We start from the raw sequence: 57671 nt of genomic DNA, 5'->3' as shown, positions 1-57671 counted from the left end.
GCTTCTAAAGCTTCTGCGAATATAACTTTAGGTTTATTCTCTTGGATTCTTCCTTCAAGTTGGATGATGTTACTTTTATACTCAAGCATTTTTTCATCTGCCATCTTTAAGGCTCTCGCCATAATTGCTTCTGGGCTATTCCATTTCTTTTCTAAGTCGATAAAATATTTTCTGGCAATTTTACCTTTTTCTGATTTCTGTAGCATAGCTAATTCTTTAGCCATATCGATAGTAATTTCATAATCTGTTAATTTCCTTTTGCCACCAAATACATTTACGTCATCGACAAATCTTTCGATTACACGAAAATCAAGGTTTTCAGCAAATCCATATTCTTTATAATGATTAAACCATTTTGGAAATTCAGTATAAGGCTTACCTAAAAACTCCCACAAATCTCTAGCACTTGTTGTTTGTCTATCACCTTGATAGTTTATTTTTATTAAATTACTCATTTGTTTCCCTCCTGTTCTTTATCTCTCCCCTATGGTAAAATTTGTAAAAAGGGGGTGTTAAATATGAAAAATATAATTGACGACACTAGCATTAATTCTGTTTGCCCTAGTTGTAAAAACAGTATCAAGATTAAGGTCAAAGATATTGGTAAAAACATGACCTGTCCCAAATGTTCAAAAAACGTATTGCCAGAAGTCGACAATGATTTTGTAAAAGAATCTGAAAGAGCTAAGAAATCTTTTGATGAACTTGACAAAACGCTTAAAGATTTTAAAGAGCGTAAGGATGATTTATTTTGATTGAGTTACTCTAAATTCAAAATCTGTTATTTTGTTCAACAAATCTGTTGTTTCTTGGGCTATTTCAGTTTTAAACTTCATTATTTTTTTCAAAGTATCTGTTGCTTGGTCTACTAAATCTACAAATTCATCTAAATTTGAAAAACTTATTATTGTTTTTGACTGTTCTTGAGTTCGCACCTCTTGAACAGTTTCTTTTTTATTCTCTTCCATCCTTTTCACCTCACTTTTGTTGTTTTTCCTCCAATATTCTCCTATAATTAAAGTACAGGTTATTGCAGTAACCAAGTATTTATGAAAGGAGAATTTTATGATATGTCAAAGACCAATATCCGTAACACTTCAAAACAAATTTTAGAGTCTATGCTTCTTAAATCCATGCAAACTGGTATGCTTGATATCTATTTTAGTTATGAAGATATCGCTATCGAAGTAGAAGGATTAACTAAAACGATGTATTCTTTATGTCGACAGTATCTTGCTGGATTAGGTTTAGTTCATTACACTCAACAAGTTAAAGATGGGAAAGAACTAATGCAGATAGCCCCAAAAGCTATTGATTTTGTTGAATGCCATGATAATTAACATCAGCTGATATTTTGATTTCTGTTGGCTTAATGGTCAAAATTACTTCTGGAGATTCGGTTATATTTGCACTTATACTTACCTTTACACTTTCAACCATATCTATCTGCTGTCCGTTATTTTTTACTATTAAGCCGATACCTTTTTTAAAGTCTATACTTAATATCTTTCTCACCTCGCTTTAGTTTTTAAATTCATTGATTTGGAATACTTTTTCTACTTTTTCCCCAAACACTGCTGAAATCTTTTGCATGACCTCTAAACTTGGATTTGTTCGTTCTCCTTTAGCTAATAAATATATATATGTTGGAGTTAATCCTGTTTCTTTGGCTATAAATCCATAGCTTTTATTTTGTATTTTTCTTAATGTATCAATCTTATTCATATTTTCACCTCTTTCAAGTTATATTAAAGTTAATTCATAAACTGTATGTTTATATTATCATAAACACTCAGTTTATTACAATGTCAAAATAACCTTATAGTTTACTATAAATCTAGTACATTATAAACTATAAGGTTATTTCTTGTTTTTACTTAATATTTCTTAATTTTTCTTGTATTATCATTGACTTTTATTAACTGTGAGTTTATAATTAAGATAAACAATAAGTTTATTAGGAGTGGTTGGATGTTAGGTGACAATATAAAAGAACTAATGAAGCTTAAAAAAGTAACTTCAAAAGAACTGGCTGAAATCGTAGATGTTAGTCCTACTCATATAAGTTATGTTATAAATAATAAAAGGTATCCTAGCGTTGAGTTGTTAGAAAAAATAGCTGATGTCCTTGAAGTTTCGGTTGATGAATTTTTTAAAGATGAACCCATTAAAGATGAAAAATTACAAGAATGGAAAGAAAAATATAATAAACAAAATAAATTAGCTGAACAAGCTAAATATATTGAATCTATAAAATTAGATTCAGCAGAGGAAGCTATGAAATTTATACTTCAACAACCTTCCCTAATGGCATTTGGTGGATATGACCTAAAAGAAATGTCCGAAGAAGAAATTATGGATTTAGCAAATGATTTATTGTTTGCAATGAAATTATCTCTTGAGAAGATGAATAGGAAATAGCATCACTGGGGGTGTTATAAATGACTTGGATAAAAGAAATTGTAGAAGGTTTGATAGAGGTTTACAAAACTAGAAATGTTTATGAAATAATAGAAATATTAGATATAAAACTAATAAGGAAAGAAATGAGACCTGGAATAAAAGGTAGGTTTTTACGAGACTTATTTTATAATGAATATATTTATATATCAAATGAGTTATCTGATGAAGAAGAAAAAGTAGTTATAGCCCATGAGCTTGGACATGCTATATTACATACTAATTTAAATAGTAGTTATTATACAGAAAATCACTTGTTAAATAAAGATAAAATAGAATATCAAGCTAATAAGTTTGCAGCTGAACTTCTTATCTCAAATAATATTGATTTTTCTACATACGATTCTATGACTATAAAAGAAATGAGTTGTATTTTAGGAGTTTCTGAAAGGTTAATTGAATTAAAATTTAAATAAAAATCCCCCACAATGCTACGAACACTATGGGGGACAACCTGAGATTAATGGTATAATCCCAAGCCTTACTATATCATTAATCATCACTAAATTAAAAAAAGAGAAATAAATAATAATATATTTAGAGCCTATATTGGCTCTTTTATATAAATCAGTAAAGAACATAAGTTTAAGAAAGGAGTATAAAACAATGACTGTATCAGCAAGAAAAAGAGGAAAGAAGTGGTATTATAGTTTTGAAATTGCTTCCGTTGGAGGTAATCGTAAAAGGATAGAAAGAGTTGGAGGCAATACTAAAGCAGAAGCTCTTAGAGTTGGAAGAATTGCACTAACTGAATATGAAAATGCAGGACAATTTTTTGAACCCAAAAACATATCTGTATCAGATTATATGGATTATTGGATGAAGGAATATGTGGAAACAAACTTAAAACATACTACTTATAAGTTAAGAGATATTATAATAAAAAATCATATTAAACCAGATCTAGGCAAATATAAACTCAACTCTTTGACTCCAACAGTTTTACAATCTTTTATCAATAATAAAGTCAAAGAAAATTATAGTCTAAAATATATAAAAAACATGAAGGCTATATTGTCTAGTTCGCTAAAGTATGCCGTTCATCCATGCCAATTTATAAAAAACAATCCTATGGAGTATGTGACAATGCCATCATTGAAGAAAAACGATGATAAAAAAACAGTTACATTGGAAGAATACCAGGAAATATCAGAAAGATTTAAGGGTACCATTCATTATATCCCAATACAGATTGCATTTTATACTGGATTAAGGGTTGGTGAAATTTGTGCTTTAACATGGGAAAACATTGATTTAGAATCTAAGACTTTATCAGTGGAAAAAAATATGACTAGAAAAGATAAAAAGTTTATTATATCCACTACCAAAAATCAATCCTCTGTAAGGACAATTAAAATTGGTGATACATTAGTAAGCTTACTAAAGAAACACAAGGCGGAACAAAGTAAAAATAAATTAAAGTACGGCCAATACTATTATAGATTCTATATAGACAAGCAGGGATATATTTATAAAGATTACCATAGTTATAACCTTGATAAAGAAGATAAAAAAGAAATCCATTTTGTATGTACTTCAGAAAATGGAACTACCTTTACACCGTTTCATGCTAATCATACCAGAGATATTGTTACTAACGATATTGGCATACCATTTAATTTTCATATGCTTCGCCATACCCACGCAACAATGCTAATTGAAAATGGTGCCGATATGAAATCCGTCCAAGAAAGATTAGGGCATTCCAGTATAACTACTACTATGGATATTTACTCTCACTTAACAGAAGGCATGGAAGATAAAACAGTTCAAATATTAGAGTCCTATGTAAAAAAATTGCCAACGAGTTAAGAAGACTAGGTATATGAGAAAGGAGATTAATTATGTGGAAACCAATTGAAAACTATGAGGACTATTTCATTAACACAGAAGGTCAAGTGAAAAATACAAAATATAATCGAATTTTAAAACCAGATTTTGTGCGGGGCTATGCTCGATATAGGTTATGTAAAAATGGTAAGGTTAAAGGTTTTTTTGCTCATAGATTAGTAGCTCAGACCTTTATTCCAAATCCTAAAAAGCTACCTCAAGTCAATCATATAGATGGTATTAAGACAAATAATAGCGTAAGCAATTTAGAATGGGTTACCCCTAAAGAGAATGTTAACCATGCAGTGAAAAACAATTTAATAGAGCAAGTACCAGTCATGGCTGTTAGTACCTGCGGCAATGAAGTTTTGAAGTTTGCTAGCATTCGTGAAGCTAGTCGTATTATGGATATTGGCAATCAATTAATATGCAGATGCCTGCATGGGAATCAATTTACTACTGGTGGTTATTATTGGCATTACCTACTCCATGCCAACGAGTCATTTCCTTCGTTGGCAAAGCGTAAGCAAATTGAGTTAATTATTAAAAACGAATAAAATCTAAAGCTCTATAACCATTGAAATTAAGCTGTTTTACTCCTCTTCCATCTCCCAGTTATGATACACTTCTTGAACATCGTCGTTATCTTCAAGCATATCTATTAATTTTTCCATATTTTTTATATCATCTGTACTAGTTAATTCTATTGTATTTTGTGGAATGTAAGTAAGTTCTGCCATGGCGAAAGTATATCCTTTTTCAGATAAACCGTCCCTTACACCATTAAAATCTTCTGGAGCTGTTATTATTTCAAATCCTTCATCTTCTGCTGCAAAATCTTCAGCACCTAAATCTATTGCAAGCATAGTTAGCTCATCTTCATCTATGGAGTCAGTTCTTTCTATGGCAATCATTCCTTTTCTGTCGAACATAAATGTAACGCACCCTGATTGACCCATATTTCCACCACATTTGTCAAAAGCATGGCGTACATCTGGTGCAGTTCTATTTCTATTGTCTGTTAAGCAAGTTGCAAATACTGCTATCCCTCCTGGACCATATCCTTCATAGATAATTTCTTCAAAGTTATCTGCTCCTAGTTCACCTGAACCTTTTTTAATAGCTCTTTCTATATTATCATTTGGCATATTTTCTGCCTTTGCTTTTTCTATAGCCGCTTTTAATGCTGGGTTATAGTCTGGGTCAGCTCCACCTTCTTTTGCTGCAACCATAATATATCTACCTAATTTTGTAAAGACTTTAGCTCTTTTAGCATCTTCTTTACCTTTTTTATTTTTAATATTATTCCACTTTGAATGTCCTGCCATTCATTTTCACTCCCTTTATAGTATTGCCTTATTTATTTTAGCATAATATTATATTTATTGCATTACATTTGTTTAAATTTAAATATTGGTGGATAAATCCTTTTATGTTCACTAATAGCATTCATTCTTTCTATCTTTTCTACTATTTCTTTAGGTCCTTCACCAGTCTTTATATAATTATCTAGTACATCATAGGAAAATCCCATTTCCTTCTCATCTGTCTGATCTTCCCATAGTCCTGCTGTAGGTGGTTTTTCTATTATTATATCAGGGATGTCTAGACTTCTAGCCAACTCTCTGATTTCTGATTTTACAAAGGAAGCTAATGGAAGTAAGTCTACTCCACTATCCCCATGTTTAGTAAAGTATCCTACTGTATACTCAGATTTATTACTTGAACCTATTACTAAATAATTATTATTTTGGGCAAAGTAATATAGAGTAGTCATTCTAAGTCTTGGTTTTAAATTAGATATGGCCATTTTGTTCTTATTTTCTACCTTTATAGAATCTGTTAATACATCAAAAGAATTAGATAAATCTACTTTTTCAGTGTGTAAATTTAATTTTTCTGCTACTAATATACCATGTTCTTCATCTATTGGGTCACTATGGCATGGCATAATAACTCCTAGAGAATTATTGGGAAATGCCTTTTTAGCAAGACCTGCCATTACTGCTGAATCTATTCCACCACTTAAACCAAAAACTAATCCCTCTGCCTTTGCTTCTTGAACCTTTTCTTGTAACCATCTTACTATTTCATCTACAACTAAGTTTACATTTTCCATATTTCCCCTCCAACTTTTTTCACTTTTGTTTATATGTATATCTTCTCTATAATTGGTAAGATTAATCATAATGATTATAACATAAAGGAGTATTTTATGGAAAAAAATAAAGTTAAATTATTATCCATAGGTTTAATTACTGGATTAGTTAATGGTTTATTTGGCTCAGGAGGCGGAACTTTAGTTGTACCTTTTTTAGTATTTTTGCTACATATAGATGACCATAAAGCCCATGCTACAGCAATATCTATAATTTTGCCTTTATCCATTATAAGTACCATTATATATTTTGTGAAAGGTTCTATAAATTTTAAAGTTGCTCTTCCTGTAGTTTTGGGAGGAGTAATAGGTTCTTATATTGGAGCAAAAGTTTTAAATAAAATCCCCGTTAATATACTTAGAAAAATATTCGGTAGTGTTATTATATATACTGCCATAAGGATGATTTGGAAATGATTCTAACTTTAATTGGCTTTTTATCTGGAATAATCAGTGGAATGGGTATAGGTGGAGGTACTATTCTTATTCCTTCTTTAGTAATATTTTATGGCATTAAGCAACAAGAAGCTCAAGGCGTAAATTTAATGGTTTTTATTCCTGTGGCTACAGTGGCTTTAATAACTCATTATAAAAAAGGAAATCTAGATTTTTCTATTGCAAAATTGATTATAGTTGGAGGAATAGTTGGTGCTATTATAGGCTCTTTCATAGCTGTTAAAATTGACCCTCTTAAGTTAAGAAAATATTTTGGTATATTCTTACTCCTTATAGGTTTTTATGAATTAATAAAAAAGAAAGAATAGGCAATATTTACCCATTCTTTCTTAACTCTTTGTACACACAATCATCATATAATATTTTAAATCCTAATTCCTTAGCCTTTTCTATAACTTCATCGTTATACGTTCCAGGCTGAAACCATATATATTCAATATCTGCTTCTTTCGCTTCATCTAGTGTAGAAATAGCAATCTTCGGAGGTACAACCATATCAAGAACTTCTATTTTCTTTGGTAAATCTTTAACTGAATGGTATATCTTATCTCCTTCTATTTCATCATAATTCGGATTTATTCCATAGGTTTCATAATTATTTTCTTTCAATATCTTCCATATTTTATAACCAAATTTATCTTTCTTTGCTGTAACACCTGCTACTGCCCAAGTTTTCTTTTGCAGCATTTCTTCTTTATTTTTTAACATGTTTTCCACATTATCACCTCTGTATAATTATACCCTGATTATCTTTTATTAACTCAGTTTAGTTTAACTTTTTACCATCTTTAATAGGAATATATTCTTTGTCTAATTCTTCGAATATAGCAGTACCATTTGTTAAATCTGTTATTATATTATAAAAGTTTTCTTTATCCGTGTCTTCTATGTAGACAAATATATTGACACCATCATCAAAATCAGAACCATCAACTATATGACCTTCATTCATAAGGTAGTTTTCCATTTTTCCATATAGAGTATAGTCAATTCTTATTTTTATCTTAGTATAAAGAACCATATCAACTATTATCCCAGCATCAAGTCCGATTTTAGCCCCCTTTGTATATGCTCTAATCAGACCTCCTGCTCCCAGTTTAATACCACCAAAATATCTAGTCACTACTACTACTACATTTCTTAAATCTTCCTTCTTTATTACTTCTAAAACTGGTATACCGGCAGTTCCTGATGGCTCCCCATCATCACTAAATCTTTGAATATTACTATCCTTTCCTAGAACATAAGCATATACATTGTGAGTTGCATCTCTGTGTTTTGTTCTTATTTTTTCTATGAAGTCCAGTGCTTCTTCTTCAGTTTCTATAGGCGTAGCATATCCAATAAATCTTGATTTATTAATTATAGTTTCATCTTCACCATAATTATTTATAGTCTTGTAAGTATTATTCATACAACCTCCTTTTATCTAAATGATATACCCCTTATATTTCTCTCTATCAATTTGATTAATAGTTAGTTCTAATTTTGTCCCATCTTCAATATATTCCAAATTATCAATTTCATAATTTTGACAAAAATAATTTACTATCCCTTGCTTATCATATGGTATTTTTAAAGTCACTTTTTTATATTGCTGAGGTAATGAGTCTTCAATATTCTTCAGTAGGTTTTCTATATTCTCTCCAGTTTTGGCTGAGATAAATATTTTTTCATTAACATAGTTTCTATCATAAAATAAATTGTGTATATCTGTTTTATCCATTTTATTAAACACAGTTATCATGGGTTTATCCAATGCTTCTAAATCCTTCAATATATTATAAGTAGTTTGAATTTGTATGTCTAAGTCTTTATTTGAAGCATCTACAACATGAAGCAACAAATCTGCATATTTAACTTCTTCTAAGGTACCTTTAAAAGCTTCTATTAATCTCGTAGGAAGTTTTGATACAAATCCTACTGTATCTGTTAGTAAAAATACCTGCCCATTAGGCAATTTCCCACGTCTTAAGGATGTATCTAATGTAGCAAATAACATATCCTTTACAAATACTTCCTTAGACTCCGTATATTCATCATTGAATTCTATTAATTTATTCAATAAAGTTGACTTACCAGCATTAGTATAACCTACTAATGCAACTATTGGAAGGCTGGAGCCTTCTCTTTTCTTTCTTTTTATATCCCTATTTTTTTCTACTTCCTTTAGTTGTTTCTCTATATTGTCAACTTCTCTTAATATATGTCTTCTATCTGTCTCTAATTTTTGTTCTCCCGGTCCTCTAGTTCCAATACCTCCCCCTTCTCTAGACAAATAGTCCCTAAATCCTATTAATCTAGGGAGTCTATATTTTAATTGAGCTAGTTTTACTTGTAGCTTTCCTTCTTTAGAGTTTGCCCTATTTGCAAATATATCCAATATTAAATTGGTTCTATCTACAATTTTTTTATCTATAATCTTTTCCAAGTTTCTTAATTGTGCTCCTGACAATTCATCATTAAAAACAACAGTTGAAATATCCAATTCCTCACAATAATTTTTAATTTCTTCTGCCTTTCCTTTTCCTATAAAATAGGCAGGATTTATACTTTCCTTTCTTTGTATTACTCTAGTAACTACTACTCCATCTGCGGCCTTCACTAATTCTTCTAATTCATCTAAAGATGTTTCTATGTCTATTTCATCTTTATCTAGCTCTACACCAATTATCAAAACTCTTTCCATATTTGTTGTTTCTTGATTCAATTTATCAACTCCCACCATGAATCTTAAATACTTTTTAATATTATTATACCATTATTTTGAAAACTTATCTAATTATCTCTAAAGAATCTTCCTTTGGAATAGAGATATATTGCTCTGGTACATCTCCTACTATAACTGTTTCTGCAATAGGTATATTTGTAGTTATCCTCAAAGTCTCTGAAGTCAATGGAATAATCATTCTTATATCTGTCATTACAATTAAATATATCCTATGACGAGTTTGATTTATTCCTGCTTCTTCAAATTCTGTAGCGAAATCTACATTAACAGAGCCTTGAGGCTGTATTTCTAATTTTATACTTGGAAGACGTATCATTTGCCTATTGAAGGCATTTCTGATGGGAACATCTACTTTACTTGTAGATAGTTTTCCTAATTGTTCTTGAACCTCCAATGCCACATCTGCAGCTATGGTATTCATCATCATCATATTCGCTTGAACCAATGTTGCTCTCCCATTATTATCGTATTTTATAATTATTAGGTCATCATAGGCAATATTATTCTTTATTCTTGATTTTATTGTATCGTTTATTGTCTTTGTAGTTACTGCTTTTGCCTGTACTTCTGATAATGCTATTAATGTAGGCTTAATATTATTGTCTATATAAAAGTACATATATACTATTAATAGAACAAAAGCAATCAGAAAAATTATAAGTTTCTTTTCTTTCCATCTATGTATGGTTCTCCCCATTATTCTTTTCATTCATATCACCCCTTATAATAATATATGACTTGAATTAATATTGTTGTTACTTTCGTCACCATATTGTAATAATTATTTAAACCATAGAAATATTAACATTATTATATTTCTATGGTATAATTAATTAGTTCAAGCCTTTTCTTAACTAAGGAGGTAATTTAATGGATAATAATGATAAACAAAAGAAAAAATCATCCACTAAAAAAACTATTTTTAAATCTTTAAAGATATTTTTAATTGTACTTATAGCCTTAACAGTTATAGCTGGTGGTGCTGTCATAGGGGTAGTACTTTCTATTTTAAAAGACGCACCAGATATAGACCCAACGAAGATTAATGCTTCGTTAGATCTTACCTCAACTATTTATGATTCTTCCGGCAATCTTATAGAAAAAATTCAAGCACCAGAGTTTAGAACTATAGTAAAAGTAAATCAAATGCCTGAATATCTTAAAGATGCCTTTATCTCAATAGAAGATGAAAGATTTATAAAGCATGTTGGTGTAGACCCTAAGGGTATAATTTCTGCTGTCATGGATAATTTAAAGGCTGGCTCAACTGTAAGAGGCGCTAGTACTATTACTCAGCAGTTAGCTAGAAATGTTTACTTGACTTTAGAAAAATCTTGGGACAGAAAAATTAAAGAGGCTTATCTTGCTCTACAAATTGAAAAGGTTTTAACAAAAGATCAAATACTTGAAGCATATTTAAATAGAGTAAATTTAGGTCAAGGTGCTTATGGAGTTCAAGAAGCTTCACAAACATATTTCTCTAAAAATGTAGAAGACCTTACTCTTGCAGAATCCGCTTTATTTGCAGGTATTGTAAAATCTCCAACTAGGTATGCTCCTTATCACACCATAAGACCTGAAAACTTTGATCCAAATAAACATCACGAAGTTGGAAGAGTTGAAATACTAGGAGAAAAGTATATAACAGTTTATAATGAAGAGGCAGTTAAAAGACAAAAGATTATACTTAAAAAAATGTTGGAATTAGAAAAAATTAGTGAATCTGAATATCAAAGTGCTTTAAATGAGAATATTAAAGAAAACTTGAAACCTGGACAAAAGAAAATAGAAGGTATTTCTTCTTATTTTACAGACTATGTAAAAACACAAACTGTAAATGCACTTATGGAAAGATTCGGATACACTAAGGAACAAGCTCAAGATCAACTATTTACAGGTGGATTAAAAATTTATGCTACTATAGATGTAAAACTTCAAAGAGAGCTTGAAAGCATTTATAATAATTTTACTGAAATTCTAGTAGGAAATCCTAGTAAAATCAAAGGACCTATATTAGTTGACTGGAGATTAAATAAAGCAAAAGATGTTATTGATGATAAAGGAAATATAATCTTTTATCAGCAAAACAACTTGTTTAATGAAGGATTTGAATTAATATTAGAAAAGGGAACATACGAACTAAGAGATAATAATTTATATATTAAAAATAAGAAACTTACTCCTTATCAAAAACATATAGATATATCTGATTACTATACTATAGATGACAGGAAAAACTTAGTAACTCATACAGTCGGTTCTATTATCATACCTGAAGGTCAGTTTAGTATATCTGACAATAAAGAAGTAAAAATAAGTCAAACTTATTTAAATGATACTAAAGATTTTTATAGAATTGATGATAAGGGAAATTTATTGATTAGTGAAAAATACTTTTTCAGATCTAAAGATGGAATTGTACAGCCTCAAGCCGCTACTGTTCTCCTTGACTATAGAACAGGACATATTAAAGCCCTTGTAGGTGGTAGAGATGTTAAAGGTACTAGTATATTAAATAGAGCCACTGCTTCTCAAAGGCAGCCTGGTTCCGCTATGAAGCCTATAGCTGCTTATTTACCAGCATTGGACAATGGCTATACAGCTGCATCCCCTATAGACGACATTCCTTTTTACGCTAATGGAAAATTATGGCCTAGAAACTGGAATCGAGTATATAAAGGCATTAATACCTTGAGATATTCTGTAGAGCAATCAGTAAACGTAAGCTCTGTTAAAACTGTGGAATATATTGGAATTCAAACTTCCATGTCTTATTTGGAAAAGCTGGGTATTATAAGTAAAACTCACCCAGAAAGTGATAGCTTTGTTACAGCTAAAGAGAATAGTGCTACTAATGATGAAAACTTATCTGCCTTAGGATTAGGTGGTATGACTAAGGGTGTAACTCCTCTAGAACTTACTGCAGCCTATGGAGCCATAGCAAATGATGGTGTTTATATAGAACCCATAGCCTTCACTAAAATAGAAGATAAAAACGGAAATATATTAATTGACAATACACCAAAGGAAAATGTAGTTGTTTCTCCTCAAATTGCATATATAATGGGAGATATACTAAGAACAACTGTATCTAATGGTATAGCTGGAAGAGCAAAATTATCTAATATGGCTGTAGCTGGTAAAACAGGTACAACAACAGATCAAGCTGATATTTGGTTTGTTGGATATACTCCCTACTATGTTTCAGCTACATGGATAGGAAACGATTCTCCTAAAATTACTCTTACACAAAGCAGTCGTGCCGCTACACAATTATGGCAGCATATAATGACAAAAATGCACGAAGGTTTAGAAGGTAAAACTTCTTTTAATAAGCCTAATAATATAGTTAGTGTCAATGTATGTACAATATCTGGAAAACTTCCTACAGAGCTTTGTACCCGTGACCCAAGGGGTAGTACTGTTAGAAGTGAAATCTTTGCCAAAGGTACCGAACCTACTGAGTACTGTAATGCACATGTGGAATTAACTATAGATAGTTCTACTGGCAAGATTGCTAATGTATATTGCCCAGAGGAAAATCAAGTTACTAAAGTGTTTGTTGAACGTATGCCACCATATTCTCCAGCACAACATAACGGAATAGTTCCATCTGATTATCAATATACTGCACCAACAGAAGTTTGTGATGAACATGATTTGAATAGTGTAATAGAATCACCTCCCGAGGAAGATGATGCTCTTCCGCCATTCCCAGGATGGGGAGATGAGGATGATCAAGATAATGAAGATGATTATGAAGATGAAGATGATTATAATGACGAAAACTAAGGTTAATCCTTAGTTTTTCGTTTTTGGCTTAAATACTAATGCCATTATATAACCAAACAATATGGCAGCAGCTATTCCACCTGCTGCAGCAGTTATTCCTCCTGTAAAGGCACCTATTATTCCATTTTTCTTTACACCTTCTATTGCTCCTTCTGCTAAAGCATTTCCAAATCCAACTATGGGAACAGTAGCTCCTGCTCCAGCGAATTTAACAATAGGTTTGTATAATCCCAAACCACCTAATATAACTCCTGCCGTTACAAATGATACCAATATATGTGCTGGAGTTAATTTTGTATTATCTAATATAATCTGCCCTACTACACATATTAAACCACCTACTATAAACGCTTTAATATATTCCATTTAATCACTCCTAGTCTTTATTTACATCTATAGTAATTGCATGAGCTATTCCTGGAATAGACTCACCTTGTTGATTCATAGTGGGAGAATGAAGTGCCCCTGTTGCCATAACAAGTACTCGGCTAAACTTACCTTTCATCATTTCCTTATAAATATATCCATTTAATACAACTGCTGCACACCCACATCCAGATCCTCCTGCATGAGTATCTTGTTGAATGTCAAATACTTCTACCCCACAATCTGTATATATATCTGTTAAATCATATCCTTCTTTCTTCATCAATTCCAGAACTATTGCCTTTCCTACTTTACCCAAGTCTCCAGACACTATTAAATCATAATCCTTTGGTGAATATCCCGTATCTTTAAAATGAGTAAGTAAAGTATCTATAGCTGCTGGTGCCATGGCAGCCCCCATGTTATCTGCTTCCTTTACACCCATATCAATGATTTTTCCTGTAGTAGCATAAGTTATATAGGGTCCATTACCATTTGCCGATAATACCGTGGCACCAGAACCTGTTACTGTCCACTGTGCTGAGAATTTTCTCTGATTTCCATACTCTAAAGGAAATCTAAATTGTCTCTCTGCTGAACTAAAATGGCTAGATGTGGCACATACTAAATTGTCAGCAAAACCACCGTCTATTAGCATTGCTCCAAGAGATAAAGATTCAGTCATAGTGGAACAAGCCCCAAATAACCCATAATACGGTATGCTTAAAGACCTAGCAGAATATGTGGATGATACTATTTGATTTAATAAATCTCCAGCTAACAAATAATCCATATCCTGATTTGTCAATTTCCCATTTGAAATAGCAGCCTTTATAGCTTCTTCTTGTATTTTTGCTTCAGATTTTTCAAATGATTCCTGTCCCCACATATCATCTTCTAAAATCATGTCAAAATAATCTTTGAGCGGTCCTTCACCTTCTTTTGGTCCTACTATTGTATAGGTACTTATTATTGAAGGTGGATTTTGAAATTTTACTGTTTGTGAACCAATTCTTTTTATTGCCATAAGTTATCTTCCCCTCGTAAATAATAAATGTAGTATTCCAACTACTATAGAACTTCCTACTCCATAAACTAATACTGGTCCTGCTATTGTAAACAGCTTTGCTGCTACACCAAATATTAAACCCTCTGTTTTAAACTCCATAGCAGGAGATACTATTGCATTGGCAAATCCTGTAATGGGAACTGCCGCTCCCGCTCCTCCAACTTTTCCAATTTTATCATATACTCCAAGCCCTGTTAAAAATGAACCTATGAAAACCATTATAATAGCTGTTCCCGAAGCAACAGATTTTTCATCTAATCCATTTTTAGTTAACCACGCTCGCACCATCTGTCCCACTGTACATATTGCTCCTCCTACTAAAAAAGCTAATATTATATTTTTAAGATAAGTTGGTTTCGGTATCTTTTTTTCTGCATACTTTTGATAATCTTTTTTGTTCATATTTTCCATTTAATTCATCTCCTATTTAAGAAATAACCAAAATATTAAGGCTCCTACTACCTTTCCACCTAATAAGGCCCATACTGTATATTTCAAATTATCTTTTATTTTGATTTTTTTAGACAATACTGGAATTACATTCAGCACTTCTGCTAAAGAAGAGGATAATAGTCCAATGAATATTCCGTATACTAGTCCAATTGGTGCAACTACAAATTTAGGTAAGCTTAAATTGAAATTTGAGAAATAGATTATTATAGATCCAATAAATGAAACTATAATTATATTTTGATATAGATTAATCCGTTTCCACGTTTCTGTAATTTGCACTAATCTAGGTACAATTTTCAGTATAGTAAGAAAAGCTGTTATTGCACCACCAACTGTTATTCCGCCACCAAAGGCAATTAATATCAAGGCTAATAATCTAAAAAACATATTACACCTCTTTTGCTAACTCTTTTTTTTCTTTACATTGTTCAATATATCCTTTTCTAAATCTTCATCATATAATAATAATTCAATTTCCATAGGCCCAGGCTCCTGTTGCCTTCTTTTACTAGAGCTAAAAACTCTAGAAAAAAATGTAATTACTCCAATTCCAATACCAAAACAATAGGGAATTACCATTAGTAAAGGATTATCCTTTTCTTCTCCAGTAAAAGTATAGTATAATTCTTTCATGGATTTTCTAGTATTTACATCTTCATGGAAGTTAATTATGGCTAGACTAGCTCCAAAAAATAAAACAATACATACTGCGACCACTTTAATAAATTCCCAAAAAGGTCTTTCTTTACCCCTAGATTTATATTCTATTAAGGTCTCTACTTCACCTAATAAATCTAGGTCAATATTGGGATATTTACTTAATACCTTTTCTACTACATCTTTAGCAGTTATGTAATCCCAATCTTCTTCCACGTTCTTTTTCTTTAATCTAAGAATTTCAATATCTTTTTTTATACTAGTATTTTCGCTATATACCTCTGCTATATCTTCTAATAATAAATCTTTCTCTGGATCAATAGTTGCTTTTTTACTGATAATTATATATACTTTTTCTTTATCCATTTACTTCACCTAATTCTATTATATTTAGTACAAAATTAGCTCTTTTAGGTGCTTCCTTATTAGCTGTTTGTTCTTTATACCAAATAACTCCTCCTATGATTACTAATACTATCATTAACAAAGTAATGAACTTTTTATAGGTAAATCTATACATTAATATAATCACCTCACTGAAATTATTATTTACCATATTTGTTTTTTCATACAGAAACTTATTTAGTAGGAAAAATTTACAAATTCTTAATTTATATGAACTAATGAATGAAAGGCAAAAACATATAAAAAAGTTGCTCTTATAAGAGCAACTTTTTTATACAAAAAATCATATATCATGCCTTTGCCAAATTTTTTCTCATTTCCTCTATGATTTTTTTCTCTATTCTTGAAACTTGTACTTGAGATATACCTAATTGGTTTGCTACCTCAGTTTGAGTTTGATCTTTAAAATATCTCAAGATAATGACTTGTCTATCTCTAGGTTTTAGTCTTTCTAGCATTTCCTTTAAAACTATATTATCTACTATATCTCTATTTTCCTCTGGTTCATTGCTAATTTTATCAATTAAATATAATGGAGAGCCATCATTTTGATGTACAACATCATAAAGATAGTCCGGATGATATGATGCTTCCAATGCCATTACTATATCTTCCTTAGGTATTTGAATTTCATCGGAAATCTCTTGGATTGTAGGTTCCCTTCCTAACTCCATAAGTAACTTTTCTTCTGCACTTTTTGCCCTTGCTGCTGTTTGCTTTAAAGATCTGCTTACTTTTACCAATCCATCATCTCTTAAAAATCTTTTTATTTCCCCCATTATCATTGGTACTGCATAGGTGGAGAATCTAACATCAAAGGAAATATCAAACTTATCAATAGCTTTTAGGAGTCCAATACTTCCTATTTGAAACAAATCATCTACATCATATCCCCTGTTCATAAAACCCCTTAATACAGACCTAATCAATCCTAAATTATAGGATACTAATGTATCCTTAGCTTCCATACTACCTTCTTGAGCTTTCTTAATGAGCTCCATGGTTTCTTCATGGGATAATAAGGCCTTAGTTTCACCACTAGTATTCATAGTATCTACTCCTTATCTGGAAGGATTTGAAATCTCTTAGTCATCTTTACTTTTGTTCCTTGTCCTTTGATACTTTCTACTTGAAGGCTATCCATAAAAGTTTCCATAACTGTAAATCCCATACCTGATCTTTCCATATTAGGTTTAGATGTATAAAAAGGTTCCCTTGCCTTAACTATATCTGGTATTCCCATTCCTTTATCTTCAACTATTATCTCTATTTCGTTATCTTCAATTTTTGATTCAACTATTACTAATCCTTGTCCATATTCATATCCATGTATAATAGCATTTGTTACAGCCTCAGATACAGCAGTCTTAATGTCTGATAATTCTTCTAATGTAGGATCTAATTGAGATGCAAAAGCTGCCACTACAACCCTTGCAAATGATTCATTATTAGATTTACTTAGAAACTCCAATTTCATATAATTCTTTTCCACTTTCTTCATCTCCTTTATAAGTTTTCAGCAGCTTTTTCAATTGTTGGATAAACATTAATTATTTTAAGGAGTCCAGACATTTTCAACATCTTTTCTACATAGGAATTATCACTTACTATTGCCATACCTCCAGCCTTTTCTATACAGTTTCTATATCTTCCCATAATAAGTCCGATTCCTGAGCTGTCCATAAAAGTCAACCCTCTTAAATCCAATATTATATTTTTAAGCCTTAGATCATTATACTTTTGGTCTATTTTTTCCCTTACACTTTCTGTGGTGTGATGATCCAATTCCCCTTTAAACTGTACCAATAAATTATTGTTATGTTCTTCTACTGATAGATACAAAATACCCCCTCCTGTCTTTTCTTCTGTATTTATATATATTCTATATAGGCATTCAAATCTCCTTCAAAGAATATTGACTATTTTTGTATTAAAATGAAAAAAAGAGTCAATATTGACTCTTTTTTTTCGATTTATATCTACATTTTTTTACAAGCATCAACTACATGGGATAATAATATAGATGTAGTCACCGAACCAACACCACCTGGAACTGGTGTTATCATAGATACCATTTCAGATACCTCTGGATAATTAATATCTCCACTTAGTTTTCCTTCACTATCTAAACTAACTCCAACATCTATACATACTGATTTTTCATTAAAATATTTCTTATCAAAGAATTTTGCCTTTCCTAAAGCAGTTACTACTATATCTGCCTTACTTGTTATTTCATGTAAGTCTTTAGTTCTAGAATGACAAATAGTTACAGTTGCATTTTTTTCAAGTAACATCATTACTAAAGGTTTACCAAGTACCATGGATCTATTAACTACTACCACATTTTTTCCTTCCAATGGAACTTCATTATATAATAACACTTCCAAAGCCGCTTTTGCAGTACAAGGTCCAAACCCTGTCATATCTCCTTCAAATATCTTTGCTAAATTTATTGGGTGCATACAATCCACATCTTTAGCAGGTGACAAAGCCTCTCTTATCTTTGTTTCATCAATATGTTTAGGTAGAGGTCTAAATAAAAGAACTCCAGATACGGAATTATCTTTATTTAACTCTTCCATTAAAGCTACTAATTCTTCAGTTGTCATATCAGTATTTCTTTCAAAAACTTTAGATTGTATACCTATGGTATCACAATTTTTGATTATACTTTTTTCATAGGAAATATCATCTGGATTATTTCCTAGTCTTACAATACCTAATGTAGGCACTTTACCTATCTTAGCCAGTTCTTCAATGTCTTTTTTCATCTTTTCCTTGATTCCAGCTGCAACAACGTTACCTTTTAAAATCTCTGCCACTTCACAACACCTCTTTCATCTATTATCTATAAAAATTGTAGTAATAATTCAAATTATAACATATCAGGTTTTAAATTCAAGAATACCTTCAAAAATGACTTAAGTTTTAAATGCTTTTCATTAATTTATCTTCATTTTTTTATATTTCTTTTTAACTTTACATCTGGTTCGGCTGGAATACCAAACAATGGTATAAATCTATCCCAGCCAGTTAAAGTTAATAATAATATTGAACCTACGGCTACAAATGCCATAAAGTTATATTTAATTAAGTCAAACTCCATAAATTCATGAATCGGATATATGGCTGAAGCAATTCCTGTAAAAAATGCAATATATACGTGCCATGGAATAAGCTGTGAACCAAATACCCCTAAGGCATCAGAGAAAGTAGCATTTCTTAGGCGAAGTTTATACATATCCTCTTCACTTGCTTCCACATTTTCATCAGTCAATTCTTTTATAATAGGTCCAATAGTTACTATTTGAGCCATTTCATCTGCTAAAGCTGCATTACCTAATATGGATAAAATGCCATTTGCAAACATTAATTGTCTTACATTTCTTACTAGCCTTGAAACTAAATCTGATATAGGTTTAAATGCATTCATCTTGTTCATTATTCCACCAAAAGCTCCTACCCACATCATCATAACTATTACCCATGAACCCGCTTCTGCAAATCCTGATTCCAACATTCCCAAGAATTGGGTAGTATTTTCAACTGTACCTGCAACCATACCAAATATATAGGAAGAAATCAGTCCCAGTCCTAAGCAAGCCAAAGTAGGAATCCCCTTTATGGCAGCTATTAAAACAAGTACTAGAGGTACAACCATATAAAATGGTACTCCTTCTTTTACTTGATTAAGCAAATCTACTGCCGCTGGATTTTCTTCAGATAATGCAGTCCATACACTTTCTGGAATTTGATTTATTGCATCGACTGCACTACCAACTTCACCTGGTAATCCTAAACTTGCCACAACAAATAAAATTGCTGCTACAATTAAACATATACCAGACCAGACACCTTGATGCCTAATTCTATGGATAACTTCTACTTCTTGAATTCCCGAACTAACTACAGTAGTATCTGATATAAGTCCTATATTATCTCCAAAACAGGCTCCGCCTGCTATTGCTCCAACAGTGATAATCACATCTCCCTGTACTATATGGCTTAACCATAAGAAAATAGGTGCACAGGCTGCAAAAGTTCCCCATGATGTTCCAGTTGCAATTGATAGTATTGCTGAAACAATAAATGCTATTACTGCAACAGTCTTTCCTGTAATTCCTAATCCTAATGCCATATTAATAATTGCTGCTCCAACTCCAGTTGACATAAATGCTTCTGCCATGGCATAGGCAAGCATAAGAATAAAAAAGACCAACTGCATTTCCTTAACATTATCCACTGCTGCATCTACGATTTCATTTAGTTTGTATTTTTCTGTTACGGCAGCAATTATCGCTGCATAAACAGTTGCAATAGGTGCTATAACCAAAATGTCTAAACTAATCCCTAAAAAATCTAACACCTCAATATTGCTCACCATCATAAGTCCAGCTAGTAAAAATATTGGCGAAAACTTTAGCAATGCAATCATTTTTCCATCCCCTTTTAAAATATTTTATTAAAATTTAACTAGAGTATAACATATCAGCCTACTGTAAACAAGAATATTCTAACAATTCCCTTCATAAGTTCAGTTAATAAAAAAATACATCAAAAATCACTACAATTTTCAATGTATTTTTTTCAATTAATTATTTATAATTCTTCTAGCCGTTACATACCTTTGCTTATAATAAGCTTCATCTAAAGATGATACCATAACTTCTCTTCTGCCAGAAGATGCGTGTATCATATTGTTATCCCCAATATATACTCCTACATGACCTATTCCTTTTCCAGATGTTCTAAAGAATACTAAATCACCTGGTACAAGCTCTTCTCGCTTTATTTCCACCCCATCAGATACTTGAGAACTAGAAGATCTATTAAGTTTTATTCCTAATGTATTTAAATAAATAGAATATGTAAGCCCAGAACAGTCATATCCTCTTTTCCCAGTGTCTCCTGCTACATAAGGTTTTCCTAATTCTGCATAAGCAGCTTGAACTATTTTAGTGACAGAAGATCCTCTTCTGGATATATTTCCTCTTGTTGCTCTTTCTTTTTGTCTTCTCAAGTCAATATAGCTCTCTTTAGCCTTAAACTCATTTCCTTCTTCATCTACAATAGTATAAATATTATCTTTAAAATCTTTTATAGCAACTGTTTCGCCTTTTATCAAAGTATAAAATAAATCATTATCTGTTAGTACCTTATCTACTTTTGAAACTCCGTAAGAAGTATTTTCCTCTACAATTGCCTCTAAATCTGATAATTTTACATAACCATCAATGCCATCCTCTGTATTAAATAATCCATAGTAGTCATCCTCAAATTTAAGAATTTGCAGAATCTCTTCTTCTCTCAAAACTCTAATAGGCTTTGCTTCTGGCTTGTCCAGAATGTATGTATCAACTTTCACTCTATACTTCTGTGAAGTTTTATTAGTTCTTATTGTTTCATTCCTTGCTATTTCATATATTGCATCTTCTTTTTCTCCAATAATAGTTACTTTTTCTTCATTAAATGCAACTTGAGTAGCGTCATCTATACTAATATATTCCTTAACAAATATCCCAGTATCTTTAAATCCAATTAAACCAATGAGACATATCCCTGCAATTGTTACTGGTAGCTTGTGTTTTCTATTATTCAATATGAACACTCCCTATATTAGATTTCAAATATAAGATTATTATATTATATTATATTATATTAGATGATGCAACTCAATTATTACAAAATTATTACAATTTTTCTTAATTTATTTAAACGGCTCAATATGAACCATACAATGTTTAATATCAGCAATATCTTTTTCTAATTTGTCATGAACTTTTTCAGAAATTTCATGACCTTTTTCAACAGTAATATTAGAGTCCACAAAAATTTCTATATCAACATAAATTTTATTTCCAAACATTCTAGTTTTTAATTCTTTCACTCCTCTAACACCCTCTATGGATTCGGTCTTTTTCTTAATAGTTTCTATGATTTCCTCACTGGCAGATTCGTCTACTAACTCTTTAATAGATTTTATATATAAATCAATTCCTACTTTTATTACAAAGCAAGATACTATTATTCCTGCAATAGGGTCTAAAGCTGGAAAACCTAATCTAGCTCCAAGTACACCTGCAAATGTACCAACGGAAGAAAAAGCATCTGATCTATGATGCCAAGCATCAGCCTCCATAGATATACTTTTTATTTTCTTAGCTACTTTAATAGTATACCAATACATACCTTCTTTAACTATAATAGATAAAAAAGCAACTATAAGTGCAATTATCTTTGGAGTCCTAATTTCACCACTAATTAAAATTTTAATAGATTCATAGCCTATAAATACACCTGTTAATAATAGTAATATACTTAAAAGTTTTGCAAATACAGATTCATATTTCTCATGTCCGTAGGGATGACCTTTATCAGCTTCCTTAGAAGATATTTTTAACCCTAACAAAACTACAAAAGTAGTCAAAATATCAGATAAAGTATGTACTCCATCTGCAATCATAGCACTACTAACTCCTGCTATCCCTGCTATAATTTTAAAAACTGCCAAAATAATATTAACTATAATTGTTATCCAAGAAGTTTTGACACCTAGTTTATAATTTTCCATATGCTTCATACCTTTCATATTTTATTATTGATAATGATAATACCATTGTACACATATTCCTTAGGCATTTCAATAGGTTTTCGAAGATAGAACTTATTATCAACTGATAATAAGTTCAAATAGAACATATAACTCTTACTATTACTTATTTTATTCATGAACCAGGATTTTATTTCTAAACTGTATAATTTAAAATAATTTATTTTTTACTTGCAATTATTAAAATTATATGCTAATATAATAATTGTAAGAAAACTTAATAAGCGAATGAAGATTATTGGAAATATCTAATTAGATAACCGTAGGAGCAAAGAATAATTATATCACTAAACTTATTCTGAAACTCTCAGGTTCTTAACAATAGTCAGACGCGTTCCCTGGAGAGACTTGTTAAATCAAGCATCGAAGAAGCAATTCATATATGTATATTATGAGGAAACTTTCAGATACAAGGACAGGGAGATAATGTGATATGTTTTATATATGTCATTTTATCTCTCTGTCTTTTTATCTTTTTTGTAAATAGCTTATTTTCTCCTTATTGAGGAGTTGTTAAGTATATATTAATTTTATGACACGCACACACAAATGAAGCCATGATAATATCATGGCTTCATTTGTGTGTTATTTATTATTCTATAGTCTTCTTCATTAAATTCAAAGTATTTTCCTATAATTTTGTCTATATCTTTTTCTAAATCCCATATCTTCTCTTGAGTTTCCATATCATCTTTGCTTTTTAGTTTCATTATTTCTTTGACCTTTATACTTATATCTTCTATTATTTCCTCGGTAATTATTTTTAAATCCATTATGGAGTTAGGATAATAATCATAAATTCCTTTTCCCATTTTTTTTGCAAATAATTTAAAATAAAATTCATATATATTAGAATTAAGTAATCCAACTAAATACTCAAGAGTTATTTTATTTTTATATTCATCTTTAATAATTAAAGAGTATATATCTGCACTATAATATAGATTATTATAGTCTATAGCAAATCTATTGTTTCTAGATTTATATGGAAATATTATCTTAGGCTGTTCAAATAAATTGCTATCTCTACCCCATTGTAATTCATACCACTTTCTGTTTCCGGTTTTATATTCCCTTCTATTTTTCAATCTTTCTTTATGGACTTTAATAAATTCTATACTATTAGGATAAGTCTTTTCTTTCTTTATTAAATCAGAGTAAATTAAAAACAAGTCATTATCTAAAATATTATATCTCTCTATATTACTATTTTTTATCCATTTTTTAAGTAAGTCTTTTTCTATATTATTTAATAGTACCTCTTCCCTATTTAACACAAATGCTTTATCACATCCAGTTATGATCCCTTGAAAAGAAGTTGCTATATCTCCCAATCTATATCTAGTCTTTCTTTCTATTTTTTTATATATATTTAAGCTTTCTCTAGATACCAACATCCATCTATTTAATTCCAAATTATCCTGTTCTACTTGAAAGCTATTAAATAAATTTGAATCTATTTCTAATCTCAAATTCTTTAAATCACTAAATTTATATTTATCATCAATTAATTTATGTACTGTTATGTTATTACCTATGGATTTATATTTTTCAAATAAATATATGGCAGTTGCAACTTTAATATCTTTAAAAATTTCAGCTCCATAGAAATCTACTATTTCAACAATATTTGCATTTTCCCTTAAATATAATCTTAGCTCTCTCCCTGTAGGACTTTCCATAAAATATCTAGAAGTTATTATTCCAGATATTCCTGTGGAACTTAAAATTTCTAGTATTCTCTGAAAAAAACAAAAGGAAATATCTGATTTATCTTTAAATACATCCTTATATTCTTCTAATAACCATTTTTTATATCCTACACTTAACTGCTTATGTCCAATATATGGTGGATTACCTATGGAAATATCATATTTTTTACTCCAGAATTCCTTTAGTTTGTTATAATCCTCTGAATCCATAACATTGTTTTCCCACCTTACTAAGCTATCACATTCTACAATATTTAAATCTATTTTATAATTTACCTTTTCTTTAGATAGCAAAGCCAATTTAGTTAAATAAACAGCTACCTTATCTTTATCAGCGCCATAGATACAGTGTTTTAGTATATGATAGTGGATGTTTTCTTTCTTCCAATAGTCTATTCCTCTTATTTTTATCCTTTTCTCATCTTTCTCTATGATATAGTTATGATTTCCATACTTATGCCTTATTTTCTCTAGATTTAATAAAAATTTCTCTTTTAAAATATCATAGGATGCAGTCAAAAAATATCCTGCACCACAAGAAATATCAATTATTCTAGTATATGGGTTGTCTATCACATTTACTTTACCGATTGTATTTTCCAATATATATTTAATAATAAAATTAGGTGTATAATATTGCCCTATTGATTTTCTAATTTCGTTATCTGTATTTTGTTGATAAATTTCACCTAATATGTTATCTTCCATATTCCACCTCGAGATCTAATCAAATATATTTTCATTAATACCATATTACCATATATTTAGATAAGTTTCATATAATAAAAGCATCCATATGGATGCTTTTATTATATGACTAGTTTTCCATCTAATATAACATTTTTAATATTTATATCTCTGTCAAAAATAATTAAATCTGCTCTTTTACCTATTTCTATACTTCCTAATTTATCATCTAATTTTACAGTTTTTGCAGCGTTTAAACTAGCCATTTTTATTGCTTCATAAATAGGAATGTTTAAAAAATTTACCATATTATATACAGCCTTTTGCATATTAAGAGTAGATCCTGCTAAGCTTCCTGATTCTAGCCTTGCTGCTCCTTTTGAAACATTAACCTTTTGCTCGCCTAGTTCGTATTCTCCATCTTCAAGTCCAGCTGCCCTCATGGCATCTGAAACCAATACTATTTTATCATACCCTTTCATTTTTAAAGCAATATTCACAGCTCCATCGTGTAAATGGATTCTGTCATAGATTATCTCACAATATACTCTATCATCTTCAAGGGAAGCTCCTATGACTCCAGGCTCCCTATGATTAAAAGTTCTCATGCCATTGTATAAATGAGTAGCCACAGTTACTCCACAGGCTATGCCCTTTTTAGTCTCTTCAAAGGTTGCATTTGTATGAGCCATGGCTATTGTTATATTTCTTGCTTTTAAATATTTTATTATATCTAAGGCACCTTCCAACTCTGGAGCTATAGATACCATTTTCATTTTATCCTTTGCTATATCTACTATGGATTTTATCTTATCTAAATCTGGAGTTTTAATATGTTCCTCTGGTTGAGCACCTTTTTTTCCTAAATCAAAAAATGGCCCTTCTAAGTGCACACCTATAATCCGGGATATATTATGTTTATTTTTATAATTATTTATATTTTCTATTGCATTCATTATATTATCATAGGAGGAAGTAATTACAGTACCTAAATAAGATGTTACGCCATTAGAAATATGATATTTCCCAATTTCATCTAAGGCTTCCTCACTACTATCCATTATATCAAAGCCTTTGTTTCCATGGTTATGAATATCTATGAATCCTGGACTAAGATAATTTCCATCTCCATCAATTATTTCATATTCTCCGATCCTAAACTTTTCTTCCAAATCTATATCTACTATTTGTCCATTTTCTACTAAAACTCCATATCCCTTTAAAACTTCATAGGGAGTAATAATATCTACGTTTTTTATTAACATAAACCCACCTCCATATACTCTTAATAATTGCCTCTAATATAACTTTTTACCTCTTTTATCTAAACTTAATCATATGTCTATGTAAATTTAGATAAAAAATGCCTATAACCAATTTAGCCATAAGCATTTTAACTTGTATTTTGTATAATTATATTTTTATTTTTTCAATTTTTATCATATTGATTAACTTATCTACATTGTCTAAGTCTACCTTACCAGTTTCCAACTCCATGGCATTTGCAGTTCCACAAGCAGAAGATAATCTTAACATACTTTCAAGATCATATCCTCTCAATAAGGATACTGCAAATCCTGCAACCATAGAATCTCCAGAGCCTACAGTATTCATAACCTCCACCTTAGGAATATCTACTCTATACATATATCCATTATTAAATACTAATGCTCCCTTATCTCCTAATGATATACATATTACTTCTATGCCATTTTCAATAAAACCCTTTACTCCCCTAATAATATCTTCTTCAGAGTTAATATTTCTGCCTATGAGTTTACTTAGCTCCTCTTTATTAGGTTTTATTAAATATGGTCTTTCGATTATACCTTTTGCTAAAGGCTTACCGCTGGTATCTAAAATAAACTTTTTCTCTTTTTTATTTGCTCTTTTTATTAGTTCATTATATATATCTACTGGTAATCCATCAGGCAAACTTCCAGATGCACATATTATATTACATTTATCCAATAGACTATCATATAGCTGGTAGAACTTATTTAATTCTTCTTCATCTATAGTGGGACCAGATTCAAGTATTTCTGTATTACTTCCATCACTTGATGCTATATTAATACAAGACCTAGTCTCTCCATTAATAAATATAAAATCATTTTCTATATTCATTTTAGCCAGTTTATCTATTATATATGTTCCATTTCTGCCACCTAAAAATCCTGTAGCTAAAACTGGATCTCCAAAGGTATTTATTACCTTAGTCACATTGATACCTTTTCCACCAGCTGTATATTGATATTCATTAGTTCTAAATATCTTTCCTTTTTCAAAATCTTTTACATCATATCTTCTATCAATAGAAGGATTTAAAGTAATAGTTAAAATCAACTATATTCCTCCTTATAAGTTTTAATATCTATTTGCACTTCCACAGACTCTTATTTTTTCCATGGCTATTTTCTTTACCATATCCTTAGCCGGAGTTAAATAATATCTTGGATCATTTGCAGATGGATTTTCTTTAAAATATTCCTTAATGGCTTCAGCAAATGGTATTTTTAGTTCTGTCGCTATATTTACTTTACTAATTCCATTTTCTACTGCCTTTATTACACTTTCGTGAGGTACACCAGATGCACCATGTAGTACAAGAGGTATGCTTACCATACTATTAATTTTACTTAATCTTTCAAAATCTAATTTAGGTTCAGATTTATAGACTCCATGAGCAGTTCCTATGGCAACAGCTAAGGAATCTACATTTGTCCTTTGTATAAAATCTAAGGCGATATGTGGATCTGTAAGAGTAGTATCCTTTTCATCTATATCTCTATCATCTTCTTGTCCACCTACTAGTCCTAATTCTGCTTCCACACTAACTTCATATCTATGGGAATACTTAACTACTTCCCTTGTAATACTTATATTTTCTTCATAAGACTTTATAGAAGCATCTATCATTACTGATTTATATCCTGCTTGAATACATTGTTTTAATAGTTCTACATCTGTACAGTGATCTAAATGTAGTGCTATGGGAATATCATATTTTTTCGCTGCCGCTCTAGCCATGGCAACTAAAAATTCTAATCCAGCATATTTTACAGTTCCTGGAGTTGTAGCAATCATCAATGGAGACCTAAGTTCGTAAGCCGCTTCTATTACTCCTTTCATAGTTTCTAGATTATGAATATTAAAAGCAGGAACAGCATATTTATTTTTTCTCGCTTCTATTAACATTTCTCTATTTGATACAATATCCATGGATTTATCTCTCCCAGTTATTAATTTATTTTATTGCTAATTCCGTATCTTTATCAAAAAAGTGTAGCTTTCTTTCGTCAAAGTATATTTTTATATCTTTATGATTTTCTATATTTATATCTGAATCTATTATTGAAATCAATTGATATTTTCCTAATTTGATATATACGTATTTCTCAGAGCCTAACATTTCAATTAATTCTACAAAACCATTTAATTCTATTTGAGTTTTTCTTGTTTCGTTATAAATATGTTCAGGTCTTATACCTATGATTATAGCCTTATTTAAATATCCTTTATTAGCTAATCCTTTACCTACTTCTTTGGAAATATTAAGTCTAATATCATCTATCTTAATACTATAGTTATCCCCTTCAGAGATTAATACTCCTTCCATAAAATTCATTTGAGGACTTCCTATAAACCCAGCTACAAAAACATTTGCTGGATTTTGATATACGTTTTGTGGTGTATCTACCTGTTGTATTACACCATCTTTCATTATTACAATTCTATCTCCCATGGTCATGGCTTCTGTCTGGTCATGGGTCACATATATAAAGGTAGTCTCTAATCTTTCGTGGAGCTTTATTATTTCTGCCCTAGTTTGAACTCTAAGCTTTGCATCTAAATTAGATAGAGGCTCGTCCATAAGAAATACTTGTGGATCTCTTACAATGGCTCTTCCAAGGGCTACCCTTTGTTTTTGTCCTCCAGAAAGTGCCTTAGGCTTTCTATCTAAATATTCTTCAATTCCTAGTATCTTCGCTGCCTCTGTAATTCTAGTATTGATTTCATCTTTAGGATATTTTTTTAATTTAAGGGCGAAGGCCATATTATCATAAACTGTCATATGAGGATAAAGGGCATAGTTTTGAAATACCATAGCAATATCCCTATCTTTTGGGGGAACATCATTAACTAAAGTATCTCCAATATATATTTCTCCCTTTGAAATTTCTTCAAGTCCTGCAAGCATTCTTAAAGTTGTAGATTTACCACATCCTGAAGGTCCTACAAATACTACAAATTCCTTATCTTTAACTTCTAAGTTAAATTCCTTAACAGCCTCTACATCTCCTGGATATATCTTATATACATTTTTAAAAACTAATCCTGCCATTATTATCCACCCTTCTCAATATCTTAGGTTAAATCTTCCATTTTATTTCTTCTTCTTTTAAGGTAAGTACTACAGATTCTTCATACTTATTTGAATCTATTATCTTTGCATATAATGCTGCACCAGTTATTGGCTGCAAAATAGGTTTCATTAATTTAACCTTTCCATGTTCCTTTAAATATCTTTTTAAAGGCTCTAGTACAAAACTATCTGCATTAAATACACCACCTGAATAGGAAATGAGTATTTCCTCATCCTGTAGATTTAACTGATTGATTACAGATTTTATAGTAAGGTAGTGTTCAAAAGCTGCTTCTTCAAAAACCTTAATAGCTTCAGTATCATTTTCTAAGGCAGCTTTATATATTATCTTTGAAAATTTTGCAATTTCATCTCTTTTCATAAATAGCTTAGTAATCACAATATCTATAAGATCAAAATCATTTTCTATATCTAATTCTTCTCTTAATATATTGTAAAAGGGAGTCTTATTAATCCTCCCATCAGATTCCTTGCTAAATATTTCTATGGCTTTTTTTCCTATCCAATAAGCCGATCCCTCATCACCACAGAAGTGTCCCCATCCACCTGCTCTAGTAGAGTGTCCTTCTTTATCCATTCCAAATGCAATAGTGCCTGTACCTGCTACCATGTTTATTCCAGCCTTACAAGCCAATGATCCTGCCCAAGCAGCGACTGCATCATTATCGCAAGTAAATGGAACATCATTTAGCATCTCTTTTATAATGTTTAATAGTAGAGAAATGTCCTTTTTAATTTCGCCAAAACCAGGAATTCCTAAAAACACATAATTAATTTCCGCTATAGATATTTTAGCTTCATTACAAATATCTTTTATCCCTTGTCTTATTACATTTTCAAAGTTTTTAAGTGATGATTGTTTATAGTGGCAAGTTGGCTTTATATTATAGGCTAATATCTTGCCTTTACCATTTATTAAGACAAATGCAGTTTTAGTTCCTCCGCCATCAACGCCTAAATATAACAAGTCCAAACCTCCTATTAAAATCCATTAGTATAATCTTTTGTATTTATTACTTTCTTAGTTTTTCTAGCTTCTTCTGCTGCAAAGGCCATCATATGACTTTGTACTGAAATACTTGCAGAAGTTAAACCAGTTTCTGAATTTGCATCAGATTTTACCAGTGCTATAAAGTCTTCCATAATACCAGTATCTCCACCACCATGACCACCTGATACTACTTTTGGTGTTATGACCTTCTTTTCATTTGAAGTAAATAATTGTACTTCAATTTCATTTTTAACATCATCGCCTATGATTTCTCCCATAGTACCCATTATCTTAATATTTCTATGAACTTTATTTGTAAATGCAGAAAGATTAAATACAGTTCCTTGATGATCAACTACATTGTTATCACAGCCTCCAAAAACACATCTTCCATAAGGTCCTTCCTCTAAAGCCTTATCAACATTTTCCTTAGTTTGAATTTCTGTTATTACAGAAGTCGGCCATCTACCAATGTTATCATAATATAGTTTTAACGCTGAATAAGGACATTCATTCTCAACCTTACAAGTTACGCAACGATCAGATGCACCTTCTGGTCTATTTTCCAGTGTAAAATGACTTAATTCTCCAAAGGATGCTATATCTGTACAATCACTATTAACTAACCATAAAAGTATATCCATATCATGACAGCTCTTTTGTAATATTAAAGGACTTGATTCATCACTATTTCTCCAGTTTCCTCTAACAAAACTATGGGCAAAATGATAATACCCTATATTTTCATTATGTTGAATAGATATAACTTTACCAATTACTCCACTATTAATCAGTTCCTTAAGTTTAGAATAAAAAGGAGTATATCTTAAAACATGGCATATCATAAATACTTTATTATTTTGTTTAGCAAGTTTTCCAAGTTCTGCAACTTCTTCTGGTCTATTTGACATTGGTTTCTCAAGTAATATATGATATTGTTTTTCTAAGGCTAATTTTGCAGGTACAAAGTGAGTATTGTCTGGTGTAGCTATTATTACTGCATCACAAAATTTGTCCTTACTAAAAAGTTCCTCATATGATTCAAAAGCCCACTTTTCACTTATATTATGTTTTTTACAAAATTCTTCTCTTTTTAATTTATTTGGTTCTGCAACTGCTACAAACTCTATATTTTCTGGATTTAAAAGAGCATAGTTTCCATATATATCCTTTCCACGTTGACCTGCACCTATTAAAGCTACTCTTATTTTTGACATATCTTTTCTTCCTCCTAACATATATTAAACTCTTAACTTTTTGAACCTGTAGATGCCATTCCTTCAACAAAGTGTTTCTGAAAGATAGCGAATAATACTATCATAGGCCATACTGCCAGTACAGTACCTGCCATTGCAACAGGGAAGTTTGTTCCGTGCTGACCACTTAAAGTTGATAATCCTGCTGATAATGTCATTTTATCTATAGATGTATTTACTATTAAAGGCCACATCAATGAGTTCCAACAATATAAACAAGCTGTAATAGCAAGAGCTGCTATTCCTGGCTTCACCAATGGAGTCATTATCTTCCAAAATATTGTAAAATGATTACATCCATCTAAACGAGCTGCCTCTTCCAATTCTTTTGGAATTCCCATATAAAATTGTCTCATAAGAAAAGTTCCATAGGCACTAAATAGACCTGGAAGCACTAGTGCAGTAATAGAATTTAGTAATCCTAGCTTTTTCATAATCATAAACTGTGGTATTAAAAATATTTGTCCTGGTACCATTAATACAGACAAAATCAATACAAATATAAAATTCTTACCTTTAAAATCAATTCTCGCAAAGGCATATCCTGCCATAGAACAAAATACAATTTGTCCTATAGTTGTTAGCATTGTATAAACAATAGTATTGAAATAAAACTTTCCATAAGGTAAAGTTCTCATAGCCTCCTTATAGTTTTCCCACTGCATTTGTTTGGGAAATATTGTAGGAGGAATAATTGTTGATTCACCTAAAGTTTTAAATGATGTTAGAATCATCCAAACAAATGGTATTATAGTTATAATCGCACCTAAAATAAGTAACAGATGTATAATTATTTTGTTGATTTGCATTCTTTTTTTATTAGATGAAATTTCCTTCATATTCCTACTCCCTTCACTTCTAGTAGTTTACCCATTTTTTCTGTAGCTTCAATTGAATTGCGGTAATAACCAAGATTATCATAAATAATACAATTGATATGGCAGAAGCATATCCTTTTTCTTGGAATTCAAAGGCATATTTATAAAATAAATATACTATTGACATGGTACTATCTACGGCTAAACTAGTTTTACTAATCATTAAAAATATTAAATCAAACATTTGAAGTGCACCAATTAGTGAAGTTATCATTACAAAGAATATAGTTGGTGTTAAAGAAGGAAGCGTTATAGAAAAAAATTGTCTAATAGGACCTGCTCCATCTATGGTTGCCGCTTCATAATATGCCTTAGGTATGCCTTGTAATCCAGCTAGGAAATATATAATCTTCATTCCTAATGAACTCCATATTCCTACAACAATTAAAGCTCCCATGGCAAATTTAGGGTCTGCAATCCAAGCCTGTCCTTCAATTCCCACTTTAGCTAGCAACTGATTAAGTAATCCATACTGTCCGTTATATAACCATTTCCACATCATGGCAATGGCTGCTGGCATAGTAACAGCTGGTAAAAAGTATAAAGTTCTATACAATGATAGTCCCTTTATTTTTGAATTTAATAATGTAGCTATAAATAAAGATATGATAATACTAATAGGTACACTAATAACTGTAAACTTAACAGTATTTATTAGAGCCTGTGGTACCTTAGGGTCAGAAAACACATTTATATAGTTTTCCATTCCAACCCACTTATATTTACCAAAGGCCCCTAGGTTTGTAAAACTATAGTATAAGTTTTGAAAAAATGCAGCTATATAAAATACTGCAAGTCCCAGCACTGTTGGTAAAATTAATAAATATCCCCAAAAAAGATCATTAAGCTTTCTTTTTCCAGATGCCTTTAAGGCCTTATTGTTCTGGTTGTTTTTAATATCAGTATTAGCTTTCATGTGATCCTCCTTCTATAATAAGCCCCTCGCAGAATATAGTTCAAGTTGGTAAGGGCTTTTACAATCTAAGAATCAATTAGCCCTGTTTATTACAAGGCTAATCGACAAAATTTAAACTATTATTGTTCTTTAGTTAAAGCCTCATTCATTAACTCAGCTATTTTCTTTAATCCTTCTTCTACAGTTATACCCCTATTCCACATTTGCTTAATATACTCAGTTTCTACATCATTCCATTTTGAAGTATTCATTGAAACTGGATACATAACTGCATAATCTAGTTCATCAACAAAAGCTTTTAAGTTAATATCTGGATACGAAGATTCCCAGATATCTAGTACCTCTTTATGAGCTGGAATTACTGCTCCAGACTTAGCCCATACTTCATTTGCTTCTTTACTTCCTAAGAATTTTACAAAGTCCCATGCCTCATCCTTATGTTTAGAATTAGCTGCTATGGCATTTGATAATCCATGAATAGTGGCAGCACGTTCTTTTATTAAAGGCATTACAGTTAAATCTATATGGTCTTTAATGATTTCATTTTCCATAAATACTGGCACATTCCATGATGCAGCATATACCATAGCTACTTTTTCACCTTTGAATAATTCTATAGCGTTTGTATCAGCTTGTTCTTCAAGAGTTGGTGACAATCCTTCTTCCAAAAGATCTATCCAAATTTTCGTTCCTTCTAAAGCTTCTTTTGTATCATATCCTGAAGTTTTTCTATCTTCAGAAATTATATATCCTCCTGCTTGAGGAATTGTATCATATATACCTTCTTGTGTATCAGGTCTTGAAGCTATACCATAAATTCCTTTTTCCTTATCTGTTAATTTTCTTGCCGCTTCAACCATATCATCCCAAGTCCAATTTTCATTTGGATATTCTACGCCCTTTTCATCGAAAAGTTTCTTATTATACCAAAGTGCTGTAAGATCCCAATCCTTTGGTATACCGTATAGTTTACCCTCTACAGTATAAAGGTCTATTAATCCTTCTGGATATACACTAAGATCAATATTATTAGACTCAACTAATTCATCTAATGGAACTAGCATATCATTTGCAGCATATTTAACTATATTAGGTCCATTAATCCAAAATATATCTGGAAGTACTTCTCCAGTTGCAGCTGTCTCAAGCTTTGTCCAATATTGTCCATATGGAGTTAATTGTATATCAATTTTTATATTTTCGTTTTTAGCTTCATACATATCTGCCAATTCTCTCATAATTGGCTCTTGATATTTATCCCATAGACCAAAAGTCAATGTTACCTTGCCATCTGTTGAATTACCTGCATCATTTTTTGAACATCCTGCTACTACAGTAATAAGCATCATCACTACTAATAAAATTGACAAACTTCTTTTAATTTTCATTTTTCTCCCCCTAACATTTTTTTAATAAGGTTGTTTAAATTTATTAGTATTTATATATTGTAACCCCCTTTACTACTCTATTTACTAATCCACTTGGATTAGGATTATCTGGTTCTACTTCTGATTTCACAGAATAAAATAAAGAAAATACTTGAGCATATATTGCATACAGTAATGATATAAGTCCTATATTTTCTATTTCACTTTTATCCTTAGTTAAATATAAATATTTATCTGTAATATCTTCTATTTCCTCATAATAATTATTTGATATTGCTATTAACTTGTGATTGCCTACGTCATAATAAATTTCTTTTAATATATCTATTTCATATTTACGTGTATAGTCATTATCAGATATATAAACTATAATAACAGACTTATCATTTACTATAGACTTAGGTCCATGCCTGAACCCTAATACAGTTTCACTTTGAGAAACAATTTGACCCCTAGTTAACTCTAAAAGCTTTAATGCACTTTCCTTTGTCAATCCTCTAAAATTACTAGAACTTAAATATATAATCCTATTATAATCATCACTAATAATTGGTTGTATTCCTTTATAGCCTTCATCTAGTATGATTTCACCAATGGATATTAATTTCATAACTTGTTTTTCATTTTTTTTAAAGTTTTCCAAATCGAATATCAATAGTGATGCTAAAGTCATACATGAAAAACTGCTTGTCATAGCAAACCCTTTATCATTTGATTCTTCTGGCATAGTTAATAATAGAATATTTTCCTTACCAGTAGATATTTTCGCAAGTTTTCCTTCATTATTGCAAGTTATGAAAATATGAGATATATCTGATACTAACTCATTAGCAAGATTATATGCTGCAACACTTTCTGGACTATTTCCTGATCTAGCAAATGATACCAATATTGTAGGTATATCCTTCTTTAAATAAAGCTCTGGATTATCTACTATATCAGTTGTAGCTATGGACTCATAAATACTTTTTTTTCCTTCATTTAATTTAGCAGCCACTATTTCACCGACATAGGCTGAAGTACCAGCTCCTGTTAAGATTACTCTAATATCTTTTTTATTTAATCTCTTCTCTAAATAATTTCCTATTTCTTCTATATTTGACTTTACTATTTCTATTACTTCACCCCATAGTCTAGGTTGTTGATATATTTCACTGGCTGTATTCAGTCCATTTATCTGAGTCCAGTTTTCCTTAGTATATCCAAACATTTAATCATTCCTTTCATACATATCCACTCGTAATGACGTTCTGATGTTATGACGTCATTACCAGTTGATTTAAAATTTTTTTATTTATTTAATACTACTTGATACCTAAATTTATCCCCTCTAGCAACCCCCTTTGTATATTCTATTATAAAATCATTTTCATAAGTAACTCTTTCAATCATCATACTAGGAAGTCCAGTTTGATATTCTAAAAGATCGGCTTCTAATTCTCTAGTTAAGACTGCTTGAAATATCTCTTCTGCTTTTGTAAAATTAGCATTATATTTTTTCATAAATATATCATACATTGGAGTGGATTCTAGTTCTTCTTTAGTTAAGTTAGGGAATCTATCACATGGTACAAAACTTGTTTCTAACATCATTGGTTTAAGATCTGCTAACCTTAATCTTGTAAAAACATATACCTTATCTTCTTGATTTAACTTCATTTTTCTAGACAATTTTTCATCACAACTTATTATATCGAAAGACAATACTTTAGAACTAGGTGTTTTTCCTAGTTTTTTCATTTCCTCTGTAAAACTATAAATCTTCAATAGGCTTTGCTTAAAAATTTCTGGAGATATAAACGTTCCTTTTCCATGAACTCTATAAATATACCCTTCATTCTCTAATTCCTGAATTGCCTGTCTTACAGTAGATCTACTAATATTATAAGTGTTACATAATTCCCTTTCCGATGGCAACTGGTCATGGGCTTGTAAATTACCTTTTTCAATCATTTTAATTATTTCATCCATTAATTGATAATATAAAGGTATTATGCCACTTCTATCCATTGTCTGTTCCCTCCATAAGTTTCCCTAGTTATCTTTATTGTTTAAATATCTGGTTGTTACCACTTTAGAATATAATATAATAGTACAGATTAAATGTCAATAATATTCTAAAAATATATAATATATTTCTTATTATATATTTTATGGTTTTCTAAATGTTAAACAATACATCATACCTTTACAAATCTCTTTATAGTTTATATCTAACATCTCCTTTGGAATTAACCCTATAGATGACGATATATCATGTTCTTCATTGTAATATTTTTTAGTTGTTGGAGTTTTTTTAAAGGTTCCATTGACTCATTTTTCAGTTTCAGCTACTATTATAATCTTAGTTTAACGGGTCTCTCTTCATTATTTGCAACAAAATCCGAAGTGTACTTAGTACCTTTTCTTTCTTAGACTTACTTCAATTTTTCTATTTTCTATTATCTAAGATTTCTTTTTTCTTCCAAGTGTTCATATCAATAGTGAATATTTTAAAGACTTCATCAGTATATCGCTTCATGGTATATGCTTTATCTTTATATAGGATAAGCTTACCGTAAGTTCCATATACATCTGAATAGGAGTAATGTACTTGTTGAATTAAAGGAGTTTCACTATCTAATTTCATTCTGTAATAGCCATCATTGGCATAATAAAGCCAAGGATATTGAATATTAACTATACCACTATTTTTAATAACTAATTGAACCTCCTTTGTATTTTTATTGATTTTAATCAAATCCTTACATGAAATATAGAGCCATTCATCTAATTGAATTAAATTAGCAATATAATCATACTTTCCATATTCCATTAATTTTCCGTTAGGCTTTATTCCTATTAATGTTACAGGGTTCGATGTATCATTTATTAAATAATTACCATATACGCTATCATCGTTTCCAACTGTAATAACATTTATTCCATCTTTATTATAGTATACGGATTCCCATTTTGAAGAACCTAATTTTTCAATAGGTATAGAATATAAAGTTCGAAATTCTTTTAATTTATATATATAATTTTTCCCTAAATAATAGACTATTCCCCCTCTGTAATCATTCACTGTTTCCTTAGAATCAACTGATCTATCTTCCATAGTTTTAACATTAACAGATCTTAATTCTAATTTGTGTACCCCTGTATAAATCCCAGAATTATAGATTTCATCAGAACTTTGGACATAGTATATATAATCCTTTCTTTTCCCAAGAATATTATATACACCCTTTTTATCAACTAAAATTCTCGTTTTCCCTGTTTTAGTATTTCTCTCCTTTATTCTTAAATAATCTATATTGTAGTCCGCTGTTACATAATATATGTAGTCGCCCTCTATTATCATTTGTGGTATAGAGTTATCAATTCCATATTCTGCTGTATTTCCTTCTTCATAGGATTTTATCTCTGGATTCATATTAATCTTATCTTTATTATATTTATAGTATTCTCTCTCGGATACTATCTCATATCTAAGTCCCCTTTCTTTTAAATAATAAGAGTTAAGAAGATCTTTTTCAGCTAACTGTTCTGCTAAAATAATATTTTGTTCTCCTTTGGGAACTAGTAGAAAAGCATTATATATTAAATAAAGAGCATCCTTAATCCTAAATTCCTTTAATTCTTTTAAATTTTCAACCTCTTCAAAATCTAAAAGATAGATATCTTGGGCTAAAGTATATATATCTTTACCATTTGTATCATGACCTAACTCCTTAATCAAAAATTCTAAGAAAAGCTCTTTAGAAATGTGATTTGCTGCTCCAAAATTATTCTTATCAATATCCTGAATTAAATCATTTTTTATACAAAAGTCAACATATGGATTCGCCCAAGTTGGAACATCCTTATATGTTTGTCCACTCATATACATTCCCTTAGTATAATAATGAGGTTGGTGAAAACCAGAGATTAGGAAAGCATAATCTACTCTAGTAAGTGGTTTCTCAGCTTCATCTACATATGTGCTTGGTATGTATTCTAAAACAACTAGGTTTTTAATTCTATCATCATATCCCAATGGTGATAATGCAAAGCTTGGAACAACAGATGATAAAAGCATTATAATAATTGTTACTAATAGAACTATTTTTTTCAATGTCTCATCTCCTCTATTATTAATTTAAATGGTTTTCTAATTATAGCATAGATATATGGAAATTAATAGAATATATGAATGATTAAACAGTGAATAGTCCATAAAGTCAATTGATGCGAAAAGTATAGAGATACTCTTTTTCAAAAATCAACCAATAAAAAAACACCAGCTGAAAAGCTGATGTTTTGATTATGTATACGAGTAAGTCTATAAGCCGTGTTCTGTTTAAATGGTCATCTATCTAAGACCTATTGTCACCAATAGGTTCATGCGACCTACCTCTGGAATGGCAGCGGGCAACCGCCTTTTATATTCCTTTTTGGTCTTGCTTCAGATGGGGTTTACATAGCCATTTAGTCACCTAAATGCTGGTGAGCTCTTACCTCGCCTTTCCACCCTTACCAGATAGCCCCATCTTTCAGTTATTTCATCGGCTATTTCACTGCAAACCCAGTAGTAATCGTTATTATGAACTGAGAAAGAGTTCTGGCGGTATATCTCTGTTGCACTATCCTTAGGGTCACCCCCACTGGACGTTATCCAGCATCCTGCCCTACGAAGCACGGACTTTCCTCATGTGTTACCACACGCGACCACTCAACTTACTCATAATGTAGATATATAATATACCATAAATCGTCAAAATTTGCAAAGGATATATTTTCTATAATTTACATAATATATATCTTTCATCTTTATCTTATCCTTTAAATAATTAAATATTCCTTTAATATATCTTATAAAATGGACTTGGATTATTATATATTTCTATATATAAACTTTCCTTAGATTTGCTTTCTAAGTATGTTTTTATAACTGGCAATATAATCTTTTCAGTATGATAGTGTCCTGCATCAATTATTGTTAAACCTAGTTCATCTGCCATTTGAGCTTCGTGATATTTTATATCTCCCGTTATATAAATATCTGCATTTTCCCTATAGGCATCATATATAAACTCAGCTCCACTACCACCACAAACCGCAATCCTTTTTATAAGTTTTTCCTGATTTCCATATACTATTACATTTTCAGTATCTAATTGTTCTTTTATCACCTTTATATAATCATTTAAACTTATTTCTTCTATATCTCCTACTCTACCATATCCAAAAGATTTTTCAAAGTTTAAATGCAGAGGCTTACCTTCTTTTAAACCAAGAAGTTTTCCTAGTTGGTGACTTACTCCTCCTTCTGCCCTGTCTAAATTTGTATGAGCATTATACACTACAATCTCATTTCTAATTAAATTATATACAAGTTTTTCCTTATAGTTAGATGTAGTTATACTATTTATAGGCTTAAATATAAGTGGATGGTGAGTTATTATAATATGAAAGTTTTCTTCAATTGCTTTTTGGCAGATCTTATCATTTAAATCTAAAGCAAGTAATATTCTACTTACATCTTTATTGTCATCACCTATTTGAAAACCAGTATTATCCCAGTCATCAATTAACTCTGGCAATGCCCAACTATTCATTAAATCCATTATCGCTTTAGCCTTCAACCTCCTTTAATACCTCCTCATAATCCTTTAAAGAATTTTTTAATTCTAAATATCTTTCCTGAGATTTTTCTGAACCTATATCTTTTATTTCTTCCATTATCTTTTTAGTTGATGTTATTTTTTCTTCTATAAATTCCTTCAATAAAGGATGTCTTTCTTTAATTAAGAATTGGCTTATTTCATAATATATATCTTTTTTAATAAAAGATAATCCTTTTTTAGCATAAATTATTTCATAATATTTATCTTCCTCTTTCACCAATTCCTCTTTTATAATTTCAAATTTATTTTCTATTAAATATTGTCTTAATTCTTTTGAAGCTACCATGGGCTGAAATATAAAATTGATTATGGAATCTGTAACTTTCTTATGATTCTCAAGTATATCCCGAATCAATAATCCACCCATACCTGCGATAATTACTGTATCTATTTCATAGGGTTTTATTACTTCTAGTCCATCACCTAATCTAGTGTCTACCCTATGTTCGATTCCTAATTCTCTTATATAGTCAATTATTTTCTCCAAAGATCCTTTTGATATATCTGTCCCTATAACTCTTTTAGATATATTGTTTTGAATTAAATAAGCTGGTATATATCCATGATCTGTACCTATATCTGCTACTATAGAATTATTAGGTACAAAGTTTCCTATAGCCTGTAGTCTTTGAGATAGTTTCATTATTTTCTCCCTTTCTAAATTATAGATATAATCTCTATTACACTTATATTAAATGTAATAAAGATTCGCCTTAGGCGAACCTCTATTATTCTAAGAAGTCTTTTAATTTTTTAGATCTGCTTGGGTGACGTAATTTTCTTAAAGCTTTAGCCTCTATTTGTCTGATTCTTTCCCTTGTAACTTCAAATTCTTTTCCTACTTCTTCTAATGTTCTTGCTCTACCATCATCTAATCCAAATCTTAGTCTTAGAACTTTTTGTTCTCTAGGAGTTAAAGTATCTAATACATCTATTAATTGCTCCCTAAGCATAGTAAATGTTGCTGCTTCTGCTGGAGCTAGTACTTCATCATCAGGTATAAAGTCACCTAAATGACTATCTTCTTCTTCACCAATTGGAGTTTCTAAAGAAACTGGCTCTTGAGCTATCTTCATGATTTCTCTAACTCTTTCAACTTCCATACCCATTTCCTTACCTATTTCCTCTGGACTAGGATCTCTTCCTAACTCTTGAACTAATTGTCTTTGAACTCTAACCAATTTATTTATTGTCTCAACCATATGAACTGGAATTCTTATGGTTCTAGCTTGATCAGCTATGGCTCTTGTAATGGCTTGACGTATCCACCATGTAGCATAGGTACTAAACTTAAATCCTTTTTCATAGTCAAACTTTTCTACTGCTTTCATAAGTCCTAAGTTACCTTCTTGAATTAAATCTAAGAAAAGCATACCCCTACCTACATATCTTTTAGCAATGCTTACTACTAATCTAAGGTTAGCCTCTGCAAGTTTCTTCTTTGCTTCTTCATCTCCATCTTGCATTCTCTTAGCTAGTTTAATTTCCTCATCACCAGTTAATAGGGGTATCTTTCCTATTTCTTTTAAGTACATTCTAACAGGGTCATCTACATTAATTCCCTTAGGTACTGATAAATCTTCTTTTATATCCACTTCTTCTAATTCATCTTTATCTATATTATCATCTATATCATCTTTTTCCAATAATAGCTCTTCTTTATCTCCAATTACTTCAATTCCCATAGCTTCTAAGCTTTGATAAATCTCGTCTATTTGGTCTGCATCTATACTAATATCCTCCAGTACTTCTATTACCTCACTATATGTTAACATTCCTTCTTTTTTTCCCTTGTCTATTAGCTTCTTTACAGCCTCCATTTTAGCAGTATTTATTTTTGCTTTGTCTTTATCCTTATTTTGTTGATCCAACTGGCTTACCTCCCATCCTCATGTATCATGAGGTTTAGTTCTTTATTCAAATTAGTTAGTTCTATACATAGTAAAAGAAATTGTTCTTCTTCATTTGAGTCCATCTCAGATTTATTCTCTAACTTTTCTATTTTTTCTTTTACCACATCTCTTTTATTTCTTAGTTTATTTACCTTAATTGTATTAATTAAGTCTTTTATCATCTGCTCCACATCTTCTGGTGAAAAATTTATTCTTTTCTCAAATACTAAATGGAGTAGTTCTTCACTTATATTAGGTATTTCCTTTGCCTTTTTATATAGTAGTTCTTCATCTAAATATTCATCTTCTTTATATAAATCCATTATTATTTTAAGAATTTGCTTACACTCTAAGTTCATATATTCATCCAAAGAAACCTCTTTAATTAGCATATCAAAATAAATTTTATCGAAAATCATTAATTTTATCAAATCGATTTCAGCTGTAAGACTGGCTGAAGGCAATATGGTTTTAACTGGAGCTATATTTTCTTTTTTATATTTATCATCACCTTTAGTTTTATTCCTAAAAGTGCTATTTGCTATATGTTTTATAGTATTCCCAAATACTTCCTTTTCTATTGCTTCTTTTGATATATTCATTTCTTTAGAAATCTTTTCTATATAAACATCCTTTTCTATAGGAGATTTTAATCTTTTTATTATCTTTGCTATTTCAATTGTAAACTTTATTTTTCCCTCTGCTTCATCTATATTATATTTCTTCTTATTAATATGAATTCTATAATCTATATGATTAAAGGATTCATTTATTGTTTTTTCAAATTGATCTACAGAGTTTTCTTTTAAAAAATCATCCGGATCTTTATAGTCCCCAAGATTTATTATTTTGGGTTCAATCTCTTCCTTTAGTAGGACTTCTATGGCTCTGTCAGTAGCATTTATACCAGCTTGATCTGAGTCGTAGCAAATATATACATTCTCTCCATATCTTTTAAGTAGCTTTGCTTGTCTTTCAGTTAAAGCTGTTCCAAGGCTTGCTACTCCACAGTTTATCCCTTTACTAAATAATGCAATTACATCCATATAGCCTTCTACTAATATTATTCTTTTTTTATCAGAGAATTTGTTTACTAAATTTAGTCCATAGAGATGTTCTCCTTTATTAAATACAGGGGTTTCTTGGGAATTTAAATATTTAGGCATGGAATTATCTAAAACTCTTCCACCAAAACCGATAACTCTACCTTTTGTATCGATTATGGGAAACATAATTCTATTTCGGAATTTATCGTAATATCCGTCATTACTTGACTTTTTACCTATTAATCCTAGTTTTTGGGCATCTGCTTCTTTATATCCTCTAAATTTAAGATATTTATATAAATCATCCCATTTGTTCAAAGAATATCCTAGGCCGAATTGTTTTATAGTCTTATTATTTATTTTTCTATTATATAAATAATTTAATCCTGATTCATTTTTAGTTAAATTACTAAAGAAAAACCTTGCTGTTTCCTTATTAATCTCATAAAATTTATTTTTTTCATCTATTAGCTTTTGATTTTTAGGACTTGTTTCCTCTATGGCAATACCTAGTTTATCTCCTAAGAATTTAACTGCCTCTGGAAATTCTAAATTCTCCATTTTCATTATAAAAGCTAAAGCATCTCCACCTTCTCCGCATCCAAAGCAATGAAAAAATTGCTTAGTGTCTGATACTGAAAAAGAAGGAGTTTTCTCGTTATGAAAAGGACATAGCCCTACATAGTTTCCACCTGTTTTTTTCAGTTGAATATAATCTGAAATAATACTAACTATATCAGCAGATTCTCTTACCTTTTCAATTGTTTCATCATTTATATAACTTGTCATAATATCACCTAAATACCTCACCTACCATCAATCTTTTCTAATAATTTTACTTCATAAGATTATATTCGACATAAAATCCAAAAATCCTTCTTTTTTTTCAATATTTTTGCCATGGTTTAGGTAGAAAGATATTATTAAATAAATTTACTATATATCTATCTGTTGTTCCCGCTATATAATCACATATAATATCTTCTATATCACAGTCTATATTCTTATAAATGTTTAAATGTTCTTGTGGTAATGCTTCTATATTGTTTAAATAATATTTGTAAAGTTGTTCTATAACGTATTCCGCTTTATATTCTTCAGATTTTGCGTTGTTGTTAAGATATACATTCTCAAACATATACTCTCTTAATATATTAGTTGCCGCTCCTACACTATCACTCATTTTTATTTTATCATTTTTCATACTATTCTTAATTATATCTAAAATCATGGTATTTATTCTCTCACCATGGCTTTTTCCTAAGATTTCTACAGATTTTTTTGGTAAGCTTTCTTTTTTAATAACACCTGCCCTTATGGCATCATCTATGTCATGATTAATGTAGGCTATTCTATCTGCGTATTTCACTAATTGTCCTTCTAAAGTTTCAGAAATCTTCTCTCCAGAATGGTTCAATATACCTTCTCTTACTTCATAAGTTAAATTTAATCCTATTTTTTCATCTTTATGCTCTAATATATCTACAACTCGTATAGATTGTTCATTATGATGAAATCCATTAGGATGCAGTTTATTCAATACTCTTTCACCAGTATGCCCAAAGGGTGTATGACCCAAATCGTGACCTAGTGCTATGGCTTCTACAAGGTCTTCATTTAATCTTAAAGCCCTTGCTAAAGTTCTTCCTATTTGTGCCACCTCAAGGGTATGAGTTAGTCTTGTCCTAAAATGGTCTCCTTCTGGTGCTATAAATACTTGAGTCTTATGTTTTAGTCTGCGGAAAGATTTGGAATGAATTATTCTATCCCTATCTCTTTGAAAATCAGTTCTCATAGTACATTTTCCTTCAAAGTTTTTTCTTCCCTTTGAATTTTGGCTAAGCATGGCATATTGAGATAAATTGTTTTTTTCTATTTCTTCTATTCTTAATCTTATATTCATTATTTACCCCTCTAACACATAATTTATCCATACTATTATATATACAACATAAGTTTCAATAATCCTTCTTTTTTGAATGAAATAATTTTTATTTTTTAAATAAAATAGAAGTGTTTTTAAAACACTTCTATTGGAAGACCTTTTCTCCAAAATTTCTCTTCATATGCTCTATTATAAGACCTGCTGTTTCTTCAATAGCTTTATAAGACACATCTATTACTATACAACCAAGTTTATCCATTATTTCTCTAGAATATTCTAATTCTAAGTTTATTCTATCTATATTTGCATAATTAGCATTGTTTCCTAAGCCTAAAGCTTTTAGCCTTTCCTGTCTAATTTCATTTAGTTTGGCTGAATTGGCAATAAGGCCAATGATCCTTTTATTATCTTTTTGAAATAATTCATTTGGGGCTGGTACCTCTGGAACTAAAGGTACATTTGCTACCTTAAAGTTTTTATGTGCTAGATACATGCTTAAAGGTGTCTTAGATGTTCTAGATATACCTACTAACACAACATCTGATTTCTTTATTCCTCTCGGGTCTTTTCCATCATCGTATTTTACAGCAAATTCAACTGCTTCAACTTTTCTAAAATAATTTTCATCTAGCCTTCTAATCAATCCTGATTCACGCTTTGGCTGGTAATCAAGAACAGATTCAATTGCATTTAAAGCTGGAGTCATTAGATCTACTGTTGGAATATTAAATTCATGACCTTTAAATGTTATAAAATTTTTTAACTTCTCTATCACTATTGTATAGATTATAACACTAGGTTCATTTTTAGCTTCTTCAAATATTTCCATGATTTGTTCTTCTGCTGTAATAAAGGGGAACCTTCTAACTTCATATCTTCCTGAGTTAAATTGACTTAAAGCTGCACGAGATAATAATTCCCCAGTCTCCCCTATGGAGTCTGATAGTACATAAATTGTTAGGCTTTTGTCCATAAATCTGCCCCCTTAATCATTTTTACCTAATTCTACAAACAGTCCTGTTATAGTTGTCTTCGTTATTCTGCCTAATACTTTATAACCTTTTGCTTCTTTATCTTCTTCTATTACAGGTAAGCTGTCTATTTCATGGTCTATTAATTTTATTGCTGCATCTAAAATACTATCCTCTGGTTCTACATAGACTATATTAGGCATTCTTGTCATTATCATACCTATAGGCATTTTATTTAAATCTATACCACCTATGGCGTTTCTAAGGAAGTCTTTTCTTGATACTACACCTGACAATAGACCTTTGGATGTAACATAAATAGAACCTACATCTTCTATAAACATTAATACTATAGCATCATAAATACTAATAGCTTCATCTACTACTACTGGTACAGACTTTATGTCCGAAACCTTTATCTTTTTTATCTTTTCAGAAATATATGAAAGGCTAGTTTTTCCAGTATAAAAATAACCTACTTTTGGTCTTGCATCTAATATTCCAGACATAGTCAAAATAGCCAAGTCTGGTCTTAAAGTTGATCTAGTAAGTTTAAGCATACTGGCAATTGCTTCAGAAGTAATAGGTTGATTTTCCTTGACTATGTCAATTATCTTTTCTTGTCTTTCACTTAATTGCATAATAGTATCCCCCCATATTTTTATTATCTAAAAATATAAATAAGGGTTATTTATTTACTATCTTTGATAGATCACAGATTTTAACCATTATATCATATATTTTCTTTAATAAGCCTAGTCTGTTATTTCTTAGTCTTTCATCTTCTACCATTACCATAACTTTATCAAAGAAATTATCTATAGGCTCTTTTAGTACTACTAATTGATCTAATGCTTTATCATATTCTTTTTTAAGAAGTAAATTATTCACTTTTTCTTCTATACTATTAAACTTATCATATAACTCTATCTCATCTTCAGTAAGTAAGCTTCTTTGCACTTCATCTGAAACTGCCTTTTCAGCTAAATTAGACACTCTATTAAATGCAGATAAAATTTCTGATAATCCTTCTTTCTTCAACCATTCATTTAATTTATTTGCTCTTATTTTCATATCATAAACATCATCTATATTGGTTCCGATTATTGCATCTACAATATCGTATCTGATACCAATATCTATAAACATATTTCTTATTCTTCCATTTAAGAATTCTATAATCTCTTGTTTTACTTTTTCATAATCAAAAGCCAATCCATTTATATCAACATAAAAATAAAGAGCTGTTTCTACTAATTCATTAATAGATATACTTAGTTTTTTATCTAGTATTATATTTATAATCCCAAGTGCTTGACGTCTCAAACCAAATGGATCTTGAGAGCCTGTTGGGTGAATTCCTATGGCAAATAGTCCAGATATAGTATCTATTTTATCTGCAATACTTAATACAGCACCCGCTGTAGTAGTTGGAAGTTCATCTCCTGCAAATCTAGGTAAGTATTGTTCAAATATGGCTAAACTCACTATTTCATTTTCCCCTGAGGTTTTAGCATATTCCATACCCATTTTTCCTTGGAGTTCTGTAAACTCAGTTACCATCTTTGTAACTAAATCTGCTTTAGATAAATATCCTGCTCTTTCTATATTTTTTTCAGTTTCTTCTCCAACCTCTAGGTACTCTCCTACTTTTACACCTAAGCTTTGAATTCTCTTAGTTTTATCATATAATGTTCCTAATTTATCTTGGAAGGTTATTTTTTTAAGTTCTTCCACATAGGATTCTAATGGATTTTTAATATCATCCATATAGAAAAACTTAGCATCTTCTAACCTAGCTCCTAATACCTTTTCATTTCCTTTTATAACTGTTTCTATATGTTCTTCATTTCCATTTCTTACAGTGATAAAATAAGGTAATAGTCTATTTTTATCATCTAATACAGGAAAAAATCTTAATTGTTCCTTCATAGGAGTTATTATTACATCTTTAGGCAGAGAAAGATATTCTTCCTTTATCCTTCCTATTATCGGAGTAGGATACTCTACTATATTAGTTACTTCATCTAAAAGACTTTCATCTTTCGGTAAATTCCCACCCTTTTCTTTCACCAATTTTTCCGAACCATATTTAATAATATCTTTTCTTTCTTTTTGGTCTAATATTACAAAGTTTTTCTTTAAAATCTCCATATACTCATCTACACTAGGCACTTCTATTTTGCTATTTCCTAGGAATCTATGACCTTTTGTAACATTAGATACTGCAATTCCTTCTAGATCAAAGGAGATTATTTTATCATCTAATAATGAAACTAGCCATCTAATAGGTCTAGCAAATCTAATATTTTTACCTCCCCATCTCATGGATTTAGGGAAATTAATCATCTTTATTAGATTAGGTATATTTAAACTTAAAATTTCTTCTATAGTCTTACCAGTTTTCACTACATCTGCATAGATATACTCTACACCATTATACTCCTCTGTATATATTGCACTTATATCTATATTTTGACCTCTCATAAATCCTAATAACGCCTTACTTGGATTATCATTTTCATCAAAAGCTATTTTCTTTGTAGGTCCTTTGACTTTTTCTTTTAAATCTTCTTGTCTTTCATCTAATCCTTCCACTATTAGGCTTAATCTTCTAGGAGTACTATATACATTGATATTGTTATAATTTATTCGCTCATCTTTAAGCAAATTTTCCGCATTATTTTTTAATTGTTCTAAAGCATCCCCAACTAACCTTGCTGGTAATTCTTCTACACCTATTTCCAGTAAATATTTTTTACTCATTACTATGCCCCTCCTTTTTCAGTAGAGGATATTCCATTTCTTTTCTTTGTTCGATGTATTTCGCTGCAACTTTTCTTGCTAAATTTCTTACTCTTCCGATATAACTTGTTCTTTCAGATACAGATATGGCTCCCCTTGCATCTAATACATTAAAAGTGTGGGAACATTTAAGAACATAATCATAACTTGGCAAAACAAGCCCTTCATCTAGTACTTTCTGCACTTCGATTTCATAGGTATTAAATAGTCCTTTTAATGTGTCAATATCCGCTTTTTCAAAACTATAAACAGAATGCTCATATTCAGCTTTATTGAATATATCTCCATAAGTGTAGTGTTCATTCCATTTTATATCAAATATATTATCTACATCTTGTAAATACATAGCGATTCTTTCTAGTCCATAAGTCAATTCAGCTGACTCTAATTCACAATTAATACTTCCTACTTGTTGGAAATATGTAAACTGTGTAATCTCCATACCGTCTAACCATACTTCCCATCCTAACCCCCATGCTCCTAAAGTTGGGGCTTCCCAGTTATCCTCTACAAATCTAATATCATGTTTGAGAGGATCAATTCCTATGGCTCTTAAACTATCTAAATACATTTCTTGTACTTCTTCAGGAGATGGTTTAAGAATTACCTGAAGCTGATGATGTTGATATACTCTATGTGGATTTTCTCCATACCTGGCATCAGCAGGCCTTCTTGAAGGCTCAACATATACAACCTTCCATGGCTCTGGTCCAAGGGCCCTTAAAAAAGTATGAGGACTCATTGTTCCTGCTCCTTTTTCTACGTCATATGGTTCCAATATTATACATCCTTTATTTCCCCAATAATTTAGTAATTTCAGCATTAAATCCTGAAAATACATACAAAACCCTCCTTAGTTTAACAATTTATGAAAACAAAAAAACCCAACATCCCCATAGGGACGAAAGGTCTACTTCCGCGGTTCCACCCTATTTAATACTCCTAAGGAGTATCCACTTTATAAAAGCATACTCAGAAGTGCCTTATTCAATATTAATTATATCTAGCTTACACCATCCCAGACTCGCTTAAATAATATCTATTGTTCTTTCTTCATCATCGTATATAAATTTTATATGATTAATAATTTAGCAAAATTTGTTTTTTTTGTCAAGTCTCTGTCATTTAAATAAATTCTTTATCTAAAGAATTTATCAAACTTAGAGAGTTAAATTTCTGTCTATCTATATTATACAATATATATTGTACCATAATTTCGTGTAATTTATAAAGAGATTCCTTTGAAATAATAACTTTATTTACATCTTCCAGAGGACTATATAAGAGAGAATTCATACCCTCAAGTATTTCCTTATCTATATTGATACTTGAAGAATTAAATGAAAAGCAACTGTTACAAATTATACCTCCCTCTGATATGCTAAATTTTAGATTATTTATATTAGTTTTTCCACATAATACACATTTGTTTAGATATGGTTTATAGCCTAAAAAAGATATAAATTTAAGTTCATATGCTGTTATAAATTTAAAATATCCTTTATCTAACTCAGATAAAATAGTTAATCCCTTTATTAAAAGATCGAATATCTTATTATTTTCTTGCTCTTCTGGCATGGATTTATCAATTAATTCAAGGAGATAATATCCAAAACTCACTCTTTCTATTTTTTCTCTTATGGAATAAAATGATTCTATTATATCAGCTTGATTTAGGTAAAAAAAACTTTTTCCTCTATGAAGCTGATATTCATTATAAGAAAAAGCTTGAGTATTGGCTATAATTTGAGACTTAGGTCTATAAGCACCTCTAGCCATTACACCTATTTTACCATATTTCCTAGTATATACACTAAGTATTTTAGATGTATCTTTATATCTAATTTCTTTTAAAACTATACCTTCTGTTCTTATCATGTTTTTTCCTAACTATTTATATCCAAAGTATTTTACTTTATTTTCTCTTTCTCTCCAATTCTTTTCTACTTTAACCCAAATTTGAAGATTTACCTTGCTTCCCAAGAGAGACTCTATATCCATTCTTGCATTTTGTCCTATTTCCTTTAATTTGGTCCCTTTTTTACCTATTACTATACCCTTATGGGAATCTTTTTCACAGTATATATTAGCAAAAACATCTATTAAATCTTTACCTTCTCTTTCCTTTACTCCATCTATAGAAACATAAATTCCATGGGGAACTTCTTCCTCTAAACTAAGTAATGCTTTTTCTCTTATGATTTCAGCTATAACAAATCTTTCTGGCTGATCTGTTATCATATCTTCTGGAAAATACTGTGGACCTTCTGGTAATTTACTTTTTAATACTTCTATATATCTTTCTATATTATTATTATTTAATGCAGATATGGGTATTATTTCTTCAAACATATTCATTTTACCATATTTATCTATTAATTGTAATACTTCTTCCTCTGTTAATTTATCTGTTTTATTGATTAGTAAAACTATTGGGGTAGATATTTTCTTTAAATCCTCTATTATTAGATTATCCATAGTACCAATTTCCATACTATTATCAACCATAAAAGTAACTACGTCTACTTCCTCTAAGGTGCTTTTTGAAATCTTTAACATATATTCCCCTAGTTTATTTTTAGGCATCTGAATACCTGGTGTATCAAGAAAAACTATTTGACTGTTTTCCTCTGTATATACTAGTTGTATTTTATTTCTTGTGGTTTGAGGTTTATCCGATATTATGGATATTTTCTCCCCTATTACCTGATTTAACAAAGTTGATTTCCCAACATTTGGTCTTCCTATTACAGTTACAAATCCTGATTTATACATTATTTTCACTCCTGTTTTTTGCTTCCTCTAAATCCTCTGGACCGAAACTATGAGGTAATAGTTCCTCCAATGTATATTCTCTATAGTCATCTTCAGATTTGGCTATGATTATTTTAGCATTATTTCCAAATTCTCTAATTACTTGTCTACAAATTCCACAGGGATAAGTAAAATCTGTATCTCCTACAACAACTATTGCCTTTATGTTTTTATGTCCTTCAGATATTGCCTTAAATATGGCAGTTCTTTCTGCACATAATGTAGCTGAATATGATGCAATTTCTATATTACATCCTGTAAAAATTTCATCATCTTCAGTCAGTAAAGCTGCACCAACATGAAATTTTGAATATGGAACATATGCTTTTTGTTGGGCCTCTAAAGCTTTTCTTATTAATCCTTTTATATCCAATGAAATACCTCCTCTTTTTTTGGATTTATTTTACTCTATTGTAATCTCTGTTTTTGGTTCAACAACTTGAATCCATGTTATTCCTGGATTTAGAGTTATTTCTTCTCCTTCTAAATTTGTATATATGGTTTTATCATTTCTCGATGTCTTTGCCCATTTTATATCTATTATTTTGCCATTGGTTATATATTTTCCTTCTCCTGCTCCCATTAATTGAACATCTAATCTGCCTTCATTGTCAAGTACTTTTGTTTTTGCCTCTTGAATTATTATATTTTTAGCTACAATAGGAGTCTCATCTGATTCATCTATATGTAGTTTATCATCTTTCTTTCTAGTATAAACCTTATTTTCAGTATCATAATTATATTCAGTAGTATTATTCTTCCTATACTTAATAATAATATTATTGGCAATATCCCCTTCAATATCCGTATCATCTTCATAAAATTTAAAAGGTTTATATTCTCCATCTAACCTGTATTTTCTTTCCTCTTGAGTTGCTCTTAAAATTTCCATACTTGAATATAGATTATGAGGCATCTTTTTATGAGACTTCCTCCAAAACACTTTGTTGGAACTACTTAATCCATCTATATCTGCTACTTTTAAGGATTTAATGTCTGACTTCGCCTGTGCGCTTCCACCTACATGAACGTAAACAGCATCATACTCTAAAGCAGATGTTATAAAATAAGGTCTAGCTGATCTAATTGGTCCAATGGAGTCTGGGTCGTTTATTAGATATATACCCATATATCTAGTATAAGGAGCCTCAACTAAAGCTTCATATACTATTTCTGCATCCTTTAAACCAGATTGCCATCTAGCACCATGATGATTATCAAACATAATTGCCACAGGTCTTCTATTTACCTTTGATTCTTCTACATATATTCCACTTAAAGGTGAAGGCACACCCACTTTTTCTGGTTCTTTTGTTTCTTCTAAAGTTTCTTCTCCTTCTTCTGAATTTTCTATTACTGCTGGTTCTTCTACTTTTGACTTCTTACATCCAGTTAGCATTAAAGCTACACAAGCTGCTAATAAAATAATTCTTATTCTTAATTTCATTTTGGTCCCCCTTATCCTATGATTTGAAACACTAAGACTCCTACTAATATTCCTAGTATTCCACCAAATATAACTTCCATAAGGCTATGTATTTTTCCTTCGATTCTACTTTCACCTACTAGAATAGCCAGGGAAAAAGTCAATGTGGTAACTAACATATTTTGTGCTAAAAAAGCTATTATTGTAGCTACACAAAATGATACTGCAGAGTGACCACTTACTGTCCCCCCTTGAAAATGTGTACCCCGCCCTCTATAAAACTTGGCTTTAAGCCCTATGGTTAAAAGTATAACTATTAATAGTGCCACAAAAGTAAGATGAACGGATGATCCTCTTATTTTAAATAATAATAAATTTGTATACTCACTTAATCTATCGAAAAAAAGTAAATATCCTACTATTATAGAGTTAATAGCTGCAATTAAAACTGCACCTGCTGCCACATCCTTTACTAAACGTGCTAATGGGTGATAGTCCTGTGTGATTAAGTCTATTACTCTTTCTAATGCAGTATTTACCATTTCAGCTACAACTACTAATGTTATTGAAAACAATAATAAAAGAAATTCTACCCTGGAGAAATCAAAAAAAAGACTTAAAATTATAACTCCAAGGGCAATTATATAGTGTATTTTCATATTTTTTTCAGTCTTTAATGCTATGATGATTCCAGAAACTGCAAAATTAAAACTATCGATTATGGATTTCCTTTTCATATTTTAATCCCCTTTGTTTTCTTTGAATATCCCTAATCTTTTCATTATCTCTTTTTCTTTTGTTCTCATTATATCCTTCTCATCTTCTTCCATATGATCATAACCCAATAAGTGAAGCATAGAGTGGGCTGTTAAATACGCAATTTCTCTATCTAGAGAATGTCCAAAATCTTCAGATTGTTCCAATGCCTTTTCCAAGGAAATAATTATATCTCCTAATAAGGTAGGTCCTTCTAGGAAAAAGTCATCTTCCATTGGAAAAGACAATACATCTGTTTCCTTATCCATGGATCTATACTCTCTATTTAACTCTCTTATTTCTGTATTATCTACAAATGACACACTGACCTCGCAATCTAGGGATTCTTCTTCTAAGTTTAAAACTTCTTTTACTACATTTTCAATTATCCTTTCAATATCATATTCTAACTTTATTTTATCCTGCCTATTATCTATATATATTTCCATGGCATATGCCTCCGATTTTCTGTATTGATATTAATTTTACTTATTGATTTCATTCTATTAAAAGTTAAAAAAAGAATTGCCGTAAAAAATCACAAGCAATAACCAAGTAAACTCTTCTATTTTCATTGCCTAAAATCTTTATTATCTATATTTTACTTATCTTTAGTATCTTCATATCTTTCATAAGCATCTATTATCCTTTGAACTAAAGGATGTCTAACTATATCATGCTTTGTAAGATATATAAAGTCTATTCCTCTAACATCATTTAATATATTTGTAATACCTTTAAGACCTGATTCCTTTCCTTTAGCCAAATCAATTTGAGTTATATCTCCCGTAATAATAGCCTTTGAACCAAATCCAAGTCTGGTTAAAAACATTTTCATCTGTTCATTTGTAGTGTTTTGTGCCTCATCTAATATAACATATGATGAATCAAGAGTCCTGCCTCTCATATAAGCTAAAGGAGCTACTTCAATTACACCTTTTTCAATATATCTACCGTAGGATTCTGCCCCTAATATGTCAAATAAGGCATCATAGATAGGTCTTAAATATGGGTCAACTTTTTCTTGTAAATCTCCAGGTAAGAATCCTAAGCTTTCCCCTGCTTCAACTGCTGGTCTTGTAAGAATTATTCTATTCACTTCCTTATTTTTAAAAGCTTGAACTGCCATTGCCATAGCTAAATATGTCTTTCCTGTTCCTGCAGGTCCAATTCCAAATACTATATCATTGGATTTAATTGCATTTAAATATTTTTTTTGTCCTAAGGTTTTAGGTTTGATACTTTTTCCTGAAGCTGTAACACAAATTACTTCATTTAATAATTCTTTTACATATTCTCCTTGTCCATCCAGCAAAAGTTTAATGGAGTATCTAAGTTCTTGCTTATCAAGTTTTCCATGTTTTTTAATTATATCAATTAAATTATAAATCAAACTTTCTCCCAAGTCTATAGATACTCTATTTCCATATAATTTTATTTCATTTTCTCTAGTTGCTATGTTGATTCCTAATTCTTCTTTTATTATATTAATATTTTCATCTAAATCTCCAAATAATTCTCTTAAAGTTTCATTGTTTTCTATTACAATACTATTTTCTTCTATATTGTTTGTCAAACTTATTCCTCCTTGTTCCCTATAATTTGCTTTCTTCCTATGTCTTCTAGTACTTCTACTATTACTTGGGTAGTTAATATATTTCCATCTATTTGATGTCTAGTATTCTTTGATTGTATTTCTACATTTTCAGGTAATTGACTATTTATTTCTTTTGTAGCTTTAATTTGAGAATCTCTCTTTAAAAAATCTATATTTTGTTTAATTTCCTTTAGCTCTACTTCTCTATATTCGTAATTCACTGTTTTAATTGGAAAACTTATATTATATTTTTGAAGATTTATTAAATCTTTTTTTGTTTCCATTTCTTTGTAATTAGTAAAAGGAATATTTCCTTTCATAAAAATAATACCTTTATCTCCAAATTTAATTCCTTTTTCCTTGTATACTTTTCCTGTTTCCCTTTCTTCATTTTTTACTATAGGTTCTTTTATAATGCTGCTATATCTAGTTAATGCCATTACTTCTCCCTCTGCATGAACTAATATCTGTTCTTCCCTATTTTCATTAGTTAGTATACCCGCTATAAGGATTTCTCCTTCATTAATTACTTCACCTTTTTCTACAATTGCTCTGCCATTTCTAGGTACAACTTTAACTATAACTCCTTTTTTCTTTGCTACTATATGGCATGGATATGACTTATCTACTTTTTCAGGTGGCAAATCTTGTTCTTTTACTTCTATAGTCATTTTTGTTCCCTTTATATTTACAGAGACAAAGGAGAAATAATCATAATTATCTATTAACATATACTTAATATTATCTTTATCCATATTAAATTTTAATTTGCCTATATTTATATTGTTATCTTTAAGTAAAGAAATTATCTCTTCCTTTGGTGTTTGCTCATTTCCTATTATTTCTATATTCCAGATAGTAGATGTTAGCCATATGGTTATTATACAAAACATCAAAAAACCTACAACTAACATTTTTCTTTCTTTTAGCTTCAGTATACTAAATGGAAGTCCTATTTTGTCTTTTATTTCTACCCGGCATCCTACTTTTTTGACGATTTCTCTTAGTTCCTTAAATCCTCTAGTTGTGGATTTCATCTCTAATACAAGATTGTTTTTTCTTTTTATATCCCAAAGATATATATCATGTGTTGCTGCTAAATTTAATAATCTTTCCAGTGTTAATCCTTCAACCCTAATAATAACATATCCTTTAAAATAATTCCATATTTTTATAGCTAGCATATCAACACTCCCTAGCTTATGATTTCTATATTTTCAATATTTCCCATAATAATAATCTCTTCAGATAGTATAGTTTTTATTTCCAAATCTTCTCCTGTTATTTTAAATATCCCTGATTTTGTATTTATTCTTATGATCTTTTCAGTATATTCTATTATTCCTTTGTGATTTAATAATGAGGCTTCAACATTACCTATTACTGTTAGTCTTGGTAAGTCCATCATAATATCTATAGGCAGTTCTAAAGCTTCTGAAATATTATACTTTATGTTTTCTAATGGTCTTTTCATATTAATCCCTCCGATTAATTCTAGTTAGTGTAAACCTATTTATATAATTAATAGATCTATACTCTGTATTATCAAGGGTTTCAAAGTTTTTTTAAAACAAAAAACAATGACCCCCCTTTTTTTGGTATAATTGAGTCGCTAAACAAACA

At 30.3% G+C, this 57671-nt stretch carries 63 protein-coding genes, 1 other RNA gene and 1 riboswitch (1 of these 65 running past the window's edge); of the genes, 9 read left to right on the top strand and 55 right to left on the bottom strand.

All coding sequences use genetic code 11. The annotated features are described in order from the left end of the window. On the bottom strand, positions 1–455 hold the 5' portion of the coding sequence (locus FYJ83_RS10110) for a phage antirepressor KilAC domain-containing protein (RefSeq protein ID WP_154440222.1). 295 nt of this gene lie to the left of the window's left edge; the window shows 455 of its 750 coding nt (coding positions 1–455); it begins with the start codon at positions 453–455; the stop codon falls past the left edge of the window. 63 nt (positions 456–518) lie between these two features. On the opposite strand from FYJ83_RS10110, the gene FYJ83_RS10105 reads away from it, so the two are divergent. Continuing rightward, positions 519–755, top strand: a complete 237-nt coding sequence (locus FYJ83_RS10105) for a hypothetical protein (protein WP_154440220.1) — start codon at positions 519–521, stop codon at positions 753–755. On the opposite strand, the gene FYJ83_RS10100 is transcribed toward FYJ83_RS10105, so the two are convergent. Continuing rightward, positions 747–968: a hypothetical protein gene (locus tag FYJ83_RS10100; RefSeq protein ID WP_154440218.1), complete on the bottom strand. Its 222-nt coding sequence runs from the start codon at positions 966–968 to the stop codon at positions 747–749. The two genes, FYJ83_RS10105 and FYJ83_RS10100, sit on opposite strands and share 9 nt — an antisense overlap. A gap of 102 nt (positions 969–1070) precedes the next feature. On the opposite strand from FYJ83_RS10100, the gene FYJ83_RS10095 reads away from it, so the two are divergent. Beyond that, entirely contained in the window at positions 1071–1340 is a 270-nt protein-coding gene (locus FYJ83_RS10095) for a hypothetical protein (RefSeq protein ID WP_154440216.1), read from the top strand. Here the strand turns inward: FYJ83_RS10095 and FYJ83_RS19675 are convergent. Together FYJ83_RS19675 and FYJ83_RS10090 are read right to left on the bottom strand one after the other, a co-directional pair. After that, a complete protein-coding gene (locus FYJ83_RS19675) occupies positions 1309–1515 on the bottom strand; it encodes a hypothetical protein (protein ID WP_195837974.1) in 207 nt (68 codons plus the stop codon). The two genes, FYJ83_RS10095 and FYJ83_RS19675, sit on opposite strands and share 32 nt — an antisense overlap. 6 nt (positions 1516–1521) lie before the next feature. Further along, positions 1522–1725 carry a helix-turn-helix transcriptional regulator gene (locus tag FYJ83_RS10090; protein WP_154440214.1) on the bottom strand — a complete coding sequence of 68 codons (204 nt, stop codon included), beginning with the start codon at positions 1723–1725 and terminating at the stop codon, positions 1522–1524. A gap of 246 nt (positions 1726–1971) precedes the next feature. Here FYJ83_RS10090 and FYJ83_RS10085 point away from each other — a divergent pair, with 246 nt between their 5' ends. From FYJ83_RS10085 to FYJ83_RS10070, 4 genes are all read left to right on the top strand, one after another. Next, positions 1972–2421 carry a helix-turn-helix domain-containing protein gene (locus FYJ83_RS10085; RefSeq protein WP_154440212.1) on the top strand — a complete coding sequence of 150 codons (450 nt, stop codon included), beginning with the start codon at positions 1972–1974 and terminating at the stop codon, positions 2419–2421. A 20-nt stretch (positions 2422–2441) separates the two neighbouring features. Then, positions 2442–2876, top strand: a complete 435-nt coding sequence (locus FYJ83_RS10080; RefSeq protein WP_154440210.1) for an ImmA/IrrE family metallo-endopeptidase — start codon at positions 2442–2444, stop codon at positions 2874–2876. 190 nt (positions 2877–3066) lie between these two features. Continuing rightward, a complete protein-coding gene (locus FYJ83_RS10075) occupies positions 3067–4272 on the top strand; it encodes a tyrosine-type recombinase/integrase (RefSeq protein ID WP_154440208.1) in 1206 nt (401 codons plus the stop codon). A gap of 32 nt (positions 4273–4304) precedes the next feature. Next, positions 4305–4847 carry an HNH endonuclease gene (locus FYJ83_RS10070; RefSeq protein WP_154440206.1) on the top strand — a complete coding sequence of 181 codons (543 nt, stop codon included), beginning with the start codon at positions 4305–4307 and terminating at the stop codon, positions 4845–4847. A 36-nt stretch (positions 4848–4883) separates the two neighbouring features. Here the strand turns inward: FYJ83_RS10070 and FYJ83_RS10065 are convergent, their stop codons facing one another. After that, positions 4884–5618, bottom strand: a complete 735-nt coding sequence (locus FYJ83_RS10065; protein ID WP_154440204.1) for a YebC/PmpR family DNA-binding transcriptional regulator — start codon at positions 5616–5618, stop codon at positions 4884–4886. Positions 5619–5680: 62 nt separating this feature from the next. Beyond that, positions 5681–6409, bottom strand: coding sequence for an NAD(+) synthase (gene nadE / locus FYJ83_RS10060; protein WP_154440202.1), 729 nt, complete (start codon positions 6407–6409; stop codon positions 5681–5683). Positions 6410–6442: 33 nt separating this feature from the next. On the opposite strand from nadE, the gene FYJ83_RS10055 reads away from it, so the two are divergent. Both FYJ83_RS10055 and FYJ83_RS10050 read left to right on the top strand, forming a co-directional pair. Continuing rightward, positions 6443–6865, top strand: coding sequence for a sulfite exporter TauE/SafE family protein (locus FYJ83_RS10055; RefSeq protein WP_216585337.1), 423 nt, complete (start codon positions 6443–6445; stop codon positions 6863–6865). Beyond that, the gene (locus FYJ83_RS10050; protein ID WP_154440198.1) at positions 6862–7212 is read left to right on the top strand and encodes a sulfite exporter TauE/SafE family protein; all 351 of its coding nucleotides are present in this window, start codon (positions 6862–6864) and stop codon (positions 7210–7212) included. The genes FYJ83_RS10055 and FYJ83_RS10050 overlap by 4 nt, the downstream gene beginning before the upstream one ends. A 7-nt stretch (positions 7213–7219) precedes the next feature. Here FYJ83_RS10050 and FYJ83_RS10045 read toward each other — a convergent pair whose 3' ends face one another. The 4 genes from FYJ83_RS10045 to yunB all read right to left on the bottom strand — a co-directional run bounded on the left by FYJ83_RS10045 (position 7220) and on the right by yunB (position 10344). Then, positions 7220–7612, bottom strand: coding sequence for a CoA-binding protein (locus tag FYJ83_RS10045; protein WP_154440246.1), 393 nt, complete (start codon positions 7610–7612; stop codon positions 7220–7222). Positions 7613–7670: 58 nt separating this feature from the next. Continuing rightward, positions 7671–8318 (bottom strand): YigZ family protein, encoded by a 648-nt coding sequence (locus FYJ83_RS10040; protein WP_154440196.1) that lies wholly within the window; start codon positions 8316–8318, stop codon positions 7671–7673. Positions 8319–8333: 15 nt separating this feature from the next. Then, positions 8334–9593, bottom strand: coding sequence for a GTPase HflX (hflX, locus tag FYJ83_RS10035; RefSeq protein WP_412034782.1), 1260 nt, complete (start codon positions 9591–9593; stop codon positions 8334–8336). Between the two features lie 85 nt (positions 9594–9678). Further along, positions 9679–10344: a sporulation protein YunB gene (gene yunB / locus FYJ83_RS10030; RefSeq protein WP_229768560.1), complete on the bottom strand. Its 666-nt coding sequence runs from the start codon at positions 10342–10344 to the stop codon at positions 9679–9681. 161 nt (positions 10345–10505) lie between these two features. Between yunB and FYJ83_RS10025 the strand changes: the two genes are divergently transcribed. After that, positions 10506–13427: a penicillin-binding protein 1A gene (locus tag FYJ83_RS10025; RefSeq protein ID WP_154440192.1), complete on the top strand. Its 2922-nt coding sequence runs from the start codon at positions 10506–10508 to the stop codon at positions 13425–13427. 9 nt (positions 13428–13436) lie between these two features. Here the strand turns inward: FYJ83_RS10025 and spoVAE are convergent, their stop codons facing one another. The 45 genes from spoVAE to yqfC all read right to left on the bottom strand — a co-directional run bounded on the left by spoVAE (position 13437) and on the right by yqfC (position 57522). Next, positions 13437–13793, bottom strand: a complete 357-nt coding sequence (spoVAE, locus tag FYJ83_RS10020; RefSeq protein WP_154440190.1) for a stage V sporulation protein AE — start codon at positions 13791–13793, stop codon at positions 13437–13439. 10 nt (positions 13794–13803) lie between these two features. Next, the gene (gene spoVAD / locus FYJ83_RS10015; RefSeq protein WP_154440189.1) at positions 13804–14820 is read right to left on the bottom strand and encodes a stage V sporulation protein AD; all 1017 of its coding nucleotides are present in this window, start codon (positions 14818–14820) and stop codon (positions 13804–13806) included. 3 nt (positions 14821–14823) lie between these two features. Beyond that, positions 14824–15273 (bottom strand): stage V sporulation protein AC, encoded by a 450-nt coding sequence (gene spoVAC, locus FYJ83_RS10010; protein WP_154440188.1) that lies wholly within the window; start codon positions 15271–15273, stop codon positions 14824–14826. A gap of 12 nt (positions 15274–15285) precedes the next feature. After that, entirely contained in the window at positions 15286–15702 is a 417-nt protein-coding gene (locus FYJ83_RS10005; protein ID WP_154440187.1) for a stage V sporulation protein AB, read from the bottom strand. 15 nt (positions 15703–15717) lie between these two features. Continuing rightward, positions 15718–16338, bottom strand: coding sequence for a stage V sporulation protein AA (locus FYJ83_RS10000; RefSeq protein WP_154440186.1), 621 nt, complete (start codon positions 16336–16338; stop codon positions 15718–15720). Further along, the gene (locus FYJ83_RS09995) at positions 16331–16492 is read right to left on the bottom strand and encodes a hypothetical protein (RefSeq protein ID WP_154440185.1); all 162 of its coding nucleotides are present in this window, start codon (positions 16490–16492) and stop codon (positions 16331–16333) included. The genes FYJ83_RS10000 and FYJ83_RS09995 overlap by 8 nt, the downstream gene beginning before the upstream one ends. A 175-nt stretch (positions 16493–16667) precedes the next feature. Continuing rightward, positions 16668–17426 carry an RNA polymerase sporulation sigma factor SigF gene (gene sigF / locus FYJ83_RS09990; RefSeq protein ID WP_154440184.1) on the bottom strand — a complete coding sequence of 253 codons (759 nt, stop codon included), beginning with the start codon at positions 17424–17426 and terminating at the stop codon, positions 16668–16670. A gap of 5 nt (positions 17427–17431) precedes the next feature. Beyond that, positions 17432–17869, bottom strand: a complete 438-nt coding sequence (gene spoIIAB, locus FYJ83_RS09985) for an anti-sigma F factor (protein WP_342366195.1) — start codon at positions 17867–17869, stop codon at positions 17432–17434. A gap of 14 nt (positions 17870–17883) precedes the next feature. After that, entirely contained in the window at positions 17884–18219 is a 336-nt protein-coding gene (gene spoIIAA, locus FYJ83_RS09980; RefSeq protein WP_154440182.1) for an anti-sigma F factor antagonist, read from the bottom strand. A gap of 137 nt (positions 18220–18356) precedes the next feature. Continuing rightward, entirely contained in the window at positions 18357–19202 is an 846-nt protein-coding gene (locus FYJ83_RS20450) for a bifunctional 5,10-methylenetetrahydrofolate dehydrogenase/5,10-methenyltetrahydrofolate cyclohydrolase (RefSeq protein WP_216585338.1), read from the bottom strand. Positions 19203–19333: 131 nt separating this feature from the next. Next, complete coding sequence (locus FYJ83_RS09970; RefSeq protein WP_154440181.1) at positions 19334–20815, bottom strand: Na+/H+ antiporter NhaC family protein; 1482 nt, start codon at positions 20813–20815, stop codon at positions 19334–19336. A gap of 156 nt (positions 20816–20971) precedes the next feature. Next, entirely contained in the window at positions 20972–21979 is a 1008-nt protein-coding gene (locus tag FYJ83_RS09965; protein ID WP_154440180.1) for a C40 family peptidase, read from the bottom strand. A 108-nt stretch (positions 21980–22087) separates the two neighbouring features. Further along, complete coding sequence (locus FYJ83_RS09960) at positions 22088–22969, bottom strand: cation diffusion facilitator family transporter (protein ID WP_229768559.1); 882 nt, start codon at positions 22967–22969, stop codon at positions 22088–22090. A gap of 349 nt (positions 22970–23318) precedes the next feature. Continuing rightward, positions 23319–23419: riboswitch (glycine riboswitch) on the top strand. Positions 23420–23556: 137 nt separating this feature from the next. Continuing rightward, entirely contained in the window at positions 23557–25410 is a 1854-nt protein-coding gene (locus FYJ83_RS09955) for an Eco57I restriction-modification methylase domain-containing protein (protein WP_154440178.1), read from the bottom strand. Between the two features lie 101 nt (positions 25411–25511). Then, positions 25512–26654, bottom strand: coding sequence for an N-acetylglucosamine-6-phosphate deacetylase (nagA, locus tag FYJ83_RS09950; RefSeq protein ID WP_154440177.1), 1143 nt, complete (start codon positions 26652–26654; stop codon positions 25512–25514). Between the two features lie 148 nt (positions 26655–26802). Further along, positions 26803–27735: a 1-phosphofructokinase gene (pfkB, locus tag FYJ83_RS09945; protein ID WP_154440176.1), complete on the bottom strand. Its 933-nt coding sequence runs from the start codon at positions 27733–27735 to the stop codon at positions 26803–26805. Positions 27736–27756: 21 nt separating this feature from the next. Further along, entirely contained in the window at positions 27757–28611 is an 855-nt protein-coding gene (gene fba, locus FYJ83_RS09940; RefSeq protein WP_154440175.1) for a class II fructose-1,6-bisphosphate aldolase, read from the bottom strand. 25 nt (positions 28612–28636) lie between these two features. Continuing rightward, complete coding sequence (locus FYJ83_RS09935; protein ID WP_154440174.1) at positions 28637–29734, bottom strand: ABC transporter ATP-binding protein; 1098 nt, start codon at positions 29732–29734, stop codon at positions 28637–28639. Between the two features lie 28 nt (positions 29735–29762). Further along, entirely contained in the window at positions 29763–30743 is a 981-nt protein-coding gene (locus tag FYJ83_RS09930) for an ROK family protein (RefSeq protein ID WP_154440173.1), read from the bottom strand. Positions 30744–30757: 14 nt separating this feature from the next. After that, entirely contained in the window at positions 30758–31984 is a 1227-nt protein-coding gene (locus FYJ83_RS09925) for a Gfo/Idh/MocA family protein (RefSeq protein WP_154440172.1), read from the bottom strand. A gap of 32 nt (positions 31985–32016) precedes the next feature. Next, entirely contained in the window at positions 32017–32862 is an 846-nt protein-coding gene (locus tag FYJ83_RS09920; RefSeq protein WP_154440171.1) for a carbohydrate ABC transporter permease, read from the bottom strand. A 19-nt stretch (positions 32863–32881) separates the two neighbouring features. Beyond that, the gene (locus tag FYJ83_RS09915) at positions 32882–33817 is read right to left on the bottom strand and encodes a carbohydrate ABC transporter permease (protein ID WP_154440170.1); all 936 of its coding nucleotides are present in this window, start codon (positions 33815–33817) and stop codon (positions 32882–32884) included. Between the two features lie 119 nt (positions 33818–33936). Beyond that, positions 33937–35205, bottom strand: a complete 1269-nt coding sequence (locus tag FYJ83_RS09910; RefSeq protein WP_154440169.1) for an ABC transporter substrate-binding protein — start codon at positions 35203–35205, stop codon at positions 33937–33939. 43 nt (positions 35206–35248) lie between these two features. After that, positions 35249–36415 (bottom strand): SIS domain-containing protein, encoded by a 1167-nt coding sequence (locus tag FYJ83_RS09905; protein ID WP_154440168.1) that lies wholly within the window; start codon positions 36413–36415, stop codon positions 35249–35251. Between the two features lie 80 nt (positions 36416–36495). After that, on the bottom strand, positions 36496–37215 hold the full coding sequence (locus FYJ83_RS09900) for a GntR family transcriptional regulator (RefSeq protein ID WP_154440167.1): 720 nt from the start codon (positions 37213–37215) through the stop codon (positions 36496–36498). Positions 37216–37636: 421 nt separating this feature from the next. Then, complete coding sequence (locus tag FYJ83_RS09895; protein WP_154440166.1) at positions 37637–39304, bottom strand: hypothetical protein; 1668 nt, start codon at positions 39302–39304, stop codon at positions 37637–37639. A gap of 194 nt (positions 39305–39498) precedes the next feature. Further along, positions 39499–39913: RNase P RNA component class A (gene rnpB, locus FYJ83_RS09890), an RNA gene on the bottom strand. A 118-nt stretch (positions 39914–40031) separates the two neighbouring features. Further along, positions 40032–40814: a Nif3-like dinuclear metal center hexameric protein gene (locus tag FYJ83_RS09885; RefSeq protein WP_154440165.1), complete on the bottom strand. Its 783-nt coding sequence runs from the start codon at positions 40812–40814 to the stop codon at positions 40032–40034. Then, complete coding sequence (locus FYJ83_RS09880; RefSeq protein ID WP_154440164.1) at positions 40804–41499, bottom strand: tRNA (adenine(22)-N(1))-methyltransferase; 696 nt, start codon at positions 41497–41499, stop codon at positions 40804–40806. The genes FYJ83_RS09885 and FYJ83_RS09880 overlap by 11 nt, the downstream gene beginning before the upstream one ends. A gap of 85 nt (positions 41500–41584) precedes the next feature. Continuing rightward, a complete protein-coding gene (gene rpoD, locus FYJ83_RS09875; protein WP_154440163.1) occupies positions 41585–42727 on the bottom strand; it encodes an RNA polymerase sigma factor RpoD in 1143 nt (380 codons plus the stop codon). A gap of 5 nt (positions 42728–42732) precedes the next feature. After that, a complete protein-coding gene (gene dnaG, locus FYJ83_RS09870; RefSeq protein WP_154440162.1) occupies positions 42733–44583 on the bottom strand; it encodes a DNA primase in 1851 nt (616 codons plus the stop codon). A 97-nt stretch (positions 44584–44680) separates the two neighbouring features. Further along, the gene (locus tag FYJ83_RS09865; protein WP_154440161.1) at positions 44681–45697 is read right to left on the bottom strand and encodes a deoxyguanosinetriphosphate triphosphohydrolase; all 1017 of its coding nucleotides are present in this window, start codon (positions 45695–45697) and stop codon (positions 44681–44683) included. A 127-nt stretch (positions 45698–45824) separates the two neighbouring features. Next, positions 45825–46652 carry a pyruvate, water dikinase regulatory protein gene (locus FYJ83_RS09860; RefSeq protein WP_154440160.1) on the bottom strand — a complete coding sequence of 276 codons (828 nt, stop codon included), beginning with the start codon at positions 46650–46652 and terminating at the stop codon, positions 45825–45827. 12 nt (positions 46653–46664) lie between these two features. Then, positions 46665–47291, bottom strand: coding sequence for a helix-turn-helix transcriptional regulator (locus FYJ83_RS09855; protein WP_154440159.1), 627 nt, complete (start codon positions 47289–47291; stop codon positions 46665–46667). A gap of 46 nt (positions 47292–47337) precedes the next feature. Then, complete coding sequence (glyS, locus tag FYJ83_RS09850) at positions 47338–49416, bottom strand: glycine--tRNA ligase subunit beta (RefSeq protein ID WP_154440158.1); 2079 nt, start codon at positions 49414–49416, stop codon at positions 47338–47340. Beyond that, positions 49409–50296: a glycine--tRNA ligase subunit alpha gene (gene glyQ, locus FYJ83_RS09845; RefSeq protein ID WP_154440157.1), complete on the bottom strand. Its 888-nt coding sequence runs from the start codon at positions 50294–50296 to the stop codon at positions 49409–49411. Before glyQ ends, glyS begins: the two co-directional genes overlap by 8 nt. A gap of 284 nt (positions 50297–50580) precedes the next feature. Beyond that, on the bottom strand, positions 50581–51333 hold the full coding sequence (gene recO, locus FYJ83_RS09840) for a DNA repair protein RecO (RefSeq protein WP_154440156.1): 753 nt from the start codon (positions 51331–51333) through the stop codon (positions 50581–50583). A gap of 12 nt (positions 51334–51345) precedes the next feature. Beyond that, positions 51346–52230, bottom strand: coding sequence for a GTPase Era (gene era, locus FYJ83_RS09835; protein ID WP_154440155.1), 885 nt, complete (start codon positions 52228–52230; stop codon positions 51346–51348). Beyond that, entirely contained in the window at positions 52223–52642 is a 420-nt protein-coding gene (locus FYJ83_RS09830; protein ID WP_154440154.1) for a cytidine deaminase, read from the bottom strand. Before FYJ83_RS09830 ends, era begins: the two co-directional genes overlap by 8 nt. A gap of 30 nt (positions 52643–52672) precedes the next feature. Beyond that, positions 52673–53716 (bottom strand): DUF3048 domain-containing protein, encoded by a 1044-nt coding sequence (locus FYJ83_RS09825; RefSeq protein ID WP_154440153.1) that lies wholly within the window; start codon positions 53714–53716, stop codon positions 52673–52675. 11 nt (positions 53717–53727) lie between these two features. Continuing rightward, positions 53728–54432 (bottom strand): diacylglycerol kinase, encoded by a 705-nt coding sequence (locus FYJ83_RS09820; protein ID WP_154440152.1) that lies wholly within the window; start codon positions 54430–54432, stop codon positions 53728–53730. 3 nt (positions 54433–54435) lie between these two features. Beyond that, on the bottom strand, positions 54436–54900 hold the full coding sequence (ybeY, locus tag FYJ83_RS09815; RefSeq protein WP_154440151.1) for an rRNA maturation RNase YbeY: 465 nt from the start codon (positions 54898–54900) through the stop codon (positions 54436–54438). Positions 54901–55052: 152 nt separating this feature from the next. Beyond that, positions 55053–56027 carry a PhoH family protein gene (locus FYJ83_RS09810; protein ID WP_154440150.1) on the bottom strand — a complete coding sequence of 325 codons (975 nt, stop codon included), beginning with the start codon at positions 56025–56027 and terminating at the stop codon, positions 55053–55055. Positions 56028–56029: 2 nt separating this feature from the next. Then, on the bottom strand, positions 56030–57232 hold the full coding sequence (gene yqfD, locus FYJ83_RS09805) for a sporulation protein YqfD (protein WP_154440149.1): 1203 nt from the start codon (positions 57230–57232) through the stop codon (positions 56030–56032). Positions 57233–57243: 11 nt separating this feature from the next. Continuing rightward, positions 57244–57522 (bottom strand): sporulation protein YqfC, encoded by a 279-nt coding sequence (yqfC, locus tag FYJ83_RS09800; protein ID WP_154440148.1) that lies wholly within the window; start codon positions 57520–57522, stop codon positions 57244–57246. Positions 57523–57671: the final 149 nt, after the last annotated feature.

Source organism: Tissierella pigra (assembly GCF_009695605.1).
GTDB lineage: Bacteria > Bacillota > Clostridia > Tissierellales > Tissierellaceae > Tissierella > Tissierella pigra.
Note: the sequence above shows the minus strand (reverse complement) of the source record. Positions and strands in the feature narration are given on the sequence as shown.

Coding starts and splice junctions, on each gene's coding strand:
- FYJ83_RS10105 (WP_154440220.1), top strand. CDS start 519: ATGAAAAATATAATTGACGACACTAGCATTAATTCTGTTTGCCCTAGT.
- FYJ83_RS10100 (WP_154440218.1), bottom strand. CDS start 968: ATGGAAGAGAATAAAAAAGAAACTGTTCAAGAGGTGCGAACTCAAGAA.
- FYJ83_RS10095 (WP_154440216.1), top strand. CDS start 1,071: ATGTCAAAGACCAATATCCGTAACACTTCAAAACAAATTTTAGAGTCT.
- FYJ83_RS10090 (WP_154440214.1), bottom strand. CDS start 1,725: ATGAATAAGATTGATACATTAAGAAAAATACAAAATAAAAGCTATGGA.
- FYJ83_RS10085 (WP_154440212.1), top strand. CDS start 1,972: ATGTTAGGTGACAATATAAAAGAACTAATGAAGCTTAAAAAAGTAACT.
- FYJ83_RS10080 (WP_154440210.1), top strand. CDS start 2,442: ATGACTTGGATAAAAGAAATTGTAGAAGGTTTGATAGAGGTTTACAAA.
- FYJ83_RS10075 (WP_154440208.1), top strand. CDS start 3,067: ATGACTGTATCAGCAAGAAAAAGAGGAAAGAAGTGGTATTATAGTTTT.
- FYJ83_RS10070 (WP_154440206.1), top strand. CDS start 4,305: ATGTGGAAACCAATTGAAAACTATGAGGACTATTTCATTAACACAGAA.
- FYJ83_RS10065 (WP_154440204.1), bottom strand. CDS start 5,618: ATGGCAGGACATTCAAAGTGGAATAATATTAAAAATAAAAAAGGTAAA.
- nadE (WP_154440202.1), bottom strand. CDS start 6,409: ATGGAAAATGTAAACTTAGTTGTAGATGAAATAGTAAGATGGTTACAA.
- FYJ83_RS10055 (WP_216585337.1), top strand. CDS start 6,443: ATGTATATCTTCTCTATAATTGGTAAGATTAATCATAATGATTATAAC.
- FYJ83_RS10050 (WP_154440198.1), top strand. CDS start 6,862: ATGATTCTAACTTTAATTGGCTTTTTATCTGGAATAATCAGTGGAATG.
- FYJ83_RS10045 (WP_154440246.1), bottom strand. CDS start 7,612: ATGTTAAAAAATAAAGAAGAAATGCTGCAAAAGAAAACTTGGGCAGTA.
- FYJ83_RS10040 (WP_154440196.1), bottom strand. CDS start 8,318: ATGAATAATACTTACAAGACTATAAATAATTATGGTGAAGATGAAACT.
- hflX (WP_412034782.1), bottom strand. CDS start 9,593: ATGGAAAGAGTTTTGATAATTGGTGTAGAGCTAGATAAAGATGAAATA.
- yunB (WP_229768560.1), bottom strand. CDS start 10,344: ATGAAAAGAATAATGGGGAGAACCATACATAGATGGAAAGAAAAGAAA.
- FYJ83_RS10025 (WP_154440192.1), top strand. CDS start 10,506: ATGGATAATAATGATAAACAAAAGAAAAAATCATCCACTAAAAAAACT.
- spoVAE (WP_154440190.1), bottom strand. CDS start 13,793: ATGGAATATATTAAAGCGTTTATAGTAGGTGGTTTAATATGTGTAGTA.
- spoVAD (WP_154440189.1), bottom strand. CDS start 14,820: ATGGCAATAAAAAGAATTGGTTCACAAACAGTAAAATTTCAAAATCCA.
- spoVAC (WP_154440188.1), bottom strand. CDS start 15,273: ATGGAAAATATGAACAAAAAAGATTATCAAAAGTATGCAGAAAAAAAG.
- FYJ83_RS10005 (WP_154440187.1), bottom strand. CDS start 15,702: ATGTTTTTTAGATTATTAGCCTTGATATTAATTGCCTTTGGTGGCGGA.
- FYJ83_RS10000 (WP_154440186.1), bottom strand. CDS start 16,338: ATGGATAAAGAAAAAGTATATATAATTATCAGTAAAAAAGCAACTATT.
- FYJ83_RS09995 (WP_154440185.1), bottom strand. CDS start 16,492: ATGTATAGATTTACCTATAAAAAGTTCATTACTTTGTTAATGATAGTA.
- sigF (WP_154440184.1), bottom strand. CDS start 17,426: ATGAATACTAGTGGTGAAACTAAGGCCTTATTATCCCATGAAGAAACC.
- FYJ83_RS09970 (WP_154440181.1), bottom strand. CDS start 20,815: ATGATTGCATTGCTAAAGTTTTCGCCAATATTTTTACTAGCTGGACTT.
- FYJ83_RS09960 (WP_229768559.1), bottom strand. CDS start 22,969: ATGAAAGGTATGAAGCATATGGAAAATTATAAACTAGGTGTCAAAACT.
- FYJ83_RS09955 (WP_154440178.1), bottom strand. CDS start 25,410: ATGGAAGATAACATATTAGGTGAAATTTATCAACAAAATACAGATAAC.
- nagA (WP_154440177.1), bottom strand. CDS start 26,654: ATGTTAATAAAAAACGTAGATATTATTACTCCCTATGAAGTTTTAAAG.
- fba (WP_154440175.1), bottom strand. CDS start 28,611: ATGGATATTGTATCAAATAGAGAAATGTTAATAGAAGCGAGAAAAAAT.
- FYJ83_RS09935 (WP_154440174.1), bottom strand. CDS start 29,734: ATGGCAGGATTAGTTTTTAAAAATGTATATAAGATATATCCAGGAGAT.
- FYJ83_RS09925 (WP_154440172.1), bottom strand. CDS start 31,984: ATGTCAAAAATAAGAGTAGCTTTAATAGGTGCAGGTCAACGTGGAAAG.
- FYJ83_RS09920 (WP_154440171.1), bottom strand. CDS start 32,862: ATGAAGGAAATTTCATCTAATAAAAAAAGAATGCAAATCAACAAAATA.
- FYJ83_RS09915 (WP_154440170.1), bottom strand. CDS start 33,817: ATGAAAGCTAATACTGATATTAAAAACAACCAGAACAATAAGGCCTTA.
- FYJ83_RS09910 (WP_154440169.1), bottom strand. CDS start 35,205: ATGAAAATTAAAAGAAGTTTGTCAATTTTATTAGTAGTGATGATGCTT.
- FYJ83_RS09905 (WP_154440168.1), bottom strand. CDS start 36,415: ATGTTTGGATATACTAAGGAAAACTGGACTCAGATAAATGGACTGAAT.
- FYJ83_RS09900 (WP_154440167.1), bottom strand. CDS start 37,215: ATGGATAGAAGTGGCATAATACCTTTATATTATCAATTAATGGATGAA.
- FYJ83_RS09880 (WP_154440164.1), bottom strand. CDS start 41,499: ATGAAACTATCTCAAAGACTACAGGCTATAGGAAACTTTGTACCTAAT.
- dnaG (WP_154440162.1), bottom strand. CDS start 44,583: ATGACAAGTTATATAAATGATGAAACAATTGAAAAGGTAAGAGAATCT.
- FYJ83_RS09865 (WP_154440161.1), bottom strand. CDS start 45,697: ATGAATATAAGATTAAGAATAGAAGAAATAGAAAAAAACAATTTATCT.
- FYJ83_RS09860 (WP_154440160.1), bottom strand. CDS start 46,652: ATGGACAAAAGCCTAACAATTTATGTACTATCAGACTCCATAGGGGAG.
- FYJ83_RS09855 (WP_154440159.1), bottom strand. CDS start 47,291: ATGCAATTAAGTGAAAGACAAGAAAAGATAATTGACATAGTCAAGGAA.
- glyS (WP_154440158.1), bottom strand. CDS start 49,416: ATGAGTAAAAAATATTTACTGGAAATAGGTGTAGAAGAATTACCAGCA.
- glyQ (WP_154440157.1), bottom strand. CDS start 50,296: ATGTATTTTCAGGATTTAATGCTGAAATTACTAAATTATTGGGGAAAT.
- recO (WP_154440156.1), bottom strand. CDS start 51,333: ATGATAAGAACAGAAGGTATAGTTTTAAAAGAAATTAGATATAAAGAT.
- era (WP_154440155.1), bottom strand. CDS start 52,230: ATGTATAAATCAGGATTTGTAACTGTAATAGGAAGACCAAATGTTGGG.
- FYJ83_RS09825 (WP_154440153.1), bottom strand. CDS start 53,716: ATGAAATTAAGAATAAGAATTATTTTATTAGCAGCTTGTGTAGCTTTA.
- FYJ83_RS09820 (WP_154440152.1), bottom strand. CDS start 54,432: ATGAAAAGGAAATCCATAATCGATAGTTTTAATTTTGCAGTTTCTGGA.
- ybeY (WP_154440151.1), bottom strand. CDS start 54,900: ATGGAAATATATATAGATAATAGGCAGGATAAAATAAAGTTAGAATAT.
- yqfD (WP_154440149.1), bottom strand. CDS start 57,232: ATGCTAGCTATAAAAATATGGAATTATTTTAAAGGATATGTTATTATT.
- yqfC (WP_154440148.1), bottom strand. CDS start 57,522: ATGAAAAGACCATTAGAAAACATAAAGTATAATATTTCAGAAGCTTTA.